We start from the raw sequence: 54776 nt of genomic DNA on the forward strand, positions 1-54776 counted from the left end.
CCGCAGGGGCAGCAGATGCAGGATCGGCGATCGGGGTGGTCATCGCAGCGGAGTGTGGGCGGGGTCGACCCGCTCGTCGGGGGTCGGCGGCGGGGGTGGGGTGCCGTCGCCGAAGGGCCGGCCGCCCAGCTCCTCCCGGTGGTGCGGGGTGAGCCAGTTCGACAGGTCCGGGCCGAGCGGCACGATGCCGGTCGGGTTGATGTCCCGGTGGACCTCGTAGTAGTGCCGCTTGATGTGGTCGAAGTCGATCGTGTCGCCGAAGCCCGGCGTCTGGAACAGGTCCCGGGCGTACGCCCAGAGCACCGGCATCTCGCTCAGCTTCTGCCTGTTGCACTTGAAGTGCCCGTGGTAGACCGGGTCGAAGCGGGCCAGCGTGGTGAACAGCCGCACGTCCGCCTCGGTGATCGTGTCGCCGACCAGGTACCGCTGCCCGGCCAGCCGCTCGCTCAGCCAGTCCAGCCGGTCGAAGAGCCGGTGGTACGCCTTGTCGTACGCCTCCTGGCTGCCGGCGAACCCGCACCGGTAGACGCCGTTGTTGACGTCGGCGAAGACCACGGCGTTGACCTCGTCGATCTCGCCGCGCAGCGGCTCCGGGTAGAGGTCCGGCGCGCCCGGCCGGTGGTGGGCCGTCCACTCGGTCGACAGGTCCAGGCTCATCTGCGCGTAGTCGTTCGTCACCACCTGCCCGGTGGGCACGTCCACCAGCGCCGGCACGGTGATGCCCCGCTCGTAGCCGGGGAAGCGGGCGAAGTAGGCGTCGGCGAGCCGCTCGATGCCCAGCACCGGGTCCCTGCCGCCGGGGTCCAGGTCGAACGTCCAGCTCCGCTTGTCGTGGGTGGGACCGGCCACCGCCTGCGAGATGGCGTCCTCCAGCCCGAGCAGCCGGCGCACGATGATCAACCGGTTCGCCCAGGGGCAGGCCCGACTGACCGCGAGCCGGTAGCGGCCGGGCTCCACCGGCCAGCCGTCCCGCGCGTCGGCGGTGATCCGGGTGGCGATGTAGCGCTGGTCCCGGGTGAACTCGCCGCCGGGTTCCACGTACTTGCCGCCGGTCCGGTCCAGGACCTCGTCGTCGCTGCCGCCCACGCCCACCTCCCGAGTCGCGTTCCGTTCCCATCATGGTCGCTCCGGCCGGTCCCGGCAGGGCGAGCGGCGCAGAGGACGGCTTAGGCTGCCGGGCGTGATCGATGTGGAGGCGGCGGCCCGGCGCTTCGTCGCGGACGTGTGGAACGCCGGCCGCGAGGAGAGCGTGTACGAGCTGGTGGCCCCGGAGTGCCCCGGGCTGGGCGGCGCCGGGCCGGAGGCGGTGCTGGCCTGGCACCGGGACCGGCGGGCGTCGTTCCCCGACCTGCGCTACAAGATCGTCGAGGTGGTGGCCGGCGGCGGGCGGGTGGCGGTGCGCTGGCGGGCCGCCGGCACCCAGGCCGGGCAGTTCGGTCCGGTGCCGCCGACCGGCCGGGTGGTCAGCTATTCCGGGGCGTCGTTCCTGCGCTTCGACGAGGCGGGCCGGATCGCGGACGTGTGGAGCGTGAACGAGCTGTTCCAGGTGCTCCAGCAGCTCGGCGTGCAGATGCTGCCCCCGCTCACACCCGGCGAGGCGTGATCCGGCTGATCGGGAGGTTGACCGGGAAGGGCTCGGTCATCGACCAGCCCTTCCCGGTGTGTCGTTCTCCCCGCGCTCACGATACCGCCGCCAAGAGTCGGGTGGTGGTCGCGCGCGCCCGGGGCACAGGGCAGGATGGGCGGCATGAGCGAGCACGGCGGTGTGCCCGGCGGCGGGCTGGTGAAGGGCCTGGCGGTCACGTTGAAGACGATGACCCGCCGGTCGACCACCCAGCAGTACCCGGACGTGGCGCCCGAGCTGCCGCCCCGCTCCCGTGGCGTGATCGCGCTGCTGGAGGAGAACTGCACGGTCTGCATGCTGTGCGCCCGCGAGTGCCCGGACTGGTGCATCTACATCGACTCGCACAAGGAGGAGGTGGCGGTGCCCGGCGCCGCCCGCCCCCGGCAGCGCAACGTGCTCGACAAGTTCGACATCGACTTCTCGCTCTGCATGTACTGCGGCATCTGCATCGAGGTCTGCCCGTTCGACGCGCTCTACTGGTCGCCCGAGTTCGAGTACGCCGAGTACGACATCAAGGACCTGTTGCACGACAAGGACCACCTGGGCGAGTGGATGGGCACCGTGCCGCCGCCGCCGGCCCACGACCCGCTCGGCGATCCCTCGAAGGAGGAGACCACCGCCGCCCGCAAGGCCGCGGCGCCCGCCGCCCGTCCGGCCCCGACCCGGGTACGCTCCGACGCCGCCGAGCCGGGGGAAGGCGCGGCCTCGTGACCGGGGCGGACGTGCTGCTGCTGGCGCTCGGCGCGGTGGCGGTGGGCTCGGGGGCGCTGGTGGTGGCCACCCGCCACCTGGTGCGGGCCGGCCTGTGGCTGGTGGTGTGCCTGGGCGCGCTGGCCGGGAACTATCTGGTGCTCACCGCCGAGCTGGTGGCCTGGGTGCAGGTGTTGATCTACGTGGGCGCGGTGGTGGTGCTGCTGCTGTTCGCGGTGATGCTGACCCGCGCCCCGATCGGCCCGTCGGACGACCTGGACCGGCCGGGTTGGCCGGCCGCGCTCGTCGGCGCCGGCAGCGGCCTGGGCCTGGCCGTGCTGCTCGTCGACGCGTTCCGCTGGTCCCGGGTGGACCTGCCCGCGGCGGGCACCGCCGAGCGCCTCGGCGAGCAGGTGTTCCGCTCCTGGGTGCTGCCGTTCGAGGTGCTGTCGGTGCTGCTGCTCGCCGCGCTTGTCGGCGCGATCGTGCTCTCCCGCCCCGACATCGGCCGCCCGGCCACGCCCGACCCGGCCGGCGAGGGTCCGGCAGGGAGCGAACCGGCCGCGGTGGCCGTCGACGAGGGCGGGCGCCGGTGAGGCCGGTCATCCCCTACGTCACCGCCGCCCTGCTGTTCGGCCTCGGCGTCTACGGCGTGCTGCGCCGCCGCAACGCGGTGCTGGTGCTGATGGCGGTGGAGCTGATGCTCAACGCGGTCAACCTGATCCTGGTCACCGCGGACACCACGGTCCGGGCCGCGCTGCCGCACTCGGGCCAGGTGTTCGCGCTGTTCGTGATCGTGCTGGCGGCCGCCGAGATCGGCGTGGGGCTGGCCATCGTGCTCCAGCTCTACCGGCTGCGGGCCAGCGTCACGGTCGACGACGTGCCGCTCACCGAGCACGAGCCGACCGCGACCGGCGAGCCCGCGTCGCCCGCCCCGGAAGGCGCGACCCGATGAGCACGGCAACGGTCTGGCTGGCGGCGGTGCTGCCGGGCGCGCCGCTGGTGGCCGGCCTGCTCGGGCTGCTCCTGCCACCCGCGTCGCACGGGGACCGGGCGCCGGCCCGGAAGCTGGCGGTCGGGCTGGGCGTGGCCGGCGCGGCGGTGGCGCTGCTGGCCGCGCTGGCGCTGGTGCTCCGGGTGGACGGGCCGGTCGAGGCGGCCACCACCTGGGTGGAGATGGGCGGGCTGCGGGTCACGCTGGGGCTGCGACTGGACGGGGTGGCGGTGCTGGTGGCCACCGCGGTCACCGTGGTGGCGCTCGCCGTGCAGGTCTACTCGACCGGCTACCTGCGTCGCGGCCCGCACGACGACGTGGACGTCGACCACCGCTACCCGCCGTACGCGGCACAGCTCAGCCTCTTCACCGCCGCCATGCTGACCGTGGTGGTGTCCGGTGACCTGATCATGTTGCTGGTCGGCTGGGAGGTGATGGGCATCTGCTCGTACCTGCTCATCGCCCACGACCGGCGGCTGCCGGAGGCGCCCGGCGCGGCGGTGAAGGCGTTCCTGGTCACCCGCGTGGGTGACGTGGGTTTCCTGCTCGGCATCGCGCTGCTGGGCGTGGGCGCGGGCAGCTTCCGGATCGCCGACGTGCTGGCGCACGACTGGTCCACCGGCACGCTGACCGCCGCCTGCCTGCTGCTGCTCGCCGGCGTGGCCGGCAAGAGCGCCCAGTTCCCGCTGCACACCTGGCTGCCGGACGCGATGGCCGGCCCCACGCCGGTCTCCGCGCTGATCCACGCCGCGACCATGGTGGCCGCCGGGGTCTACGCGGTGGCCCGGCTGTTCCCGCTCTTCGCGCAGGCCCCGGCCGCGCTCACGGTGCTCGGCGTGCTCGCCGCGATCACCATCCTGCTCGGCGCGTTCGCGGCCACCGCGCAGGACGACATCAAGCGGGTGCTGGCCTGGTCGACGGTGTCCCAGATCGGCTACATGACCGGCGCGCTCGCGGTGGGCGCGCCCGCCGCCGCGCTGTTCCACCTGCTCGCGCACGCCGCGTTCAAGGCGTTGCTGTTCCTCGCTGCCGGCGCGGTGATCCACGCGGTGGGCACCACGCTGATGTCCCGGATGGGTGGCCTGCGCACCGGCATGCCCGTGACCTTCTGGTGCACGGTGGTCGGGCTCGGCGCGCTGGCCGGGGTGCCGCCGCTGGCCGGGTTCTGGAGCAAGGACGGCGTGCTCGCCGCCGCCGAGGCGACCGCGCTGGACGGTGCCGGCCCGACCGCGACCTGGGTGGGCTGGCTGGTCTGGCTGGCCGGGCTGCTCGGCGTGGCGGTCACCGCCTGGTACGCGACCCGCCTGCTGCTGCGCACGTTCTTCGGCGTGTCCCGCACGCCGCTGGTCCGCCCGCACGACCCGCCCGCGTCGTTGCGCTGGCCGGTGCTGCTGCTCGCGGTCCCGGCCGCGTTGCTCGGGCTGGCCGCGTTCGCGCCGTGGTTCGCCGACCGGCTGCGGGTGCCGGGCGACGACACCGGCGAGGCGGTCGAGCTGGTCCACCTGGCGCCGAACCTGATCCTGCCGGTGGTGCTGCTCGCGGTCGGCGCGGGCGTGGCCTGGGCCGGCTGGCGCCGGGATCCGGCCGCCGACCCGGCCCGCTTCCTGGGTCCGCTGCGGCAGGTGTTCGCCCGGGCGTTCCGGCTCGACGACGTCCAGCACGCGCTCGTCGTACGCCCGACGGGCGCGCTCGCGCGGGCCGTGCGGGCGGGCGACGAGCTGGGGGTGGACGGCCTGGTGGAGGGCGCCGGCCGGGCGGCGGTGGAGCTGGGCGACGGGCTGGCCGCGGCACACCGGGCGGCGTTGCCGCGCGCGGCGGCCGGGGTGCTGGCCGGCGCGTTGCTGATCGGCCTGGCGGTCGCCCTGATCGGAGTCACCTCATGACGTTCGGGCAGGTCCTTCTGGTCGCGGTGGTCGCGGTCCCGGCGTTGGGCGCGGTCGCGACGGCCGCCGTGCCGGGCGACCGGGCCGGCCGGCTGGTCGGCACGGTGGCCGCCGCGGTGACGCTGCTGGCGACGCTGCCGCTGGTCGGTGGCGAGCACGGCTGGTTCGGGTACGGCCCGCGGCCGGCGGTGCAGCCGTGGCACCAGCTCGACCTGACCTGGGTGCCCGGGCTGGACCTGCGCTTCCACCTGGGGGTGGACGGCATCTCCTGGCCGCTGGTGGTGCTGACCGCGCTGCTCACGCTGCTGTGCTGCGGCTACACGCTGTGGCGGGTGCCGGCGGGCGGCGGCAGCGGCCGGGCACTCGTGGCGTTGCTGCTGGTGGTCGAGGTGGGCATCCTCGGCACGTTCCTGGCGCTCGACCTGGTGTTGTTCTTCCTGTTCTTCGAGGTCGTCCTGCTGCCGATGTACGCGATCATCGCCGGTTGGGGCGGCGCGGACCGGCGGCGGGCGGCCCGCAAGTTCGCGCTCTACACGCTGTTCGGCTCGGTGCTGCTGCTTGTCGGCGTCTACGTGGTGGTGGCCGCCGCGGGCACCGCCGACCTGGTCACGTTGACCGGCGGCGCCGGCCTGTCCCGCGACACGCAGTTGGCGGCGTTCACGCTGTTGGCGTTGGCGTTCGCGGTGAAGAGCCCGCTCTGGCCGCTGCACTCGTGGCTGCCCGACGCGCACACCCAGGCGCCCACCGTGGGCAGCGTGATCCTCGCCGGGGTGCTGCTCAAGATGGGCACGTACGGACTGATCCGGGTGGCCGTGGGGGTGGCCCCGGAGGGGGCCCGCTGGGCGTCGCCGGTGCTCGGCGCGCTCGCCGTGGCGGCGATCCTGATCGGTGGCCTGGTGTGCCTGGCGCAGACCGAGCTGAAGCGGCTGATCGCCTACTCCAGCGTCGGGCACATGGGGTTCGTGCTGCTCGGGGTGGCCACGCTCACCGCCACCGGCCTCCAGGCGGCGCTGATCGGCAACATCGCCCACGGGGTGATCACCGGCCTGCTGTTCTTCCTGGCCGGGGCGATCAAGGACCGGACGCACACCGGGTCGCTGGCCGAGCTGTCCGGGCTGCGGGAGACCGCGCCCCGGCTGGCCGGGCTGCTCGGCTTCGCGGCGGTCGCCTCGCTGGGGCTGCCCGGCCTGGCCGGCTTCTGGGGTGAGGCGTTCGCCGTGGTGGCGGCCGTGCGCCGGGGCGGCCCGCTGTGGCTGACGCTCGCCGTGCTGGCGGCGCTGGGCGGGGCGCTCACCGCCGCGTACCTGCTGCGGTTGTTGCGCCGGGTCAGTCACGGCCGGCCCAGCGCGGCGGTCGCGCCGCTCGGGCCGGGGCTGGCCGGGGCGGAGCTGACCGCCTGGGTGCCGCTCGTGGTGCTCGCGCTCGCGGTCGGCCTGGCGCCGGCGCTGGTCCTGTCCTACGCCTCCGGCCCGGTGGAGGCCCTGCTGGGGGTCGTGCCATGAGTCTGGTGCAGCCTGTCGACAACGTGGCGCTGCTGCCGGGTTACCTGGCCGCCGGCACGGCGGTGCTGGTGCTCCTGGTCGACCTGCTGGTGGCCCGCCGGGCGGTGACCGTGGCGGTGGCGGCGCTCGGTGCGACCGGCACCGCGGCTGGCGCGGCACTGGTCGGGGCGGCCGGTGAGCGGCGCACGTTCTGCGTGGGCGCGGACTGCTCCTGGGTGTGGAACGGCCGGGCGGCGCTGGTGGCGGCGGTGATCGCGCTGCTGACGCTCGCCGTGCTGGTGATCTCCGGTCCGCTGCTGCGGGCCGGGCGCACCCCGGCCGGCGAATACTGCTTCCTGCTGGCCTGCGCGATGACCGGTGGTGTGGTGCTCGGCGCGGCCGGCGACCTGATCACCCTGCTGGTGGCGTTGGAGACGCTGACGTTGCCGCTCTACGTGCTGGTCGGGCTGCGCCGGGCCAGCCTGGCCGGGGCCGAGGCGGCGGTGACGTTCTTCGTGGTCAGCGTGGTCGCCACCACGGTGACGCTGCTCGGGGCGGCGCTGCTCTACGCGGTCACCGGCAGCCTGCACCTGGACCGGCTGGGTGGCACCCTGGCCGCCCGGGACGACCTGCGCGACCTGCCGCTGACCACTGTCGCGGTGGCGCTCGTGGTGGCCGGGCTGGCGTTCAAGGTGGCCGCGGTGCCGTTCCACGCCTGGGCGCCGGCCACCTATGACGGCGCGCCGCTGCCGGTGGCCGCCTACCTGTCGACCGCGTCGAAGCTGGGCGGCGTGGTGGCGTTGCTGGCGGTGGTGCAGCGGGCGCTGCCGGCCGGCGTGACCGGCCCGGTGCTGGCAGTGCTGGCCGCGTTGACCATGACGGTGGGCAACCTGGTGGCGCTGCGCCAGCGGCGTACCGTCCGGTTGCTGGCCTGGTCGTCGGTGGCCCAGGCGGGTTACATCCTGGCGCCGCTCGGCGCGTTGGCGCTGGCGGCGGGGCGCACCGCCGACGCCCGCGCCGGGGCGTATGCGGCGGCCGTCGCGTACGCGGTGTTCTTCGTGCTGCTGGAGCTGGCCGCGTTCGCCGCGGTGGTGGCGTTGCGGCCGGCGGACGGCGACGGCGGCACGCTCGCCGACCTGCGCGGCGCGGCGCGGCGGCACCCGTGGGTGGGTGGCGCGTTCGCGTTGGCGCTGATCGGGTTGGCCGGGTTGCCGCCGGGCCTGGCCGGGTTGTTCGCCAAGGTGACTGTGGTCCGGTCGTTGCTGGCCGGGCACGCCGGCTGGCTGGCCCTGCTGGTGGCGCTGAACGCGGTGCTCGGCCTGGCCTACTACCTGCGGGTGGCCGCGTCGCTCTACGCGCCGGCCGGCGGCGGTGCCGTGCGACCGGCCCGCGCGGTGGTGTGGGCGCTCGGGGTGGCCACGGTGGCGGCCGTGGTGATCGGTTTCGCACCGCAGTTGGTGCTGGACGTGGCGGCGCGCTGACCCGGTTCGTGCCCGGTTGGGCGGCTGGTTCAGCGGGCGCACAGGATTCCCCAGCCAACTTTCAGCCATGAGCCGGATGGTTGACGGGTACCGGTGTGTTGAACCGGTCAGCGGGACACCCCGCGCACCGAAGGAGCGATCGATCGTGCATCACAACCGTCTCAAGACCGCAGCGCTGCTCGGCCTGTTGACCTCGCTGATCCTCGCGGTCGGCTACTGGTTCGGCGGTAGCGGTGGTCTCGTCATCGCCGTGGTCGTCTCGTTGCTGATGAACGGCGTCACCTACTTCTTCTCCGACAAGCTCGCGTTGCGCTCGATGAAGGCGCAACCGGTCAGCGAGGCACAGTTCCCCGAGCTGTACCGGATGGTGCGGGAGCTGTCGACGCAGGCCGGCAAGCCGATGCCCCGGCTCTACGTGAGCCCGACGTCGCAGCCGAACGCGTTCGCCACCGGGCGTAACCCGGAGCACGCGGCGGTCTGCGTCACCCAGGGCATCGTGGAGATCCTCGACTACCGGGAACTGCGCGGCGTGATCGGGCACGAGCTGTCCCACGTCTACAACCGGGACATCCTGATCTCCAGCGTGGCGGCCGGCCTGGCCGGCATCATCACCATGTTGGCCAACCTGGCCTGGTTCATCCCGCTGGGCTCGTCCGACGACGAGGACGGCCCGAACCCGGCGGTGCTGCTGCTCACCCTGATCCTCGGCCCGATCGCGGCCACGGTGATCCAGTTGGCGATCAGCCGCAGCCGGGAATACCAGGCCGACGCGTCCGGCGCCGAGCTGAGCCGCGACCCGCTGGCCCTGGCCAGCGCCCTGAAGAAGATCCACATGGGGACGCAGGCCCGCCCGCTGGCCCCGCAGGGTCAGCTCGCCAGCACCGCCCACCTGATGATCGACAACCCGTTCAAGCGGGGCGGCGGCATCGCCGCGATGTTCGCCACCCACCCGCCGATGGAGCAGCGGGTGGCCCGGCTGGAGCAGATGGCCCGCAACTCCGGGCCGGTGCAGTTCCAGCGCTGACCCCGACCGCCCGCCTCCGCCCGCGTCCCCGGACGCGGGCGGAGCCGTGTTCGGGCCGGGGCGCGGTCAGGCCGGCTCGACCAGCCGGTCCGCGCGGGTGGCCAGCACCACGGCGAGCAGCACCAGCCCCGCCGCCAGGTAGGCCGCGGCCGGGCCGAACAGGGCCGCGGTGCCGCCGAGCAGGAAGATCCCGATCCCGCCGAACATGATGTTCGAGGCGATCATGGTGGCCTCCACCTGACCCATCCGCTCCGGAGGCGCCAGCCGCGCGAACGTGGCCTGCGCGCCGATCAGCCAGCCGGCGCCCGCGCCGATCGCCGCGTTCGCCAGGGCGAGCGTCCAGACCGGGGCTCCGAGCGCGACGAGCAGGCCGGCCAGGAGCAGCGCCAGCCCGAGCGCGCGGACGGCCACCACCTGCCCGGCGACCCGGCTCAGCCAGCCGCGTCGGCCGACGACCAGCACGAACACCGCGCCGCCGAACGACGAGGCGGCCAGCAGCACCGGTCGCCAGCCGCCATCGGCCAGGTCCGGGGCGAGCGTCTCCGGCAACGCGCCGGAGAGCACGGTGGCCAGGGTGAGCAGGCCGACGGTGCGCAGCACCGGATGCCCGGCGATGATCCGGATGCCCGCCGTGGCGGGCGGTCGCCGACGCCGACCCTCCTGCGGGCTGACCGGCAGGCCGGCGAGGACGACGGCGGCGACCAGGAACGACACCAGGTCGATGACGAGCGCCAGCCGGGGGCCGAGCGCCACCGTCATGCTCGCGCCGGCGAGCAGGCCGACGACCTGGCTGCTCTGGTTGGCGAACGCGGAGAGCCCGAACAGCGGCAGCCGCAGCGGAGGCGCCACCGCCTCGGCGGCGACCGCCACGTGCACGCTGGAGTAGGAGGCCCGGACCGCGCCGAGCAGGCCGGCCGCGAGGATCGCCGGCAGCGGCCGGGGAACCACCACGGGTACGGCGATCAGCGCCGCGCCGGCCAGCGAGAGCGCGACGAGCATGGCGCGCCGGGACGGCACGTCGAGCCAGCCGCTGAACACGGTCGCGACCAGCAGCGCCGGCAGCATCCGGGCGGCGTAGACGGCGGCCGGCCCGAGCACCGAGTCGGTCTGGTCGTAGGCGAGCAGCAGCAGCGCGGCGAGCCCGATGAAGTCACCCAGCTCGGAGATGCCCCGGGCGATCAGCAGGCGGGCCGCGACCGGGTGCCGGAAGAGGGCCCGGTAGCCGGGCATGGGCGTCGCGGTGTCGGTCATCGGCGCGACGGGTCCGTTTCCTCGACGCCGATCCGCTGCGGCGCGACGGCCCTGCCGCTCATCCGACCTCCGATCACGCCGGCGGCCGACCCCGCCGCCGTTGGCATGGACTCAGTTCGATGAGCAACCTACCCGCTGGCCGCCGCTAAGGCAGCCCCTGAACCGGCGGCTGTCTACTTCCCGCAGAGCCGTGCCCGGGAGAACGCCGGTCCCGGCGAAACGTGCCCCCGCCAGACCGGGTTGACGGTGACCGCCAACGCCGGGACCTGCCAGGCGGTGCCGAGGAGCTGGAAGGTGCCGTACTCGCGTCGCCGCGACCGGAGGTTGTCGCCGGAGAGGAAGTCGATCGCCCGATCGCTGATGTCCTGCCTGCCCAGCAGGCCGCCGTGCAGGGCGGGCACCTCGTAGACCGGGATCTGGGTGAACGGGCCGGGCGGGAGTTCGGTCGCGCTGACCGTGGGCAGGAAGGCGATCATCCGGACCCCGGGGACCGGGCACATGGTCTGGAACCGGTAGAACGGCGCGTTCTCCATCAGCGAGCGGATGAACGGCTCGTCCGGGCTGTCCCAGCCCCCACTGATCCGGGCCGCCAGCGCGAAGATGCCGCGCAACTGCCAGCCGGGGGCGATGCCCCAGCCCGCCGTCGCGTCCTCCGGCGGGTAGTAGACGCGGGCGGCGCGCACCAGCGGGCTGAACATCAGCAGCGCCGTCACCGGGGACGTCGGGTGGTCGCGCAGGTAGGTACGCCCGACCATCGCCCCCTCGCTCTCGCCGAGCAGCGCCACCGGCCGGCCGGTCCGCGCGTGCAGCGCCCGCACCTGCTCGTCCAGCAGCGCCGAGCTGGAGTCGAGCGAGCGGTGCGTGTCCCGGGAACCGTAGGGCTTCGGGCGGCCGGAGGCGTCCCGCCCGGTGTAGGAGAACGTCTCCACCAGCGGGTCGGCGGCGGGGCGACCGTCGTAGCGGGAGTTGTGCGGGCCGAGCACGATCACCGCGTACGGCACCGAGGCGGGCAGCTTCCGGTCGAGCAGCAGCGGCCGGAACGCGCCCACCTGGTACGACGGGCTCGACGTCACCGCCTGCGCGGTCAGCGGAATGGCCAGGGCGAGCGCCACCACGAACGGCGCCACCGGCACCCGCGCCCAGCGCACCCGCGTCGGCAGCACCGCCGCCCGGATCGACCGGTTCCACAGCAGCCCGTTGACGGCTCCGGCGAGCGCCGCCACCGCGAGCGTCCACCAGCCCGGCACCCGCCAGACGACCGCGCCGGCGATGGTGATCACCACGAAGTCGAGCAGGGACCAGCCGACGAGCGCCGCCGACGGCAGACCCCGCCACCAGCCCGCGCCGATCGCGGCCCGTTGCAGGAACGGCGCGAGCAGCAGCATCGGCCCGACGGCGGCGAACACGAACCAGGAGAGCGACACCACCCCGGCGGCGACGGCGAGCGCGGCGAACGGGGTGACGATCACCGCGGTGAGCGCCGCGAGTCCCAGGTTGCGCAGCAGGATCCGTCGGCGGGACGGTCGGGGTGATCCGGCCGGCCAGGCGAGGCTCACCAGGGCCGCGCAGAGCAGCCCGCGCAGCACGATCGCGACCACCAGTCCGACCGCGTACGCCTGCCAGGTGTTGTGGTAGACGAGCAGCCAGCGCATGTCGTTGTACGAGTCGTACGGCCAGACGGCCGAGCCCTGCGGCGACAGGCCCTCCGCGCTCTGGAAGTCGAGCATCAGGAACAGCACGTTCTGCGCCACCGGGACGACCGCGGCGAGCGCGACGAGTCCGAGCAGCCTGCTCCTCGGGTGGCTCACCGCTCCTCCTCGCCCCGACGTCCCGTCCTGACTCTCCGACGCCGTGTGCCGGCGCGGGACGGAATCGGCGGAAAGGCGCACGGTCGGGGCCGCTGTGAGGCAGCCGACCGTTTCCGCCGGTCACGATCGGCGTTAGGGTCGAAGGGCATCTGACTCATTACATCCGGGAGGTCGACCGTGGCCGCACTGCGCCAGTACCTGGGCGTCTGGCGGATCCCCGGCGCGCCGATGCTGCTGATCCTCGGCATCGTCGGCCGGCTCGGGATCGGCATGACCCCGCTGGCGTTGCTGCTCGTGGTCGAGCAGGTCACCGGCCGCTACTCGCTGGCCGCCGTCGCCGGCGGCATCTACGCGCTCGCCGGCGCCGCGCTCAGCCCGGTCGCCGGCCGGATCGCCGACCGGGTCGGCCCCACCCCGGTGCTGCTGGCCACCGCGCTGGCCCACCCGCTGGCCCTGCTCGGGCTGCTCGGCGCCAGCCGCGCCGACGTCGCCAACCTCCCGCTGATCTACCTGACGGCCGGCCTCGCCGGCGCCACCTACCCGCCGCTGACCGCCGCCATCCGGGGCGCCTGGAACGACCTGACCGCGCCGGCCACCGGCCGGGGCCACCTGCGCAACACCGCGCTCGCCGCCGAGACCTCGCTGTTCGAGGTGGTCTTCGTGCTCGGCCCGCTGCTGGTCGCCGCCTTCGTGCTGCTCGCCGACGCGTCCGCCGCGCTTGTCGGCGCCGCCGTCGTCACCCTGGTCGGCACCGGCTCGGTGGCGCTCGGCCGGGTCATGCGCGGCTGGCGCCCGCACCCGCGTGAGCACCACGCCCGGGGCCTCGGCCCGCTGCGCGTCGGCGGCTTCCCCGCGCTGCTGCTCTGCGTGGCCAGCCTCGGCATCGCGTTCGGCGCCTCCGGCGTGATCGTCCCGGCCTTCGCCGGGAACACCGGCGCCGCCGACCCGGAGAGCATGGCCGGCGTGCTGCTCGCCGTCTGGGGCGTCGGCAGCGCGGTCGGTGGCTTCTCCTTCGGCGTACGCAAGCCGGCCGCCAACATGACCCGCCAGTTCGCCTGGCTGCTCGGCGCCGTCGCGGCCAGCTTCGCCGTCTTCGCGGTGATGCCCGGCCCGGTCGCGCTCGGCGTCGCCCTGGTGCTCGGCGGCGCGGCCATCGCGCCCGCCCTCACCCTGGAGAACACGCTCGTCGGGCGGGTCGCCCCGGCCGGCATGCTTAACGAGGCGTACACCTGGGTGGTCACCATGTCGGTGGCGGCCAGCGCCGTCGGCGGCGCGGTCGCCGGTCTGATCGTCGACAACGCCGGCGGCGTACCGTGGGCGTTCCTCTTCGCCGGCGCGGCGGTCGGCGTGGGTGCGGTGGTCGCCGCGCTGCCCCGCGGCCCGATCGCCCGCGCCGAGGCCGCCGCGGTCCGCGCCGAGCAGTCCCTGGCCGCCTGACCGCGTCGCGAACCCGGCCGCCACCAGCCCGAGCGCGACGGTTCCCGCCGCGCACCACAGCAGCGTGGGTCGCGCCCCGAACGCGACGGTCGCCGGGCCGCCGAGCATGGTGCCCAGCGGCACCGCCAGCACCGTGACCGCCCCGTTGGCGGCCAGCACCCGGGGCAGCTCCGCCGCGCCGGCCCGATGCTGGATCAGCGCCGTCGCGGTCGGCCGGTAGGGCGCCCAGACCAGGCCGGCCAGCGCGAACGCCGGCAGCGACACGGCGACGGGCGCGCCCAGCCCGAGCGGCAGCAACGCCGCGCCGAACAGCACCACGACGCCGGCCAGCACGCCGCGCGGTGGCCGGTCCCGCAGGAACCCGGTGAGCAGCCCGCCGAGCAGCGACCCCACGCCGAACGCGGTGTAGAACGCGCCGAGCAGCGCCGCCGAGGCGTGCCGGTCCTCGGTGACGTGCACCGGCATGGCCACGTAGAACGGCCCGAACAGGAAGAAGAACACGAACGTCAGCCCCAGCAGGCCGAGCAGCGCGCGGTCCCGGCCGATGACCCGGAACCCCGAGGTACGCGACGGCCCGGCCCCCGCCGCCCGTCCCGCGCGCCGGCGATCCGCCGGCACCGCGAGCCGGTAGCTGACCGCCAGCACCGCGAACGTGCCGGCGTCGATCGCGAGCACCCACACCGGCCCCACCCCGGCGATGAGCAGCCCGGCCAGCGGCGGGCCGACCACCGTCGCCGCCTGCCCGAACACCCCGAGCAGCGCGTTGCCGGCCAGGTGGTGCCGCTGCGGCAGCAGCTCCGCCACAAGCGTGAACCGGCCGGCCGTCCCCCACGGGTGCAGCAGCGACGACACCGCCAGCAACGCCACGTAGAGCCCGACGTCCAACACCCCGGCCAGGTGCGCGACCGGAATCGCCCCCAACGCGAGCGCCCGCAGGCTCGCGTCCCACCCGGCGAGCTGGGCGCCGCCGCGCGCACCCAGCACCCGCCCCAACAGCACCGCGCCGGCCGCGCCCGGCAACGTGTACGCGGCCACCGCGAACGCGGTCCAGGTGCCGCGCTGCCCGACGGGCGCGAGTTGCAGCGCCAGCCAGGTCACCGCGACCAGCGCCAGCCCGTCGCCGAGGGCGGACACGGCGAGCCCGGGAAGCAGCCGGCGCAACACCGGTTGGGCGAGGACCGGGCGGTACGGCAGGAGCGGCATGGTCCCCACCCGACCGCACCCGGGACCCTCAACTCAACGAAGTTGCCTGAGGGCAGAAGCGCTCTCCGGTCCTCGTCACACCGACGGGTCCCAGGCGGCGAGCCGGTCGAAGACCCGACGGTCGCCCGCGAACGTCAGCGATTCCAGCGGAACGCGGCCGTAGAAGAACAACACCAGGTCGCTCGCCGTGCCCCGGGCCGAGGCGTCGACCGCGGCGCGATCCTCCCCGGCTGCGGGCGCGCGGCGGGCGACCTGCGCGCCGTCCGGGGAGAGCCGGAGGCGCCAGGACCGGCCCTCGGTGGCGTGGTAGTCGACGGTGGCGGGTTCGTGTGGCCAGGCGACATTGGTGGCGCAGAGGGTGAACTGGCAGTCGTCGAAGCCGTCCAGGGCGACCTCCTCCGACAGCGGCTGCGGCGCGCCCAGGGTGAGCTGGGCGTCGTAGGTGTGCACCGCGATCTCGGGGACCTGCCGCCGCGCCCAGGCGCCGGAGGTCTGCGGCGACGGCGAGTCGTCCCACCACGTCCAACACCCGCGGTCCGGGCCGGCCGCCCGCAGCACGTCCGTCAGGTGCGCGACGGACTCCGTCCACCAGGCCAGCAGCGCCTCGCGTTCCCGGGGCGCGCCCGTGCCGTCGTCCCAGGCCGACTTCTCCGGGGGACCGTCCGCGGGCCCCGCGGCGACGACGGCGGCTGACTTACGGCGGCTCAGGCCCACGTGGTGCACGAGATCGACGAGCGTCCGTCCGGGATGGGTCGGCACCGCCATGTCGAGGCTGGGCGCGGCCGCGATCGTGGCGCGGAAGGCGGCCGCGCCATCGTCGATGAGCCGCAGGTGATCGGAGAACGTCAACGTCGTGTGCACCCCGGCTGTCTACCGGCGCGCTCCGCCGACCCGACAGCGGATTTTCGCGGGACCGGGTCAGTCGTGGCGGTGACGCACGATGTGGTGGAGGTGGCGGATCGTGTCCTCGCGGTCGTCCGCGCCGATCGAGTCCCACAGGTCCGCCAGCCAGTAGACCGAGCCCGACAGCATCCAGGCCCAGCCGCGTACCCAGGTCGCCTCGTCGAAGCCGAGCGCCTCCCGGTAGGCGGCCCGCGCACGGGCGTCGAACAGGCTCCAGGCAGGCCGTACCTCGACCGCAGGGTCGCCACGCCCGAGGCCGCCGAAGTCGATCACGCCGGTGAGCCGGCCCCCGTCGACGAGCAGGTTGCCGGCCAGCAGGTCTCCGTGCAGCCACACCGGCGGCCCCGGCCACTCGTCGGCCGCCATCGCCTCGTCCCACGCCGCGGTCACCGCCGGCCCGTCGATGCGGTCGCCCAGCGCCGCGATCGACAGGCGGGTCAACTCGTCCCGCCGCGCCAGCGGCACGCCGCGCTGGATCCCCTCCTTGACCGGCCCGTCCATCGGGTCGATCGCCATCATCGCGTGCACGAAACCGGCGAGGTCGACGGCGAGGTCGACGTGGTCCTGTCCGGCCTCCGGGTTGCGCCCGTCCAGCCACGGGACGACAGTCCACGGCCACGGATAGTCCCGGCCCGGCCGGCCGACCGCGATCGGCACCGGGACCGGCACCGGAAGGTGCGGCGCCAGCCGTGGCAGCCAGGTCGCGTCGCTCGCCACCTGGTCGACCGCCCAGTGGGCCCGAGGCAGCCGCGCGGTCAGGGCGTCACCCAGCCGGAACAGCGCGTTGTCGGTCCCGGTCAACGGCTGCGCGACGATCGGCAGGTCGGACCATTCGGGGAACTGCTCGTCGATCAGGGCGCGGACCTGCTCGACCGCGACGACGATCTCTCCCGGGCGCATGGCGCGACCATAGGACCACCTCGATCATCCTGCCAATCGAGTTCGGACCCGCCGAAGCGTCCGCGCGGCCCCGGGTCGCGCCGGCCGGCTGTCGCCTCCCTAGCGGTAGTTGTTGAACTGGAGCGCGACGCCGAAGTCCTCGCCCTTGAGCAGCGCGATGACGGCCTGGAGGTCGTCCTTCTTCTTGCCGGTGACGCGGAGCTGGTCGCCCTGGATCTGCGCCTGCACGCCCTTCGGGCCCTCGTCGCGGATCTTCTTGCTGATCGCCTTCGCCTTGTCGGTGTCGATGCCCTGGATCACCTTGGCGTCGATCTTGAAGATCTTGCCCGACGCCTTCGGGTCGCCGGCGTCCAGCGACTTCAACGAGATGTTGCGCTTGACCAGCTTCTCCTTGAAGACGTCGAGCGCGGCGCGCACCCGCTCCTCGGTCTCCGCCTGGAGGCTGATCCCCTCCTCACCCGACCAGGAGATCTCGGCGCCGGTGCCGCGGAAGTCGAACCGCTGCGAGAGCTCCTTCTCCGCCTGGCGGAGGGCGTTGTCGACCTCCTGGCGGTCGACCTTGCTCACGATGTCGAACGACGGGTTCGCTGCCATGCTCATGCTCCTGCTGTCCGGCGGTGTGTCCTGATCCGTCCCGCGCTGACCAGCGTGGGACTCCCTGACGGTACCCCGTTGCGGAGTGGCCGGGGGCAACCGCTATCCTTGCTTCCGCCGCCGCGTTGCGACGCGGTGGGGTGCCCTGGCGGGTTGCCCGAGCGGCCAATGGGAGCGGACTGTAAATCCGTCGCGAAAGCTTCAGAGGTTCGAATCCTCTACCCGCCACCAGGTGCAGATGCGGCCCTCGAACGGCAGAGATGCTGATCGGGGGCCGCTGTCGTTGGTCGACATGACGGCTGCGGGAGCGGTGTCTCCGACGCTCCCCAGGCTGCGGGCCTCATGATCCAACGCCAGACATCCCTCTCTGCTGGCGTGACATCCGGACCGGTTGGTCGTTGTGGGTCTGGCGGCTGATTAGTCCCATCGCATCTATAACGCAAGGGTTCTACGTGGGCTGCGATTGAGCGCGGGCGACTGGCGGATGACCAGCATCCTCGAAGCGGACCGGCTCTTCGCGGCACACCTACGGACGTCCAAGGGACAACGCTGATGGTGCGTAGTTGGCAGGACACCCGCTCACGTATGAATCTCGATGAGGCGAAGGTCGCCGAGCACAAGGAGCGGATGCTCGCCGAGGTGCGAGCCACCCGCCTTCGGGAGATGCGCGAGCAACGTGGTCTGACCCAACAGGAGGTCGCCGATCGCATGCACGTGTCACAGCCGAGAGTGGCCGCGATCGAGAAGGGCGAGGTACCGGCGACTGAGGTAGGCACCATCGACCGGTACGTCTCCGCCCTCGGCGGCAGGCTGGAGATCGTGGCCGACTTCGACGGCGAGCGGTTCGCGCTGAGTTGACTCGTAGCGGCCGACGGAACGACGCGGCAGTTCGGCGATGAGCTGCCTCAGCACGAGGGCGGCTCCGCTCTCGTGCTCGACGTAGGCGGTGCGAATCCGATTGGTGCCGGGAAGGTCTGCCACGCCCTCGGGTGAGTCGTCGCGACGATGCGCGAGGATGGATGGGTGCTTCAAGGGGCCTTCTACGCCTTCGTGCTGCTGCTCCTGGTGCTGCCCGCCCTGGGCATGGCCGTACTGGTCCCGCTCGTGCGCCTGACGACGTGGCTGTGGCGGTCGGTGCCCCGATGGCCGTCAAGGCAGTGGCGCTGGGCGAAGGCGCTGACCATCGACCCGCACCCGGCCGGACCCTTCAACGACTCGCGGGACGTGTGGCCGATGCCGGCGGATGAGTGAATCCCCCGGCTGGGGCCGAACGCGGAACGACCTCCCGCGAGCGTTCGCTAGCTGCTGTTGCGGTGCGTCGCGAACTCGATGAAGGAGGCCCAACGGGCGGCGGCGAAGGTCAGCGACGGGCCGGCCACGTCCTTGCTGTCGCGTACGCGCACGACGCCCGGCAGGTTGTCGGCCACCTCGACGCAGTTGCCTTCGTTGCCGCTGTAGCTGCTCTTGCGCCACCGAGGCGTGCCCGTCTCAGTCATCGTAAGTCTCCTTGATCAGGGCGCCTACCAGATCCTCGGAGGCGCGTTCGTCCAGGGCGAGGTTCCACAGAGTCTCCCAAACCGAGGTGTACGTCTCTACCTCGTTCGACCGGTCTAGGTAGATGCTGCCCGTCAGCGACTCGCTGTAGGCGGTGGTCGGCTCGGCGGGTCGGGTGCCCTTGGCGGGAAAGTCGAGCAGCACGAAGTTTCCCGCGACGGATGCTCGGTGCGGGCCGATGCCGCTCGGGAGCACGCGGACGCTGATGTTGGCCGACTGGGCCGCGTTGACCAGGTAGGCCAGTTGGGCGCGCCACGCCTCGACGTCGCTGATCGGCCTGTGTAGAACTGCCTCGTCGACGATCGTCTCGAAGAGGGGAGCCGCCGGACTTCTCCTGGCCAGAAGCTTCTGCCGCTCCATTCGGAGGGCGACCTTCTGGGCCACCTCCTGCGGAGTGCGGCCGGGCCTGGTCTCGAACACCGCTGACATGTACTCGGGTGTCTGGAGGAGTCCGGGGATGAGATTGGGTTCGTACTGCCGGACGTGGCTGGCCGCCGCTTCCAGGCCGACGTACAGCTCGAACCATGCCGGGATCACGTCACCGTAGGCGTGCCACCAGCCTTTGCTCTTGCTCTCCCTGGCGAGCGAGACCAGGACCTCGGTCAGCTCGGTGGAGGTGCCGTAGAGCTGGCACATCAGGTTCACGTCGTGGGTGCGGAGCGACGTCTGGCCGGCCTCCAGCCGGTACATCTTCGCCCGTGACCACTCCAGGGTGGTGGCCGCAGCCTCCAGGGCGATGCCTGCTTCCTCGCGAGCCTGGCGCAGCAACCGTCCCAACTGCCGGCGTGGGACGGAAGATCCCGTCTCGACCATCTGACCCCGATCTCACCTCAGATGCCGGTGTGTCTCATTCGAGTCAGCCTGCACGCGCCGATGGCACGGCGTCAATATTTTCCTTCGATTCTCTCGATGAGACGTTGCAGATCGAGCACCGGCTCCGCCAGGTTGGCTGCTGACAGGGCTGACCGGCGATCGGCGGAGGTGCGATATGTCCCGGCGCGGCAGACATGGCGACGGCGGCCGGCCGTGACGCCGGAGCGCCGGCTGGACACGCCCTTCCTGGTGGCGCTGTCCTGGGCGGTCATCGACTACCACGTGGCGTACACCTGCTCCCGCTGCCGTCCGTACGGCTGGTGTCCTCGGGTCGTGGTGGCGCGGGCCCGCATCCGCGCGTGGCGGCGGATCCGCGACCAGTGGCGGAGCTGAGGTGCGGCGCGCTGCTCCTGATCGGCAGGGCGGCGAGCGTCCAGTTCGTGAGGCCGTTCCACTTCCGGGTGATCCGGGTGCTCGACTGGACCACCTACGACGGCTGGACGTGGCTGGACGGCTACCAGCTCGACGCACGGGGTGACGCGGTGGCGCGTCGCTCGATCTTCGTCAGGCGAGGCGGGTTACTGCCCGGCTCAGTCCCTGCCCGGCGGCGGAAGGAAGGGCGGTGACGGTGTCAGTGCCCGCCCGCCAGGCGGCGGGCCTCGGCGATCACGTCCGCGTCGATGTCCGCGGTCGTGTCGCCGACGACCCCGACGGCCTCCGCGTACTCGTAGGCATTGTCGAAGGCGACCAGGTCGGCGGCCAGGGGAGTGCCGTCCCAGGTGATGTGCAGGTACGCCCAGACCGTCAGCTCACGGGGCGTGATCTCCCCGGCTACCGCGCGCCGGGCCATGAGTCGGACGGCCGCCTCCTCGCCCGCGCGGCTCCCCTGGGGGTAGTAGGTGAGGGAGAGTTCCGCCAGCGCGTCTTCGAGCCACCGTCGCAGCTCGTCGCTCTCGCTGCCCTTCGCGCAGGAGGCGCCGGCGAGGATCCGCAGGGTGGGGCTGTCCACGCCCGCCACCAGGCAGTCGCAGGCGGCCTCGATCACCTGGGCTGCGGTGCCCGGGCCGGTGCTCCAGAGGACGGCGGCCTCCTGGAGCCGGGTGAGGGCGACGTGGGTGGGCACCGACCCATGATCCGCCGGCAGGGCCGTGCGGCGGAAGCCGGTTTGCGAGGGTGCGGTGCTCGGGTATTCAGCGATACATGTCAGTCTCCGGTCGCCGCTCGGTCAACAGGTTCAACACCTACCTCGACGCCAGTGACGGCCAGCGACTGACCGCGATCGTGCTCGCCCTGGTGGCGGGGCCGCTCGCCGGGCTGCTCTGTGCCTGGTTGGCCACCTCGCTCCTGGGCGGTACGCACTGGTTGGTGCAGACGCTCGCCTTCGCCGTCATCGGTCTGCTCGTCGGCGCCGGGCTGCTCGTCCTGCTGTCACGGGGTGGTTCCCGTGCCCGACGTCGACCGTCGCGCCGCCGTTGGCGTACGTCGGGTGGTTTTCGCCGTGAGTGAGGGAATCACCCTCTGGCGCTCATGCCGGATACAGGTATGGTGGTCTATGGCCGGAGGCGACCTCGTCGTGCGGGCGGGTCGCGGGCCAGGCGGGCATGAGTGCTGGCGGGACGGAGTTTTCGGGTGCCTTGATCCCTTCGTGATGAACGTCGGAATCCGCAGTGGACGAAGCCGCCGGGCACCGTCGAACATGATGAGCTGGCTGCGTGTGGTGGGTGCCTGGGCCGAATGGCGGAACCTGACAGCTACTCGGGCTGCAGGGGTGTTCTCGCCTTTTCTGCCCCAGACCGGTGTGGCACGATCGTGGAACCTCCACCATCCCTGTGACACTCTCCCGACAGGAGCAATCATGTCTGGTCGAAGCTTGGGCCGGCTGCTCGGCTCGCTCCTCGTGCTCGCCGCCGTCCTGGTCGGTGCGGACGTCATCAATGGCGGGGCGCAGATGGCCGACGTCGTCTGGGGTGCCGGCGTTTTCCGGTGACCCACCGACCGCCTCGTGCGGCATAGGGGAGTGGTATGGCCAGCCGAGACCAACGGCGCCGGTCGACGGAGCGGGCCTGGCTCATCACCGCACCACTGACGCTCATCGCGGTGGTCTTCAGCACGGCGATCGGCATCATCTCGGACCACCCCGTCGGTGACTGGGGCTGGGCCCTCGTGCTGCTCGTGGTCATGACCGCGGTCAGCGTCCCCGTCCTCAACTTCATCGTCCGGCGCCAGTCCGTGGCCGTGACGCTGACCGAGGTGCCGTTGGTGGTGGCACTGTTCTACCTGCCACCACTGACGGTGGTCGTCATCTACACCCTCTCCACGCTCGGCTGGTGCGTCTGGCACCGCTTCCCGCCGGCGAAGTTCTGGTTCAACGTGGCCAAGGCGGCCGGCGCGACGTCGCTGGCCGGCCTGGTCCTCCTCGCCCTGCCGCAGTCGCAGGACGTCGGCCGGCCCGGCACCTGGGTTAGCCTCTTCCTCGCGGTCAACACCATCACCCTGGTCAGCCTGCTCTCCGTGGTCGGCGTGCACGTGCTGCTCCAGGGCTGGCAGCCCGGCCGCGAGGCGCTGCGCACCGCGCCGTCGGTCTTCCTCACCTCGTCCATCAACGCGTCGGTCGGCCTGCTGATCCTGATCGCGTTGGAGACGACCTGGTGGTCGGCGCTGCTGCTGGGCGCGCTCTTCGTCGCGCTCGGCCAGGTCTACCGCTCCTACTCCCAGTTCTTCCAGCAGCACCGCACGCTCGCCGGCATGTACGACCTGACCCGGCTGATCACCACAAGCGCCGAGGGCGCGCTGGGCGACGTGCTGCTCGACCGGGTCCGCGCGCTCATGCAGGCGGAATACGCCACGCTCTGGCTGCCCGCGCAGGGCCGGCACCCGGAGGTGCTGCTCACCGCCCGCGTCGACGCGCCCGGGCTGCTCGACGTCGCGCCCACCCCGGCGGTGTTCCGGGAGCAGGCGCGCAGCCTCGGCCGCACGCTGACCACCGGCCGGCAGCTCGGCGCCGACACCGCGCTGCGCGGCGTGGCCGACGTCAAGCAGGTCAAGGACGCCATCGTGGTGCCGCTGCGGTCCGGTCAGGCGGTGATCGGGACGCTTGAGGTGGTCAACCGGCTCAGCGACCTCGGCCACTTCACGCCGCGCGACCTGCCGGTCTTCGAGACGGTCGCCGCGCACGCCGCGGTCGCGCTGGAAAACTCCCGCCTGGTCGACAGGCTCCGGCACGACGCCGACCACGACGCGCTCACCAAGCTGCCCAACCGGCGACGCCTGGTCTCCGCGGTGGCCGAAGCGATCAAGATCGGCGCGCCGGACGAGGTGGTGGCGCTGCTGCTCTTCGACGTCGACCGGCTGCGCCAGGTCAACGAGTCGCTGGGCCACGCGGCCGGCGACAAGGTGCTCGTCGAGGTGGCCGAGCGGCTGCGCGCCTGCGCCCCCTCCTCGGCGCTTGTCGGCCGCGCCGGCGGCGACGAGTTCCTGGTGACGCTGCGGTTGGAGAGCGCCGACGCGGCGTTGGAGCTGGCCGCCCAGCTCCGCGAGCAGATCCGCGACGAGATGGTCTTCGACACGCTCACCCTGGACGTGGACACCGCGGTCGGCGTGGCCGTGCACCCCGACCACGGCGGCGACGCGGTGGCCCTGCTCCAGCGGGTCGACCTGGCCGCCACCGCGGCCAAGTCGGTGCCCGGCAGCGTGCAGCTCTACAGTCCGGCGCTGGAGTCCCGCTCGCTGCGCCGGCTGGGTCTCGCCGGCGACCTGGAGCGGGCGTTGGCCGACGGCGACCTGGAGGTCTACTTCCAGCCCAAGGTGACGCTGCGGGACCGCCGGCTGGTGGGCGTGGAGTGCCTGGCCCGCTGGGAGCACCCCGCGCACGGCACCGTCGAGCCGGACGACTTCGTGGCGGTGGCCGAGCACACCGGCCAGCTCGGCCGGCTCACCGAGTTCGTGCTCCGGGAGAGCCTGCGGCGCAGCCGCGACTGGAGCCACGGGGAGCAGGCGCTCTCCGTCTCGGTCAACCTCGCCGCGCGTACGCTCAACGACCAGCACTTCCCGGCGCTCGTGCGCGAGCTGCTGGAGGAGTACGACGTCCCCCCGCAGCGGCTCACGCTGGAGATCACCGAGTCGGGCGTCCTGGACGGCACCGAACGTCCCATCCCGACCCTGCGCAGCCTCCGCGACCTCGGTGTCCGCCTCTCGGTGGACGACTTCGGCACCGGCAACTCGTCCCTGGCCCAGTTGCGCCGGCTGCCGGTGCACGAGGTGAAGGTGGACCGGTCGTTCGTGCAGGGGATGGCGACCGACCCGGGCGACCTGGCCATCGTCAACGCGGTGGTGACGCTCTCCCAGCAGTTCGGCCTCACCGTGGTCGCCGAGGGCGTGGAGAGCGAGCTGACGCTGGAGTTGTTGCAGGACATCGGCTGCGAGATCGGCCAGGGTTTCCTGTTCAGCCGGCCGCTGCCGTACGAGCGTCTGGAGGCCTGGTTCGGCGCCCAGGTCGACCCGGAGACGATCGTCGCCGGGGAGCTTCCGCGCCTGCGTGTGGTGCCCTGATCAGGCGCGACACCTGTCGGGGGGATCCGATTTCACCTCGGCGACGCGGTCGTGTACTGTTTCCTCTGCGCGGCACCCGAAGGGTGATCGGGCAGGCCCCCTTAGCTCAGTCGGCAGAGCGTCTCCATGGTAAGGAGAAGGTCTACGGTTCGATTCCGTAAGGGGGCTCAAAGGGTCCGGCTGGACCCGCCACGGCGGTGTAGCTCAGATGGCAGAGCAAGCGGCTCATAATCGCTGTGTCGCCGGTTCAAGTCCGGCCACCGCTACTCTCGTCCTCCGGGTTCGCTCGGTGGCCGGTGGGATGGGCGCCACAGGCGCCCACTTTGCATGTCCGCGTCGTCAGTGCGTAGGCTGACACGCCGTAGTTCGTATCCGTGAGCGAGGAAGGCACTCCGCCGTGGCGAAGGCGACCGATGTCCGGCCGAAGATCACTTTGGCGTGTGTGGAGTGCAAGGAGCGCAACTACATCACGCGCAAGAACCGCCGTAACGACCCGGACCGCATCGAGCTGAAGAAGTTCTGCCCCCGGGACGGCAAGCACACCGTGCACCGCGAGACCCGCTGACCCACGGCCGGCGCCGCTGGCCCGCAGCAGCTTCCCGAACGCCGATCCGCCCGGTCGAGCGGCCCGCAGGGGCCACCGACCGCTCGGATCGGCGTTCGTGTTTTCCGTGTAGGTTCGCGGCATGTCCCTGGACCCGTCCTTCGTCGGCCGGACCTATCCGCCGACCGCCCCCTATCAGGTGGGCCGAGAAAAGATCCGCGAGTTCGCCACCGCCGTCGGGGCGACCGACCCGGTGCACCACGACCCGGAGGCGGCCCGCGCGCTCGGCCACGCCGACGTGGTGGCGCCGCCGACCTTCCCGGTGCTGGTGACCATGGCGGCCAGCCGCCAGATCGTCGACGACCCGGAGTTGGGCGTCGACTACAGCCGGGTGGTCCACGGCGACCAGCGGTTCGCGTACACCCGGCCGGTGGTGGCCGGTGACGAGCTGGTCTGCGTGAGCACCATCGAGGACGTGAGCACCCGGGGCGGGCACGGCTTCCTGACCACCCGCACGGACGTGAGCACGGTGGACGGTGAGCCGGTGGTCGCGGTCTGGGCCAAGATCGTCGTACGCGGGGAGGCGTGAGCATGGAGCTGCCGGTGCAGACGTACCGGGTGACCCGGGCGGACCTGGTCCGCTACGCGGGCGCCTCGGGCGACTTCAACCCGATCCACTGGAGCGACCGGACCGCCACCGGAGTGGGCCTGCCCGGCGTCATCGCCCACGGCATGTTCACCATGGCCCTGGTCGGTCGCGCGGTCGCCGGCTGGGCCGGCGCGCCGGACGCGGTGGTCGACTTCGGCGTCCGGTTCACCCGGCCGGTGGTCGTCCCGGACACCGACGAGGGCACCGAGATCGAGGTCTCGGCGGTGGTCAAGGAGATCACCGAGGACGGGTTGACCAGGCTCGACATCACCGCCACCTGCCGGGGCGAGAAGGTGCTGTCGCAGGCCCGGGCGTTGGTCCGCACCCCGCGCTGAGGGGCGGACCGACGCGCGAGGGGTGGACCGGTTGGGAAAGTCGTACGACTACCCGTACACTGGTCCGCCGTGGGGCAAGTGACCCCCGCTCGACACCACGTGTCCGGGTGGAGGTGAGTTGCCGCACAGGGGTGTAGCTCAATTGGCAGAGCAGCGGTCTCCAAAACCGCAGGCTGCAGGTTCAAGTCCTGTCACCCCTGCGCCTCAGGCCTGACCGTTCCCGTGGGTCGCGCCGCCGTTCGCGGCGGCGTCCGGCCCGTGGTGGTGGCACCGGTGGGGTGGTTCCGAGGCGATCGGGGCTCTCCCCGGCCGGTCCGCCGGCCGCGGCCCGTCGCGGGACGGTTGGTCCGGCCGGCGTGACCAACACGCCGCGCACGCCGCCCGGCGTGCGACCCCATACCCCGCACGGAGGGCGAAGTGGCCGAGAAGAAGCGGCGCGGCGAGGACGACGGCGACGAGCGTCTGAACGACGACGCGACCGTCGACGGCGTTGCCGACGACGATGTGGCCGACGACGCCGCCGACGCGGACGAGCCGGTCTCCCGGGGTGGCACCGCGACCCGCAAGCGGGCGCACGCCGAGCCGGCCGAGGGCCGCAAGACCCGCAAGGACACCGAGCGGATCGGGCTCTTCGCCCGCATCGCGCGGTTCTTCCGCGAGGTCGTGGCCGAACTGCGTAAGGTCATCTGGCCGACCCGCAAGGAGCTGCTGACCTACACGGCGGTGGTGGTCACCTTCGTCGCGGTGATGCTGGCGATCGTGGCCGTCCTGGATTACGGCTTCGCCAAGGCGGTGCTGTGGGTCTTCGGCAACCCCAGCTGACCTGCGGACAGCGATACTGACGGAAGTGAGCGAGCGTGCCTGAGTACGACGAGACCGCCGAGACCCCGGACGAGCAGTCCGCGGTGGCGACGGCGGCCAACAACGAGTCGGTCGAGGCCGCCAGCGAGCCGGAGTTCCCGACCACCGAGCCGGCCCCGGACGAAGACTTCGACCCGGTCGCCGAGCTGCGCCAGAAGCTGCGCTACGCGCCCGGCGACTGGTACGTGGTGCACTCGTACGCCGGCTACGAGAACAAGGTCAAGACCAACCTCGAGACCCGGATCACCTCCCTCGACATGGAGGACTTCATCTACCAGGTCGAGGTGCCGACCCGGGAAGAGGTCGAGGTCAAGAACGGCAAGCGTTCGCAGGTCCAGGCGAAGGTCTTCCCGGGCTACATCCTGGTCCGGATGGAGCTGACCGCCGAGTCCTACTCCTGCGTCCGGAACACCCCGGGGGTCACCGGCTTCGTCGGCGCCACCGACCGGGCCGACCGGCCGGCGCCGCTGAGCCTCGACGAGGTGCTCAAGTGGCTCGCGCCGGCCGTCGAGACCGAGCAGAAGAAGGCCAAGCCCGAGGTCAAGGTCCTCGACTTCGAGGTCGGCGACTCGGTCACCGTCACCGACGGCGCGTTCGCGTCGCTGCCGGCGACGATCAGCGAGATCAACGCCGACCAGCAGAAGCTCAAGGTGCTGGTGTCGATCTTCGGCCGGGAGACGCCGGTCGAGCTGAACTTCAACCAGGTCGCCAAGATCTGACGCGTACGTCCGCACCGGCGGTCGGCCTTCGCGGGCCGGCCGCCGGTGTCGCGTGAGACTGCGCTACTCTTTAACGTCGGCCGTCCGCACCGCGCTGACCGTGCGCGCCCGCGGGCGGCGGAGAATCCCAGTTTCAAGCCCCAGGAAGAGACATGCCTCCGAAGAAGAAGCTCGTCAAGACGTTCACGCTTCAGCTCCCGGCGGGCCAGGCCACCCCGGCGCCGCCGGTCGGCCCCGCGCTCGGCCAGCACGGCGTGAACATCATGGAGTTCTGCAAGTCCTACAACGCGCAGACCGAGTCCCAGCGGGGCGACGTCGTCCCCGCCGAGATCAGCGTCTACGAGGACCGCACCTTCACCTTCGTGCTGAAGACTCCGCCCGCCGCCCGGCTGCTGATCAAGGCCGCCGGTGTGCAGAAGGGCTCGGGCGTCCCGCACAAGGAGAAGGTCGGCTCGGTGACCCGCGCCCAGCTGCGTGAGATCGCCGAGAAGAAGATGGCGGACCTCAACGCCAACGACATCGACCAGGCCGAGAAGATCATCGCCGGCACCGCCCGGTCGATGGGCCTGACCGTCGCCGACTGATCTCGCTCCACCGCTCCACCCGATCCGTTCGTGGGAGGGCCGCGAGTCCCGCGCGCCCGCCAGAGACCACAGGAGTCACCAGAAATGCAGCGCAGCAAGAGCTACCGCAAGGCCGCCGAGGTCATCGACCGGTCGAAGCTCTACGCCCCCGCCGAGGCCGTCAAGCTGGCCAAGGAGAACACCAACGTCAAGTTCGACGCCACGGTCGAGGTCGCGATGCGCCTCGGCGTCGACCCCCGCAAGGCGGACCAGATGGTCCGCGGCGTGGTCAACCTGCCGCACGGCACCGGTAAGACCGCCCGCGTGATCGTCTTCGCCGCCGGCGCGAAGGCCGAGGAGGCCGTCGCGGCGGGCGCGGACGAGGTGGGCACCGACGAGCTGGTCGCCCGCATCCAGGGTGGTTGGCTGGACTTCGACGCGGCGATCGCCACGCCGGACCAGATGGCCAAGATCGGCCGGATCGCGCGGATCCTGGGCCCGCGCGGCCTGATGCCGAACCCGAAGACCGGCACCGTGACCATGGACGTCACCAAGGCCGTCTCGGACATCAAGGGCGGTAAGATCACCTTCCGGGTGGACAAGCACTCGAACCTGCACCTGATCATCGGCAAGGCCTCCTTCTCCGAGGCCCAGCTGGTCGACAACTACGCCGCGGTGCTGGACGAGGTGCTGCGCGCCAAGCCGTCCGCGGCCAAGGGCACCTACCTCAAGAAGGTCACCCTGACCACCACCATGGGCCCGGGCGTCCCGGTCGACCCGAAGGTGGTCAAGAACCTGCAGGAGGGCTCGGCCGACGCCTGAGCCACCGCACGTCCTCGGACGGGGCCCCGCCACCACACGTGGCGGGGCCCCGTCCGTCTGTCCGTTGTGGCAGGCTCGGCGCATGCGGCTCGACGGGGTCTGGTTCCGCTACCACCGGCACGGCCCGTGGGTGCTGCGGCAGGTCGACGTGACGATCGGCGCCGGTGAGGTCGCGGTCGTGCTCGGTCGTAACGGGGCGGGCAAGTCCACGCTGCTCCAGCTCGCCGCGGGCGTGCTGCGACCCGGCCGGGGCAGGGTGGTCGACCGGCCGTCGGTCGTCGGCTGGGTGCCGGAGCGCTTCCCGGCCGACCAGCCGTTCACCGTCGGGGCCTACCTGTCCGCGATGGGCCGCGTCGCCGGCCTGCCCGGCCCGGCCGCCGACCGGGCGGTGGCCCACTGGGTCGAGCGCCTGGGCCTGACCCGCTTCCACGACGTGCGCCTGCCGCGGCTGTCCAAGGGCACCGCGCAGAAGGTCGGCCTGGCGCAGGCGTTGCTGCGCCCGCCCGGCCTGCTGGTGCTCGACGAGCCCTGGGAGGGGCTCGACGCGGCCGCCCGCGAGCTGGTCCCCGAGATGATCGGCGAGGTGCTGGCCGGCGGCGGGGCGGTGCTGGTCAGCGACCACCGGGGCGAGACGGTCCGGCTGCCCGGCGCGCGGCACTGGTCGGTGGCCGACGGCACGCTGACCGAGGCGGCGCCGTCCGACGGCGCGGCCGTCGCGGTGGTCGAGCTGGCGGTGCCGGCCACGGGCCTGGCCGCCGCCGTCGCCCGCCTGCGCGCCGACGGCCACCGGATCCTCCGGATACGCGACCACGCCGTCCCGCCCGCCGCCGGGTCACCCGAGCCGAGCGGGACACCGGATCCCGCCGACGCCGAGCCGGGCGCCAGCGACGCTCCGGGCGTGGTGTCCCAGGTCGGTTCGGGGTGGAGTGCCGGCGGCGGGCCCGATGTCGGCCCGGAGACGCCGGGCGTCGACGCCGGCAGCTCCGGGGTCGCGTCGGAGGCGAACCGGTGATCGCGCTGGTGCGGCTGCGGCTGGCCGGCTTCGTGCGTACCGGGCGGGCGCTCGCGCCGGTGCTGGCCGGCCTGCTCGCCCTCGGCATCCTCTACGGCGGTGGCCGGGCCCGGCCGGCGGAGGCCTACGGCGTCTCCGCGGTGGTCCTCTTCCCGGTGCTGGCCTGGCAGACCAAGATCCTGCTCGACGTCGAGCCCGACGTGCAGCGCCGGCTGGCCCGGGTGGTGGTGGGGCCGGCCCGGGAGCGGGCGGCCGGGCTGCTCGCCGCGACGGTGGCCGGGCTCGCCGTGGTGGCGGTGGCCCTGGCGCTGCCGTGGCCGATCGGCGGGCTCACCCTGACGGCCGGGCCGGACGGGCGGTCCGCCCTGGTCGGCGTGGCGCTCGGGTTGTGGGCGCACCTGATCGCCCTGCCGGCGGCGGTGGCCCTGGGCGCGTTGGCCAGCCGCGCGATCACCCGGAGCGCCGGCTACGGGGTGGCCGTGCTGGCGGTCGGCTCGGTCGGGTTCGTGGTGTTCGGGCTGTCCGGTTCGCTGGTGCCGTGGCTGGTGCCGCCGGTGATGGCGACCGCGCGGGCGGTCACCGGGCCGGTCGCGCCCGGCACCGGGCTGCTGCTCACCGGCTGGGCGGCGCTCTGGACGGCGGTGGCGCTGACCGGTTACGGGTGGGGTCGTCGCACGCGTGCCTGAGCGGTGGGTGACCGGGAGCACCCGGGGGCGATTTGGCGCGCGTGGCGCGGTCGCGTAACCTGGTGCGGTAGTTCCACCCACAGACCGCTGGTCACCGTGCCCCTGGCACGGTCGAAGGTCCCGCGACGACGGGCGACCCGCGCAGGGCGGCAAGCGAAACTCGGTGTCACGCACGGTCCGCCGACTGTGCCCATGATCCCGGCCCTCGCCCCGTGCGCCCCGCGCCGGGGCTTTTTCGTTGTCGTGGTGCCTCCGCCGCCGTCGCGAGTTTCCTCGTCGCCGGCATGCCAGCTCCGAGCAACGAGAGAGGAGGGACATGGCGGACAAGCCGATCCGGGCCGACAAGGCCACGGCCGTCGCCGAGCTGACCGAGAGCTTCCGCTCGTCGGGCGCCACCGTGCTGACCGAGTACCGCGGGCTCACGGTTTCGCAGCTCACCCAGCTGCGGCGCACGCTCGGCAAGGAGACCAGCTACACGGTCGCGAAGAACACGCTGGCCAAGCGTGCCGCGGCCGATGCGGGCATCTCCGGCCTCGACGAGCTGTTCACCGGTCCTACCGCGCTGACTTTCGTTTCGGGCGACGTCGTCGAGGCGGCGAAGGGTCTTCGCGACTTCGCGAAGGCCAACCCGAAGCTCGTCATCAAGGGCGGTGTCTTCGAGGGCAAGGCCATTTCCGCGGCCGAGGTCACGAAGCTGGCCGACCTGGAGTCCCGCGAGGTGCTGCTGGCCAAGCTGGCCGGCGCGATGAAGGGCAACCTGAGCAAGGCCGCGGCCCTGTTCCAGGCTCCGCTCTCCAAGGCCGCCCGCGCGGCGGCCGCCCTGGCGGACAAGAAGCGCGAGCAGGAGGGCGCCGAGGCGGCCTGAGGCCCCGCGGCGCACCCACGTACTTAGTCAACTTTTGAGGAAAGGACGCCAGACATGGCGAAGCTCAGCACCGACGAGCTGCTCGACGCGTTCAAGGAGATGACGCTGATCGAGCTCTCCGAGTTCGTGAAGCAGTTCGAGGAGACCTTCGAGGTCACCGCCGCCGCTCCGGTCGCGATCGCCCAGGGTGGTGGCGGCGGTGGCGCTGCGGCCGCCCCGGCCGAGGAGGAGAAGGACGAGTTCGACGTCATCCTCGACGCCGACGGTGGCAAGAAGATCCAGGTCATCAAGGTCGTGCGCGAGCTGACCGGCCTGGGCCTCAAGGAGGCCAAGGACCTGGTCGAGGCCGCTCCGAAGGCCGTCCTGGAGAAGGCCAACAAGGAGACCGCCGAGAAGGCCAAGGCCAAGCTCGAGGGCGAGGGCGCCAAGGTCACCCTCAAGTGACCTCGCTCTGACCTGACGCGCGTCCGGCTCACGTGAGCCGGGGCACAACCGCGTCGCGGGGGGGGGGGGGGGGGGGCCCCCCCCCCCCCCACCCCCCCCCGCCGTGTTGGTGCTACCCGGTGTCAGCGGTGTGAGCTGGGCGTACAGGGTGCTCGCACCGACCTCCCAGGGAGGCGGAGCCGGTAGTCCCTCGGGGGGAAAGACACCCCGAGCGGTAACCGGCCCTTGACGCGGCACCGGCAGGGCAGGCACGCTGACATCAGCAAGACCTTCCGCGCTTGCAACGGCCGCCACTCGGGTAAGGCAACGGCAGCACCACCGCCGCCGCACCACGAGCGGACCGGCAGGAGCGTCGCGTTCCGAGCGGCCCGGCTGACCCGGTTTTCCGAGGTCCCAGGGCTTGTTCCGCGACGACCTGCGGGGTGGGCTGGACAGCGGTTAGCCTCTCGGCTACACTGCTAGTTTGCGCTGCCTTCCGACTTGACCCCTGCTCGGAAATGTCCGATTGCGGATATTTCTGGTGGGGTCATTGGAGTGCACGCGTACCAGCCGTTCTGCAGCACCGGTCCTCGGAAGGACGCATCTTGGCAGCTTCCCGCCCTGCGAAGACCAGTCGTACGTCGAGCGCTTTCGCACCCCGCCGAGTTTCTTTCGGCCGGATCACCGAACACCTCGAGGTCCCCAACCTCCTCGCCATCCAGAACGAGTCCTTCGACTGGCTCGTCGGCAACGAGGCTTGGCAGGGCCGGTCGGCGGACGACCCGCACGCACGCTCGGGTCTCGCGGAAATCCTCGACGAGATCAGTCCCATTGAGGACTTCTCCGGCACCATGTCGCTGTCCTTCTCCGCTCCGCGCTTCGACGAGGTCAAGGCCTCGATCGAGGAGTGCAAGGAGAAGGACCTGACCTACTGCGCGCCGCTGTTCGTGACCGCGGAGTTCACCAACAACACCACCGGCGAGATCAAGAGCCAGACGGTGTTCATGGGTGACTTCCCGATGATGACGCCCAAGGGCACCTTCATCATCAACGGCACCGAGCGCGTCGTGGTCAGCCAGCTCGTCCGCTCGCCGGGCGTCTACTTCGACAAGCAGCCGGACAAGACCTCCGACCGCGACCTCTCCAGCGTCAAGGTCATCCCGAGTCGGGGTGCCTGGCTGGAGTTCGACATCGACAAGCGCGACACGGTCGGCGTCCGCATCGACCGTAAGCGTCGGCAGGCCGTCACCGTCCTGCTCAAGGCCATCGGGTGGTCCGCGGAGCGCATCCGCGAGAAGTTCGGCTGGTCCGAGCTGATGATGACCACGCTCGAGAAGGACCACATCGCCGGGCAGGACGAGGCGCTTCTCGACATCTACCGGAAGCTCCGCCCTGGCGAGCCGCCGACCCGTGAGAACGCCCAGACCCTGCTCGACAACCTCTTCTTCAACCCGAAGCGGTACGACGTCGCCAAGGTCGGGCGCTACAAGTTCAACAAGAAGCTCGAAGTCGACGTGCCGATGAACACCGGCACGCTGACCGAGGACGACATCGTCGCCACCGTGGAATACCTCTGCCGGCTGCACGCCGGTGAGGAGGGCTACGAGGCCGACGACATCGACCACTTCGGCAACCGTCGCCTGCGCACCGTGGGCGAGCTGATCCAGAACCAGGTCCGGGTGGGTCTCTCCCGGATGGAGCGGGTCGTCCGTGAGCGGATGACCACGCAGGACGTCGAGGCGATCACGCCGCAGACCCTGATCAACATCCGCCCGGTGGTGGCGGCGATCAAGGAGTTCTTCGGCACGTCCCAGCTGTCCCAGTTCATGGACCAGACCAACCCGCTGGCGGGTCTGACCCACCGGCGCCGGCTGAGCGCGCTCGGCCCGGGTGGTCTGTCCCGTGAGCGGGCCGGCTTCGAGGTCCGCGACGTGCACCCGTCCCACTACGGCCGGATGTGCCCGATCGAGACGCCGGAAGGCCCGAACATCGGCCTGATCGGCGCGCTGTCCACCTTCGCCCGGGTCAACCCGTTCGGCTTCATCGAGACGCCGTACCGGAAGGTCATCGACGGTCGGGTCACCGACCAGATCGACTACCTGACCGCGGACGAGGAGGACCGGTTCGTCAAGGCCCAGGCCAACGCGCCGCTGAAGTCGGACGGCACGTTCGCCGAGGACCGGGTGCTGTGTCGTCGTAAGGGCGGCGAGACCGAGGACGTCGTCCCCAGCGCCGTGGACTACATGGACGTGTCGCCGCGGCAGATGACCTCGGTCGCCACCGCGATGATCCCGTTCCTGGAGCACGACGACGCGAACCGCGCGCTCATGGGCGCGAACATGCAGCGTCAGGCGGTGCCGCTGGTCAAGGCCGAGGCCCCGCTGGTCGGCACCGGCATGGAATACCGCGCGGCCGTGGACGCCGGCGACGTGGTCGTGGCCGAGGTCGGCGGCGTGGTCGAGGATCTGTGCGCCGACTACGTCACCGTCCACCAGGACGACGGCCACCGCCGGACGTACCTGCTGCACAAGTTCCGCCGCTCCAACGCCGGCTCCTGCGTCAACCAGAAGCCTGTCGTCTTCGAGGGCGACCGCGTCGAGGCCGGTCAGGTCATCGCCGACGGTCCGTGCACCGACGAGGGCGAGATGGCGCTCGGACGCAACCTGCTGGTCGCGTTCATGTGCTGGGAGGGCCACAACTACGAGGACGCGATCATCCTGTCGCAGCGCCTCGTGCAGCAGGACGTGCTCACCTCGATCCACATCGAGGAGCACGAGGTCGACGCCCGGGACACCAAGCTCGGCCCGGAGGAGATCACCCGCGACATCCCGAACGTCAGCGAGGAGATGCTCGCCGACCTCGACGAGCGCGGCATCATCCGGATCGGCGCCGAAGTCGTCCCCGGCGACATCCTGGTCGGCAAGGTCACGCCGAAGGGCGAGACCGAGCTGACCCCCGAGGAGCGGCTGCTCCGCGCGATCTTCGGTGAGAAGGCGCGCGAGGTCCGTGACACCTCGCTGAAGGTGCCGCACGGCGAGACCGGCACGGTCATCGGCGTACGCACCTTCTCCCGCGAGGACGGCGACGAGCTGCCCCCGGGCGTGAACGAGCTGGTGCGGGTCTACGTGGCCCAGAAGCGCAAGATCCAGGACGGTGACAAGCTCGCGGGCCGCCACGGCAACAAGGGCGTCATCTCCAAGATCCTGCCGATCGAGGACATGCCGTTCCTGGAGGACGGCACCCCGGTCGACATCGTGCTGAACCCGCTCGGTGTGCCGTCCCGGATGAACATCGGCCAGGTCCTGGAGACCCACCTCGGGTGGGTGGCCAAGACCGGCTGGAGCGTCGACGGTGACGACGAGGAGTGGAAGCGCCAGCTCAAGTCGATCAACGCGCACGAGTCCGAGCCGGACACCAACGTGGCCACCCCGGTCTTCGACGGTGCCCGCGAGGAGGAGATCTCCGGCCTGCTGGCGTCGACCCTGCCCAACCGGGACGGCAACCAGCTGATCGGGCGCACCGGCAAGGCGCAGTTGTTCGACGGTCGTTCCGGCGAGCCGCTGCCCGACCCGATCGCGGTCGGCTACGTCTACATCCTGAAGCTCAACCACCTGGTCGACGACAAGATCCACGCCCGGTCGACCGGCCCGTACTCGATGATCACGCAGCAGCCGCTGGGTGGTAAGGCGCAGTTCGGTGGCCAGCGCTTCGGTGAGATGGAGTGCTGGGCCATGCAGGCGTACGGCGCCGCCTACGCCCTGCAGGAGCTGCTGACCATCAAGTCCGACGACGTCCTCGGCCGGGTCAAGGTCTACGAGGCGATCGTCAAGGGCGAGAACATCCCCGAGCCGGGCATCCCGGAGTCGTTCAAGGTGCTGCTCAAGGAGCTGCAGTCGCTGTGCCTCAACGTCGAGGTGCTCTCCAGCGACGGTGTGGCCCTGGAGATGCGCGAGACCGACGACGAGGTGTTCCGGGCGGCGGAGGAGCTGGGCATCGACCTGTCCCGGCGCGAGCCGAGCTCGGTCGAAGAGGTCTGAGGCGGTGATTCGGGGGCCGGCTCGCCGGCCCCCGATCCCGCCCGTTAGCTAGCAGTACAGACGACGACATAGGGGACACAGTGCTCGACGTCAACTTCTTCGACGAGCTGCGCATCGGTCTCGCCACCGCCGACGACATCCGTCAGTGGTCCCACGGCGAGGTCAAGAAGCCCGAGACCATCAACTACCGCACCCTGAAGCCGGAAAAGGACGGGCTCTTCTGCGAGAAGATCTTCGGTCCGCAGCGGGACTGGGAGTGCTACTGCGGTAAGTACAAGCGGGTCCGCTTCAAGGGCATCATCTGCGAGCGCTGCGGCGTCGAGGTGACCCGCTCCAAGGTTCGCCGGGAGCGGATGGGTCACATCGAGCTGGCCGCTCCGGTGACCCACATCTGGTACTTCAAGGGCGTGCCGAGCCGGCTGGGCTACCTGCTGGACCTCGCCCCGAAGGACCTCGAAAAGATCATCTACTTCGCCTCGTACGTCGTGACGAGCGTGGACGCCGAAGCGCGTCACCGCGACCTCTCGACCATCGAGAACGAGATCCTGGCCGAGAAGCGGCAGTCCGAGAACAGCCGCGACTCGGAGATCGAGAAGCGGGCCGCCAAGCTGGAGGCCGACCTGGCCGAGCTGGAGGCCGAGGGCGCGAAGGCGGACGTCCGGCGCAAGGTCAAGGAGGGCGGAGAGCGCGAGATGCGCCAGATCCGCGACCGGGCCCAGCGCGAGATCGACCGCCTCGACGAGGTCCTCGACACCTTCCGCAAGCTGGAGCCGAAGCAGCTCGTCACCGACGAGCTGCTCTACCGCGAGCTGCGCGACCGCTTCGGTGAGTACTTCACCGGCAGCATGGGCGCCGAGGCCATCAAGGCGCTGGTCCAGAACATGGACCTCACCGCCGAGGCGGAGAACCTGCGCGAGACCATCCGCTCCGGCAAGGGCCAGCGGAAGATCCGTGCGCTCAAGCGGCTGAAGGTCGTCGCGGCGTTCCAGAACACCCGGAACTCGCCGCTCGGCATGGTGCTGGACTGCGTCCCGGTCATCCCGCCGGACCTGCGCCCGATGGTGCAGCTCGACGGTGGCCGCTTCGCCACCTCCGACCTGAACGACCTCTACCGGCGTGTGATCAACCGGAACAACCGCCTCAAGCGGCTGATCGACCTCGGCGCGCCCGAGATCATCGTCAACAACGAGAAGCGGATGCTCCAGGAGGCCGTCGACGCGCTGTTCGACAACGGCCGTCGTGGTCGTCCGGTCACCGGCCCGGGTAACCGGCCGCTGAAGTCGCTCTCCGACATGCTCAAGGGCAAGCAGGGCCGGTTCCGTCAGAACCTGCTGGGCAAGCGCGTCGACTACTCCGGCCGTTCGGTCATCGTGGTCGGCCCGAAGCTCAAGCTGCACCAGTGCGGCCTGCCCAAGCAGATGGCGCTGGAGCTGTTCAAGCCGTTCGTGATGAAGCGGCTGGTCGACCTCAACCACGCGCAGAACATCAAGTCCGCCAAGCGGATGGTCGAGCGGCAGCGGCCGGTCGTGTGGGACGTGCTGGAAGAGGTCATCGGCGAGCACCCGGTCCTGCTGAACCGCGCGCCGACCCTGCACCGCCTGGGCATCCAGGCCTTCGAGCCGCAGCTGGTCGAGGGCAAGGCCATCCAGATCCACCCGCTGGTCTGCACCGCGTTCAACGCCGACTTCGACGGTGACCAGATGGCGGTGCACGTGCCGCTGTCCGCCGAGGCCCAGGCCGAGGCGCGGATCCTGATGCTGTCGTCGAACAACATCCTCAAGCCGGCCGACGGCAAGCCGGTCACCATGCCCACCCAGGACATGGTCATCGGTCTCTACCACCTGACCCACCTCACTCCGGGTGGCACGGGCGAGGGCCGGGCGTTCAGCTCGGACGCCGAGGCGCGGATGGCGTACGACAACGGCGAGCTGCACCTGCAGACGCCGGTCAAGATCCGGCTGCACGACGTGGTGGGTGTCGACAACGGCGCCGGCGCCGAGCCGTGGACCGCGCCGGAGGGCTGGGTCGAGGGCGAGCCGGTGACGGTGGAGACCACCCTGGGCCGGGTCCTGTTCAACGAGACGCTGCCCCCGGGCTACCGTTTCGTGAACTACGAGATCCGCAAGGGCCAGCTCTCCGCGATCGTCAACGACCTCGCGGAGCGGTTCCCGAAGGTGGCCCTGGCGGCCACCCTGGACGGGCTCAAGGAGGCCGGTTTCCACTGGGCCACCTGGTCCGGCGTCACGATCGGCATGGAGGACGTCATCGCTCCGCCGCGCAAGCGGGAGATCCTGGAGCGGTACGAGAAGGAAGCCGACCGGATCGACAAGCAGTACCAGCGTGGTCTGATGACCGCCGAGGAGCGTCGCGGCGAGCTCATCGAGATCTGGACCAAGGCGACCAACGAGGTCGCCAAGGAGATGGACACCGCGCTGCCGCAGGAGAACCCGCTGTGGAAGATGATCAACTCGGGTGCCCGCGGTAACCTGCTCCAGCTCCGGCAGATCGCGGCGATCCGTGGTCTGGTGGCCAACCCCAAGGGCGAGATCATCCCGCGGCCGATCAAGGCCTCGTACCGGGAGGGTCTGTCCGTGCTGGAGTACTTCATCTCCACGCACGGCGCCCGGAAGGGTCTCGCGGACACCGCCCTGCGTACCGCCGACTCGGGTTACCTGACCCGTCGTCTGGTGGACGTCTCGCAGGACGTCATCATCCGCGAGGAGGACTGCGGCACCGACCGTGCCATTCCGATGCAGATCGGTGAGCACCTGGACGGCAAGCTGGTCGTGCACGAGCACGCCGAGACCAGCGTGCACGCCCGGACACTCGCCGACGACATCAAGGGGTCGGACGGCACCGTGGTGGCCCACCGCGGCCAGGACATCAACTCCATCGGCGTCGACGCGATCGTCGCGGCCGGCGTGGAGACGGTGCGGGTGCGCAGCGTGCTCACCTGCGAGTCGAAGCTGGGCGTCTGCGGAGCGTGCTACGGCCGCTCGCTGCCGACCGGCAAGACCGTGGACGTCGGCGAGGCGGTCGGCATCATCGCCGCCCAGTCGATCGGTGAGCCCGGTACGCAGCTGACCATGCGTACCTTCCACACCGGTGGTGTCGCGGGTGAGGACATCACCCAGGGTCTGCCCCGTGTCCAGGAGATCTTCGAGGCCCGGGTGCCGAAGGGTAAGGCGCCCATCGCCGACACCCCCGGCCGGATCCGGATCGAGGACGGCGAGCGGTCCCGCAAGATCGTGGTCATCCCGGACGACGGCAGCGACGAGATCGTCTACGACAAGATCTCGAAGCGGGTCCGGCTCCGGGCGCACGACGGCGACCACGTCGAGGTCGGCGAGAAGCTCACCGAGGGCACCATCGACCCGCACGAGCTGCTGCGCATCCTCGGCCCGCGCGCGGTCCAGGTCCACCTGACCCAGGAGGTCCAGGAGGTCTACCGCTCGCAGGGTGTGCTCATCCACGACAAGCACATCGAGATCATCATCCGCCAGATGCTCAAGCGGGTGACGGTCATCGACTCCGGCTCGACCGAGTTCCTGCCGGGCGTGCTGGTCGACCGGGCGCTGTTCGAGTCGGAGAACCGCCGGCTCGTCGGCGAGGGTGGCGAGCCCGCCGCCGGTCGTCCGGTGCTGATGGGTATCACCAAGGCCTCGCTGGCCACGGATTCCTGGCTGTCGGCGGCCTCCTTCCAGGAGACCACCCGGGTGCTGACGGACGCGGCGATCCACGCCCGCAGCGACTCGCTGATCGGCCTCAAGGAGAACGTGATCATCGGTAAGCTCATCCCGGCCGGTACGGGCATCAGCAAGTACCGCAACGTCCGGGTCGAGCCGACCGAGGAGGCGAAGGCCAAGGTCTACTCGATGACCGGCTACCCGGAGACCGACTACGGCTTCGGGCCGGCCAGCGGCCAGGCGGTGCCGCTGGACGACTTCGACTTCGGGTCGTACCGCTAAATCGCACGAACGACGAGGCCCCCGGCACCCGCCGGGGGCCTCGTCGCGTTCCGGGGGCCGTCCCGGGGCGGCGCCGGGGCAGAATGGGGGCATGACGACCGTGCCCGGGCAGGTGCCCGTCGTGCCGCAGGCGCACCGCCACCCGCACGATCCCGAGCCGGTCCGCTCGACCAAGGCCCGTGCCGTCTTCGCCCTCGGCCTGATCGGGGCGCTGACCGGCTTCTTCGTCGGTGGGGTGGTGCCCGCCACCGTCGCGCTCACCCTGGCCCGGCAGGCCCGCCGGGAGGCGTACGCGTCGGGCGGCTACCTCACCGGCGCCGACTGGCTGCGTCGTGGCGAGAAACTGGCCCGGGTCGGCCTGGTGCTGACCGCGTTCGCGGTGGTGGCCGCCGTGGTGATCGGGGTGCTCCGGCACGCCGACGCGTCGTTCGGGCACGACTTCGCCCCGAACGTCGACTGACCGGGTGGGGGAGCGGCCCCGCGCCCGCCCACCCGGTGGTGACCCGCGACGGTAGCCTGGCCGGTGTCCGCCGCGTGGCGGGTGAGCCATGTGGACAGGAGGACGCCGTGACGGAACCGGCCCCGCCGGGAGGCGACCCGACCCGCCCGGACACCGGGTCGGATCCCGCCGCGCCGCCGGCCGCCGACGCGGTGAGCCCCTGGGCCGCCCCGCAGTCCTCGCCGCCGGATCCGGCTGTCGCTCCGCACGTGCCCGCTCCGGAGCCGGAACCGCGCTCCGCGCCGCCCGGCCCCTGGCCGCCGGCGGGGCCGTATCCGCCGGGCATGCCGTTCCCCGCGGGACCGCACGATACGGGCCGTCCCGGCCCCTACGCGCCCGGTCCGGGATCCGGCGGGCCGCTCCCGGCGCACGCGCCGGCGTACCACCCGGGGCAGCCGGGGTACGGCGCTCCCGGGCCGGCGCTCGGGGCGTACCCGGGAAGTGGGCCGGGCCACGGCGGCGGCTGGGGGCCGGCGTTGCCGCCGCCCCCGCGGGAGGCGCCCCGGCCGCCGAAGCGGGTCGACGCGGTGCCGGGCACCCCGTTCGGGGTGGTCCACCTCGACGTGCCGCCGGTCATGTCCGGGCTGGCGATCGGCTCGCTCGTCACCGGGATCGCGTCGATCCTGGTGTCGCTGCTGGTGTTCTGTTTCGGTGTGGCCGGGCCGGACTACGGCGGCGCGTGGGCGGCCGGCGCCTTCACCGTGCTCGGCGCGCTCGCCGGCGTCGGGGCGATCGTGGCCTGGCTCTTCGCCCGCCGACAGATCCGCCGTCCGGCGCCGCCGCCGGCGGTCCGGTTCACCGGCGGTGGCCTGGCCGTGGCCGGCCTCAGCTGCGGCGCGGTGGGGCTGCTGTTGAGCGTGGTCGGGCTCGGGATCGCGCTGGTGGTGCAGATCACCTGAGCGGGCCGAGGTCATCGTCCGGTTGTGACGGGAATGCCCGGGTCTGGGTGCCGGCCCCGAGGTCGGGCCCGCCGGGTCGCGCCCCGGCCGAGCCGGTACACTTGACGACGTAGGTGCCCATCGAGGGCGTGCCGGCGATCCGGGAGCCGGTCGGCGGGGCTGCGACGCGGTCCTTCCGAGCCGATCCGTTTTGACCGGCGCGGCTGTGATAGGTACTCTTTCCCCTTGCGCCCGGGCCAGCCCGGGCAATGCGTGCGTGCGCTGGAGCCGGTCAGCCGGTGATCGCGCGGTCGCACCACCAAGACCAAAGATCCGGTACGACGCGTCAGCGGCGCCACCGGGCCGTGACTCGGGCGACACGCCCGACCGCGGGTGCTGGGACACCGTCAGGTGACCCCGGCTGGAATGTAGGAGAGCCGTCCATCAGGTCGGCTGGAGCAGACAGCGCGGTCGCCTCGAAGCGGCCGAAGGGAGCGGAGAAACCCGGTGCCCACCATTCAGCAGCTGGTCCGGAAGGGCCGACAGGCCAAGACGACCAAGACCAAGACCCCGGCGCTCAAGGGGTCCCCCCAGCGTCGCGGCGTGTGCACCCGCGTGTACACCACCACCCCGAAGAAGCCGAACTCGGCGCTGCGCAAGGTCGCTCGTGTCAAGCTCAGCAGCCAGATCGAGGTGACCGCCTACATCCCGGGCGTCGGCCACAACCTGCAGGAGCACTCGATCGTGCTCGTGCGTGGCGGCCGTGTGAAGGACCTCCCCGGCGTGCGGTACAAGATCGTTCGCGGCTCGCTGGACACCCAGGGTGTCCGCAACCGCAAGCAGGCTCGCAGCCGTTACGGCGCGAAGAAGGAGAAGAGCTGACATGCCGCGTAAGGGACCCGCTCCGCGGAATCCGCTGGTCGCTGACCCGGTGTACAACTCGCCGCTGGTCACCCAGCTGGTGAACAAGATCCTGCTGCGCGGCAAGCGTCAGCTCGCCGAGCGCATCGTGTACGCCGCCCTGGAGGGCTGCCGCGAGAAGTCCGGCACCGACCCCGTCGTCACGCTCAAGCGGGCGATGGACAACGTGAAGCCGACGCTCGAGGTGCGTAGCCGCCGGGTCGGTGGCGCCACCTACCAGGTGCCGGTCGAGGTTCGTCCGGCCCGCGCGACCACCCTCGGTCTGCGCTGGCTGGTGACCTACTCCCGGGCGCGCCGCGAGAAGACCATGATCGAGCGGCTGATGAACGAGCTGCTGGACGCGAGCAACGGCCTCGGTGCCGCCGTCAAGCGGCGCGAGGACACGCACAAGATGGCCGAGTCCAACAAGGCCTTCGCGCACTACCGCTGGTAACACCTGAGGTTCCGGCGCCCACCAGGCGCCGGAACCAACCACCAGTTGTGTCGAGACGACGATAAGTAGGGATTGAAGTGGCCGCCGCAGACGCGCTCGCCAACGTACGCAACATCGGCATCATGGCGCACATCGATGCCGGTAAGACCACGACCACCGAGCGAATCCTCTTCTACACCGGCATCACGTACAAGATCGGCGAGGTCCACGAGGGCGCCGCCGTCATGGACTGGATGGAGCAGGAGCAGGAGCGCGGTATCACCATCACTTCCGCCGCCACGAAGTGCGAGTGGAAGGGCCACACGATCCAGATCATCGACACGCCCGGCCACGTCGACTTCACGGTCGAGGTGGAGCGGTCGCTGCGTGTTCTGGACGGTGCGGTCGCGGTGTACGACGGCGTGGCCGGTGTGGAGCCCCAGACGGAGAACGTCTGGCGCCAGGCGGACAAGTACAACGTCCCCCGGATGTGCTTCGTCAACAAGCTCGACCGGACCGGCGCCGACTTCTTCCGCTGCGTGCAGATGATGATCGACCGGCTCAACGCCACCCCGCTGGTGCTCCAGATCCCGATCGGCCTTGAGGGCGACCACATCGGCGTCGTCGACCTGATCGGCATGCGCGCCCTCACCTGGCGCGGGGAGACCCAGAAGGGTGAGGACTACGCGATCGAGGAGATCCCGGCCGAGCTGGCCGACTCCGCGGCCGAGTGGCGCGAGAAGCTGATGGAGACCCTGGCCGACGTCGACGACGCGGTGATGGAGAAGTACCTGGAGGGCGAGGAGATCTCCACCGAGGAGATCAAGGCCGCCATCCGTCGTGCCACCATCGCGGGCAAGGCGAACCCGGTGCTCTGCGGTTCGGCGTTCAAGAACAAGGGCGTGCAGCCCATGCTCGACGCCGTCATCGACTTCCTGCCGTCGCCGCTGGACGTTCCGGCGATCGAGGGTACGGCCACCGACGGCGAGACGCCGATGCTGCGGAAGCCGTCCCCCTCGGAGCCGTTCTCCGGCCTGGCGTTCAAGATCCAGACCGACAAGCACCTCGGCAAGCTCACCTACGTCCGGGTCTACTCCGGCGTGGTCGAGACCGGTACCCAGGTGGTCAACTCCACCAAGGACCGCAAGGAGCGCATCGGCAAGATCTACCAGATGCACGCCAACAAGCGGGAAGAGCGTGGCTCGGCCAAGGCCGGCGACATCATCGCGGTGCAGGGTCTGAAGCAGACCACCACCGGCGACACGCTCTGCGACTCGGCGAACCCGGTCATCCTGGAGTCGATGACCTTCCCGGAGCCGGTCATCGAGGTCGCGATCGAGCCGAAGACCAAGGCCGACCAGGAGAAGCTCAGCACCGCCATCCAGCGGCTCGCCGAGGAGGACCCGACGTTCCGGGTCAAGCTCGACGACCAGACCGGTCAGACGGTCATCTCCGGCATGGGCGAGCTGCACCTGGACATCCTGGTCGACCGGATGCGCCGCGAGTTCAACGTCGAGGCGAACATCGGTAAGCCGCAGGTGGCGTACCGCGAGACGATCCGCCGCACGGTGGACAAGATCGAGTACACCCACAAGAAGCAGACCGGTGGCTCCGGCCAGTACGCCCGCGTCATCGTGAGCGTCGAGCCGCTGCCCATGGGCAACGACTCGCCGACCTACGAGTTCGCCAACGCCGTCACCGGTGGCCGCATCCCCCGGGAGTTCATCCCGTCGGTGGACGCGGGCGCCCAGGACGCCATGCAGTACGGCATTCTCGCCGGCTTCCCGCTGGTGGGTGTCAAGCTGACGCTGCTGGACGGCCAGTACCACGAGGTCGACTCGTCCGAGATGGCGTTCAAGATCGCCGGTTCGATGGTGATGAAGGAGGCGGCCCGCAAGGCCGACCCCGCACTGCTCGAGCCGATGATGGCTGTTGAGGTCACCACTCCCGAGGAGAACATGGGTGACGTCATCGGCGACCTCAACTCCCGGCGGGGCATCATCCAGGCGATGGAGGAGCGCAGCGGCGCTCGCGTCGTCCGGGCCCTGGTGCCGCTGTCGGAGATGTTCGGCTACGTCGGCGACCTGCGGTCGAAGACCCAGGGCCGGGCTAGCTACAGCATGCAGTTCGACTCCTACGCCGAAGTGCCGCAGAGCGTGGCGAAGGAGATCATCGCCAAGGCGACGGGTGAGTGACGCTCACCCCGAGCTGACCCGGTGATCCGGGGCTGGTCGCGGGAGGGTTGTCCCGCCCGCGACCACCTCGGTCGGGTTGTGTGAATCCGGGCCTGTAGGCTTCATCGCCGCAGAACCCACAAAGGCTCTCCGGCCGTCAGGCCGGAAAGGCTGTCGACAGAGTCCTACGCGCCGACCGGCGCACCGGGGCGAACGAACCAAGAAAGTCCACAGGAGGACACCAGTGGCGAAGGCGAAGTTCGAGCGGACTAAGCCGCACGTCAACATCGGCACCATTGGTCACATCGACCACGGTAAGACGACGCTGACGGCGGCCATCACGAAGGTCCTGCACGACCAGTACCCGGACCTGAACCCGTACACGCCGTTCGACGAGATCGACAAGGCGCCGGAGGAGAAGGCCCGCGGCATCACGATCTCGATCGCGCACGTCGAGTACCAGACCGAGGCGCGTCACTACGCGCACGTCGACTGCCCCGGTCACGCCGACTACATCAAGAACATGATCACCGGTGCCGCGCAGATGGACGGCGCGATCCTGGTGGTGGCGGCGACCGACGGCCCGATGCCGCAGACCCGCGAGCACGTGCTGCTGGCCCGTCAGGTCGGTGTGCCGTACATCGTCGTGGCGCTCAACAAGAGCGACATGGTCGACGACGAGGAGCTCCTGGAGCTCGTCGAGCTCGAGGTCCGCGAGCTGCTGTCGGCGCAGGAGTACCCGGGTGACGACCTGCCGGTCGTCCAGGTCTCCGCGCTGAAGGCGCTCGAGGGCGACCCGGTCTGGACCGAGAAGCTGCTCGAGCTGATGAACGCGGTCGACACCGCGATCCCGCAGCCGGAGCGCGAGACCGAGAAGCCGTTCCTCATGCCCGTCGAGGACGTGTTCACGATCACCGGTCGCGGTACGGTCGTCACCGGCCGTGTCGAGCGTGGCGTGCTGCTCCCGAACGAGGACGTCGAGGTTGTCGGCATCCGCGAGAAGGGCTTCAAGACCAAGGTCACCGCGATCGAGATGTTCCGGAAGACCCTGGACGACGCCCGCGCAGGTGAGAACGTCGGCCTGCTGCTGCGTGGCACCAAGCGCGAGGACGTCGAGCGCGGCATGGTGGTCATCAAGCCGGGCACCAACACCCCGCACACGGAGTTCGAGGCGACGGTCTACATCCTCTCCAAGGAGGAGGGCGGCCGGCACACCCCGTTCTTCCAGAACTACCGCCCGCAGTTCTACTTCCGGACCACGGACGTCACCGGCGTCGTCACGCTGCCCGAGGGCACCGAGATGGTCATGCCGGGCGACAACACCACCATGTCGGTGAAGCTGATCCAGCCCATCGCCATGGAGGACAACCTCAAGTTCGCGATTCGCGAGGGTGGTCGTACGGTCGGCGCGGGTCGCGTCACCAAGATCGTCAAGTGAGCTGGGTAACCCCGATTAGCGTCGCCGCCGGTCGTGCGGCATACTAGTCAGGTTGCGTAACGGCAGTAGGTCGACCGCGTCCGGTTGAGGCTGGACCTCCGGAAGGCAGACTGTCATCGCGTGGGGTGGTTGATCGCCATCAGCGGTCAACCACCCTCGCGCGGCGTCCGGGTCGTGTTATCCGCGATCGGCGCCATGACCCACCGCGAGGTCAGAGAATCGCTCCGGAGCCCCGGGGCGGAGCCTGGTCCACGGGCGCGACACGCCCGACCGCGGGGGTCGGCGAAGCGGGGCTGCACCAGCCGGTACAGGCACCCGCAAGACAGCGGCATCGAGAGAAGGAACAGAAGCCACCATGGCGGGACAGAAGATCCGCATCCGGCTCAAGGCCTATGACCACGAGGTCGTCGACTCGTCGGCTCGGAAGATCGTCGAGACGGTGACGCGTACCGGGGCGCAGGTCGCTGGCCCGGTGCCGCTGCCCACGGAGATCAACCGTTTCTGCGTCATCCGCTCGCCGCACAAGTACAAGGACTCGCGCGAGCACTTCGAGATGCGCACGCACAAGCGTCTGATCGACATCATCGACCCGACCCCGAAGACGGTCGACTCGCTCATGCGCCTCGACCTGCCGGCTGGCGTCGACATCGAGATCAAGCTGTAGGGATCGATCAAATGGACAGGCAAGTCAAGGGGATCCTGGGCGCCAAGCTCGGCATGACCCAGGTCTGGGACAACAACAAGGTCGTCCCCGTGACCGTGGTCGAGGCCGGCCCGTGCGTCGTGAGCCAGGTTCGTAGCGCAGAGAAGGACGGCTACGCCGCCGTTCAGCTCGCCTACGGAGCCATCGACCCGCGCAAGGTCAAGAAGCCGGTCGCCGGGCACTACGCCAAGGCGGACGTGGCGCCGCGCCGGCACATCGTCGAGCTGCGCACCGCGGACGCCGCGGACTACACGCCGGGCCAGGAGGTCACGGTCGGCGAGTTCCCCGCCGGCGCCGTGATCGACGTGACCGGCAAGACCAAGGGCAAGGGCTACGCCGGCCCGATGAAGCGGCACGGCTTCCACGGTCTGCGCGCCAGCCACGGTGTCGAGCGCAAGCACCGCTCGCCCGGCTCGATCGGCGCCTGCGCGACCCCGGGTCGCGTCTTCAAGGGCACCCGGATGGCGGGCCGGATGGGTGGCGTGCGCTACACCGTCCAGAACCTGACCGTCCAGGCGGTCGACACCGAGAACAACCTCCTGCTCGTCCGCGGCGCCATCCCGGGCCCCAAGGGCGCGCTGGTCCTGGTCCGCACGGCGGCCAAGGCGAAGGTGAAGAAGGGCGGTGTGGCCAAGTGACCACCGTTGACGTCCTCAACGTCGAAGGCGGCAAGAGCGGCTCCGTCGAGCTGCCGGCCGACATCTTCGACGTGCAGGCGAACATCGCGCTGATGCACCAGGTCGTGGTGGCTCAGCTCGCGGCGGCCCGACAGGGCACGCACAAGACCAAGAGCCGCGGCGAGGTCTCCGGCGGTGGCCGGAAGCCCTACAAGCAGAAGGGCACCGGTCGTGCCCGCCAGGGCTCGACCCGCGCGCCGCAGTTCGCCGGCGGTGGCGTGGTCCACGGCCCGGTGCCGCGTGACTACAGCCAGCGGACCCCGAAGAAGATGAAGGCCGCCGCCCTGCGTGGCGCCCTCTCCGACCGGGCCCGCGCCGGCCAGGTGCACGTCGTCGAGGCGTTCGTCTCGGGCGAGCAGCCGTCCACCAAGGCGGCGCTGGCCACGCTGACCAATCTGACCAGCGCCCGTCGGGTCCTGGTCGTGCTGAGCAGCACCGACGAGCTGAACTGGGTGTCGCTGCGGAACCTGCGCAACGCGCGGGACAGCCGGGTGCACCTCATCGAGGCCGGCCAGCTCAACACCTACGACGTGCTGGTGGCCGACGACGTGGTCTTCACCAAGGAGGCCCTGGACGAGTTCCTGGGCGTGCCAGCCGAGACCACCGAGGAGGGTGGCAAGTGAGCACGATCGCCGATCCGCGTGACGTCATCGTCGCGCCGGTCGTCTCGGAGAAGAGCTACAGCGAGCTGAACCGGAACTGGTACACCTTCCTGGTGCACCCGGACGCGAACAAGACCGAGATCAAGATCGCTATCCAGCAGATCTTCAACGTCCGCGTCCTGACGGTCAACACGCTCAACCGCGAGGGCAAGCGCAAGCGGACCCGCACCGGGTTCGGCAAGCGCAAGGACACCAAGCGCGCGATGGTGAAGCTGGCTGACGGTGACCGTATCGAGGCCTTCGGCGGCCCGGTCAGCTGAGGGGTGTAGACAATGGCTATCCGTAAGTACAAGCCGACGACGCCGGGCCGACGCGGTTCCAGCGTCGCCGACTTCGCCGAGATCACCCGGTCCACGCCGGAGAAGTCGCTGCTGGCTCCGCTGCCGAAGAAGGGCGGACGCAACGCCCACGGCCGGATCACCACGCGGCACCACGGTGGCGGTCACAAGCGGCAGTACCGTCTGATCGACTTCAAGCGGGTCGACAAGGACGGCGTGCCGGCGAAGGTCGCCCACATCGAGTACGACCCGAACCGCACCGCGCGCATCGCGCTGCTGCACTACGCCGACGGCGAGAAGCGCTACATCCTCGCGCCGAAGGACCTGAAGCAGGGCGACCGTGTCGAGTCCGGTCCGGGCGCCGACATCAAGCCGGGCAACAACCTGCCGCTGCGCAACATCCCGGTCGGTACGACGGTCCACAACGTGGAGCTGCGTCCCGGCGGCGGCGCCAAGCTGGCCCGTTCGGCAGGCGTCGGCATACAGCTGCTCGGCCGTGAGGGCGCGTACGCGACCCTGCGTATGCCGTCCGGCGAGATCCGGCGGGTCGACGTGCGCTGCCGCGCCAGCGTCGGCGAGATCGGCAACGCCGACCAGTCGAACATCAACTGGGGCAAGGCCGGCCGCATGCGCTGGAAGGGCAAGCGCCCCACCGTCCGTGGTGTCGCGATGAACCCGGTCGACCACCCGCACGGTGGTGGTGAGGGTAAGACCTCCGGTGGTCGCCACCCGGTCAACCCGCAGGGTAAGCCCGAGGGCCGCACCCGTCGTAAGGGCCAGCCGAGCGACCGGCTGATCGTCCGCCGCCGCTACGCCACGCGTAAGCGCGGCTGAGGGAGATAAGACATGCCTCGCAGCCTGAAGAAGGGCCCGTTCGTCGACGACCACCTGCTCAAGAAGGTGGAGACGCAGAACGACAAGGGCTCGAAGAACGTGATCAAGACCTGGTCGCGGCGCTCGACGATCATCCCGGAGATGCTGGGTCACACGATCGCCGTGCACGACGGACGCAAGCACGTCCCGGTCTTCGTGACCGAGGCCATGGTCGGGCACAAGCTCGGCGAGTTCGCGCTGACCCGCACGTTCAAGGGTCACGAGAAGGACGACCGGAAGAGCCGCCGGCGCTGACGCCGCGGGCATACGGATAGAGGAACAAGGGGTTACAGCGATGCCAGGAAAGGGCGACGCTCCGGTGCTTCCGGGCGCGCGGGCGGTTGCGCGGCACGTGCGCATCTCGCCGATGAAGGCGCGCCGGGTGGTCAACCTCGTCCGCGGCCTGCCCGCGAAGGAGGCGCTCACGGTGCTGCAGTTCGCGCCGCAGGCTGCGAGCGAGCAGGTGTACAAGGTGCTCGCGAGCGCGATCGCCAACGCGGAGAACAACGAGCGGCTGGACCCCGACGCGCTGCTCGTCAGCGAGGCGTTCGTCGACGAGGGCCCGACGATGAAGCGGTTCCGGCCGCGGGCGCAGGGTCGTGCCTACCGGATCCGCAAGCGGACCTGCCACATCACCGTGGCGGTCGAGGCGGTGGCTCCGGCCGCGCCGAAGAAGTCGGCCAAGAAGGCCGCTCCGGCCAAGCAGGCCGAGCCGGCGCAGGCGCAGAGCACGACGGAGGGTGCCGAGTAATGGGTCAGAAGGTTCACCCCACTGGGTTCCGGCTCGGCATCTCGACCGACTGGAAGTCCCGCTGGTTCGCGGACAAGCTCTACAAGGACTACATCGGCGAGGACGTCAAGATCCGCCGCATGATGTCCAAGGGCCTCGAGCGCGCCGGCATCTCCAAGGTCGACATCGAGCGCACCCGGGACCGGGTCCGCGTGGACATCCACACCGCTCGGCCGGGCATCGTCATCGGCCGTAAGGGTGCGGAGGCCGACCGGATCCGTGGTGAGCTGGAGAAGCTCACCGGCAAGCAGGTCCAGCTGAACATCATCGAGGTGAAGAGCCCGGAGGCGGACGCGCAGCTCGTCGCCCAGGGCGTCGCCGAGCAGCTGTCCAGCCGGGTCAGCTTCCGTCGGGCCATGCGCAAGTCGATGCAGTCCGCGATGAAGAACCCCGCCTGCAAGGGCATCCGGGTTCAGGTCTCGGGCCGTCTCGGCGGCGCCGAGATGAGCCGGACCGAGTTCTACCGCGAGGGCCGGGTTCCGCTGCACACGCTGCGGGCCAACATCGAGTACGGCTTCTTCGAGGCCCGTACCACCTTCGGCCGGATCGGCGTGAAGGTGTGGATCTACAAGGGTGACGCCGTCCCGGGCCGCGAGGCCCCGGCCGAGGCCGCCCCGTCGCGCGGCCCGCGCCGCGACCGTGGCGACCGGCCGGAGCGGCCGCGTCGTGGCCGGTCGGGCTCGTCGGGTACGACCGCCGGCGGTACCGAGGCCGGCCGGGCTGCCGCGACCACCATCGCGCAGCAGGCGGAGACGCCGGCCGGTGAGCCGGTCGACAGCAACGCTGTCGCCGCCGCCGCCTCGGCTCCGAACCAGCCGGCAGAACAGCAGCAGGAGGGCTGACAGATGCTGATGCCGCGCAAGCCCCCGAAGGGCTTCCGCAAGCCGCACCACCCGGACCGCAGTGGCGCGTCCAAGGGTGGTAACCGGGTGGTGTTCGGCGAGTTCGGGATCCAGGCTCTCGAGCCGGCGTACGTGACCAACCGCCAGATCGAGTCGGCGCGTATCGCGATGACCCGTCACATCAAGCGTGGCGGCAAGGTCTGGATCACGATCTTCCCGGACCAGGCCCTCACCAAGAAGCCGGCCGAGACCCGGATGGGTTCCGGTAAGGGTTCGCCGGAGTGGTGGGTCGCCAACGTGAAGCCGGGGCGGGTCCTCTTCGAGATGTCCTTCCCCAACGAGCAGATCGCGCGAGAGGCGATGCGTCGCGCGATCCACAAGCTCCCGATGAAGTGCCGCATTGTTACGCGCGAAGTGGGTGAATCCTGATGGCAGCGGGCGTCAAGGCCTCCGAGCTGCGTGAGCTCTCCGAGGAGGAGCTGGTCACGAAGCTGCGCGAGGCGAAGGCGGAGCTGTTCAACCTCCGCGTGCAGGGCGCGACCGGGCAGCTGGACAACAACCGGCGGCTGCAGGTCATCCGTCGGGAGATCGCCCGGATCTACACGATCATGCGTGAGCGTGAGTTGGGTCTCTCGACCGCGCCGACTGAGGTGACTGCATCATGAGTGACGAGAACGCCACCGCCGCCGTGCGGGCCCGCCGTAAGGTCCGTGAGGGCCTCGTGGTGAGCGACAAGATGGACAAGACCGTCGTGGTCGAGGTCGAGGACCGGGTCAAGCACGCGCTGTACGGCAAGATCATGCGCCGTACGCGCAAGCTGAAGGTCCACGACGAGCAGAACTCCGCCGGGATCGGCGACCGCGTCTCGATCATGGAGACCCGGCCGCTCTCCGCCACCAAGCGGTGGCGGCTCGTGGAGATCCTCGAGAAGGCCAAGTAGCGAAGGCTCGAGCTCGGCCGGGATCGGTCGGGCGCAGGTTCCGCCAGGCTCCGGCCGCTTCCGGGCGGCCGGAGAACCGGCAGACATAGGAGATAGACGTGATTCAGCAGGAGTCGCGACTGCGCGTCGCCGACAACACGGGTGCCCGGGAGATCCTGTGCATCCGGGTTCTCGGTGGCTCCGGTCGGCGCTACGCGAGCATCGGCGACGTCATCGTGGCCACGGTCAAGGACGCGATCCCCGGTGCCGGTGTGAAGAAGGGCGACGTCGTCAAGGCCGTCGTCGTTCGGACCGCCAAGGAGAGGCGGCGGCCGGACGGGTCGTACATCCGCTTCGACGAGAACGCCGCCGTCATCATCAAGGACGGTGGGGACCCGCGCGGTACCCGCATCTTCGGCCCGGTGGGCCGCGAGCTGCGGGACAAGCGGTTCATGAAGATCATCTCTCTCGCGCCGGAGGTGTTGTGACCGTGAAGGTCAAGAAGGGCGACACGGTCGTCGTCATCGCCGGCAAGGACAAGGGTGCCAAGGGCAAGGTCATCGCGGCCTACCCGCGGCAGGACAAGGTCCTGGTCGAGGGCGTGAACCGGGTCAAGAAGCACACTCGCATCAGCACCACCCAGCGTGGCGCCAAGACCGGTGGCATCGTCACCCAGGAAGCCCCGATCCACGTCTCGAACGTGATGGTCGTGGACTCCGACGGCAAGCCGACCCGCGTCGGCTACCGGATCGACGACAACGGCCAGAAGGTCCGCATCGCGCGTAGCACCGGTAAGGACCTGTGATGACCACGGCTACCGAAACGAAGACCCTGCCGCGTCTCAAGGAGCGGTACCGCAACGAGGTCGTGGCGAAGCTGCAGGAGCAGTACGCCTACGGCAACCCCATGCAGGTGCCCGGTCTGGTCAAGATCGTGGTCAACATGGGTGTCGGCGAGGCCGCTCGGGACGCCAAGCTGATCGACGGCGCCGTCCGCGACCTGGCCACCATCACCGGCCAGAAGCCGCTGGTCCGGCGGGCCACCAAGTCCATCGCGCAGTTCAAGCTGCGTGAGGGCATGCCGATCGGCGCGAAGGTCACCCTGCGCGGCGACCGGATGTGGGAGTTCCTGGACCGGCTGCTGTCCATCGCGCTGCCGCGTATCCGTGACTTCCGCGGTCTGGACGGGCGCAAGCTCGACGGGCACGGCAACTACACGTTCGGTCTGACCGAGCAGTCGGTGTTCCACGAGATCGACCAGGACAAGATCGATCGCCAGCGGGGCATGGACATCACGGTGGTCACGACCGCCACGACCGACGACGAGGGCCGGGCGCTGCTCAAGCTCCTGGGCTTCCCGTTCAAGGAGAACTGAGATGGCCAAGAAGGCGCTGATCCTCAAGGCGGCCGCGAAGCCGAAGTTCTCGGTTCGCGCGTACACCCGCTGCCAGCGGTGCGGGCGTCCGAAGGCGGTCTACCGCAAGTTCGGTCTCTGCCGGGTGTGCATCCGGGAGATGGCCCACCGCGGTGAGCTGCCCGGCGTGTCCAAGGCTTCCTGGTAATAGCCCGGCGCGCTCCGGCGCGTCAGCTGAACTGTCTCTTCGCCGTAGGCCCCGGGCCTGGCCCGGGGAACCCCGGCGAGAAAGGTTGACGAGTTTTCATGACGATGACCGACCCGATCGCAGACATGCTCACGCGTCTGCGTAACGCCAACCAGGCGTACCACGACCGGGTGACGATGCCCTACTCGAAGATCAAGGCGAACATCGCCGAGGTCCTCAAGGCCGAGGGTTACATCGCCGCCTGGTCGGTCGAGGACCCCGAGGAGGGTGCCGTCGGCAAGCGACTGGTCGTCGAGCTGAAGTACGGCCAGAGCCGCGAGCGGAGCCTGGCCGGCATCAAGCGCGTGTCCAAGCCCGGTCTCCGGGTTTACGCCAAGTCGGACGGGCTCCCGCGGGTGCTCGGCGGGCTGGGTGTGGCGATCATTTCGACGTCCCAGGGGCTGCTCACCGACCGGCAGGCCCGCAAGCGGAGCGTTGGCGGGGAAGTCCTCGCCTTCGTCTGGTAACGGGAGACTGGAAGAAATGTCGCGTATTGGACGTAAGTCGATCCCGGTGCCTTCCGGCGTCGACATCACGATCGACGGCCAGACCGTCAAGGTCAAGGGCCCCAAGGGCGAGCTGAGCCACGTGCTGGCCGAGCCGATCACGGCGGAGCGCAGCGAGAACGGTGAGCTGCAGGTCAACCGGCCCAACGACGAGCGCAAGGCCAAGGAGCTCCACGGCCTGAGCCGTACCCTGGTGGCGAACATGATCGTCGGGGTGACCGAGGGCTACCGCAAGAGCCTGGAGATCGCCGGCACCGGTTACCGCGTGACCGCCAAGGGCAAGGACCTCGAGTTCGCGCTCGGGTTCTCGCACCCGGTCGTCGTGCAGGCGCCGGACGGCATCACCTTCACGGTCGAGCGGCCCACGCTGTTCCACGTGGCCGGCATCGACAAGCAGCAGGTCGGCGAGGTCGCCGCCAACATCCGGAAGATCCGTCCGCCGGAGCCCTACAAGGGCAAGGGCGTGAAGTACCAGGGCGAGGTCATCCGCCGTAAGGCTGGAAAGGCAGGTAAGAAGTGAGCGCCACGCTGCTCAAGCGCCGCCGCGGCGTTGCCGCCAAGCGTGCCGTCGGGCGTGCGCGTCGGCACTTCCGGGTCCGCAAGAACGTCAGCGGCACCGGCGAGCGTCCCCGCCTCGTCGTCACCCGTTCCCTGCGGCACATGGTCGCCCAGGTCGTCGACGACACCAAGGGTCACACCCTGGCGTCGGCCTCGACCATGGACGCCTCGCTGCGCGGCGCCGAGGGCAACAAGAGTGCCCTGGCCGGCAAGGTCGGCGCCCTGCTCGCCGAGCGTGCCAAGGCCGCCGGCGTCTCGAAGGTCGTCTTCGACCGCGGCGGCAACCGGTACGCGGGGCGGGTCGCCGCGCTTGCCGACGCCGCCCGCGAAGCCGGGCTCGAGTTCTAGAAACCCCGTCACGAGAGAGAAGGAAG

At 70.9% G+C, this 54776-nt stretch carries 63 protein-coding genes, 4 tRNA genes and 1 pseudogene; 58 read left to right on the top strand and 10 right to left on the bottom strand.

Annotated features, from left to right (window positions below; genetic code table 11):
* Positions 1–39: 39 nt before the first annotated feature.
* The gene (locus tag ACIA5A_RS01075) at positions 40–1086 is read right to left on the bottom strand and encodes a glutathione S-transferase family protein (protein WP_396755203.1); all 1047 of its coding nucleotides are present in this window, start codon (positions 1084–1086) and stop codon (positions 40–42) included.
* 94 nt (positions 1087–1180) lie between these two features.
* Here ACIA5A_RS01075 and ACIA5A_RS01080 point away from each other — a divergent pair, with 94 nt between their 5' ends.
* From ACIA5A_RS01080 to htpX, 8 genes are all read left to right on the top strand, one after another.
* On the top strand, positions 1181–1603 hold the full coding sequence (locus tag ACIA5A_RS01080) for an ester cyclase (protein WP_396755204.1): 423 nt from the start codon (positions 1181–1183) through the stop codon (positions 1601–1603).
* A 144-nt stretch (positions 1604–1747) separates the two neighbouring features.
* Complete coding sequence (locus ACIA5A_RS01085) at positions 1748–2335, top strand: NuoI/complex I 23 kDa subunit family protein (RefSeq protein WP_396755205.1); 588 nt, start codon at positions 1748–1750, stop codon at positions 2333–2335.
* Positions 2332–2910 (top strand): NADH-quinone oxidoreductase subunit J, encoded by a 579-nt coding sequence (locus tag ACIA5A_RS01090; protein ID WP_396755206.1) that lies wholly within the window; start codon positions 2332–2334, stop codon positions 2908–2910. The genes ACIA5A_RS01085 and ACIA5A_RS01090 overlap by 4 nt, the downstream gene beginning before the upstream one ends.
* Positions 2907–3269: an NADH-quinone oxidoreductase subunit NuoK gene (gene nuoK / locus ACIA5A_RS01095; protein WP_269689876.1), complete on the top strand. Its 363-nt coding sequence runs from the start codon at positions 2907–2909 to the stop codon at positions 3267–3269. Before ACIA5A_RS01090 ends, nuoK begins: the two co-directional genes overlap by 4 nt.
* Positions 3266–5191 (top strand): NADH-quinone oxidoreductase subunit L, encoded by a 1926-nt coding sequence (locus ACIA5A_RS01100; RefSeq protein ID WP_396755207.1) that lies wholly within the window; start codon positions 3266–3268, stop codon positions 5189–5191. The genes nuoK and ACIA5A_RS01100 overlap by 4 nt, the downstream gene beginning before the upstream one ends.
* Positions 5188–6693: a NuoM family protein gene (locus ACIA5A_RS01105; protein WP_396755209.1), complete on the top strand. Its 1506-nt coding sequence runs from the start codon at positions 5188–5190 to the stop codon at positions 6691–6693. Before ACIA5A_RS01100 ends, ACIA5A_RS01105 begins: the two co-directional genes overlap by 4 nt.
* Entirely contained in the window at positions 6690–8153 is a 1464-nt protein-coding gene (locus ACIA5A_RS01110) for an NADH-quinone oxidoreductase subunit N (RefSeq protein WP_396755211.1), read from the top strand. Before ACIA5A_RS01105 ends, ACIA5A_RS01110 begins: the two co-directional genes overlap by 4 nt.
* A 145-nt stretch (positions 8154–8298) precedes the next feature.
* A complete protein-coding gene (gene htpX, locus ACIA5A_RS01115) occupies positions 8299–9177 on the top strand; it encodes a zinc metalloprotease HtpX (protein ID WP_396755213.1) in 879 nt (292 codons plus the stop codon).
* A gap of 66 nt (positions 9178–9243) precedes the next feature.
* On the opposite strand, the gene ACIA5A_RS01120 is transcribed toward htpX, so the two are convergent.
* Positions 9244–10428: a hypothetical protein gene (locus tag ACIA5A_RS01120; RefSeq protein ID WP_396755215.1), complete on the bottom strand. Its 1185-nt coding sequence runs from the start codon at positions 10426–10428 to the stop codon at positions 9244–9246.
* 173 nt (positions 10429–10601) lie between these two features.
* Positions 10602–12236: a hypothetical protein gene (locus ACIA5A_RS01125; protein WP_396755217.1), complete on the bottom strand. Its 1635-nt coding sequence runs from the start codon at positions 12234–12236 to the stop codon at positions 10602–10604.
* 177 nt (positions 12237–12413) lie between these two features.
* On the opposite strand from ACIA5A_RS01125, the gene ACIA5A_RS01130 reads away from it, so the two are divergent.
* On the top strand, positions 12414–13673 hold the full coding sequence (locus ACIA5A_RS01130) for an MFS transporter (RefSeq protein ID WP_396755218.1): 1260 nt from the start codon (positions 12414–12416) through the stop codon (positions 13671–13673).
* Positions 13674–13737: 64 nt separating this feature from the next.
* Positions 13738–13893, top strand: a complete 156-nt coding sequence (locus ACIA5A_RS01135; protein WP_396755220.1) for a hypothetical protein — start codon at positions 13738–13740, stop codon at positions 13891–13893.
* Here the strand turns inward: ACIA5A_RS01135 and ACIA5A_RS01140 are convergent.
* The 4 genes and pseudogenes from ACIA5A_RS01140 to ACIA5A_RS01155 all read right to left on the bottom strand — a co-directional run.
* Positions 13845–14876: pseudogene (locus tag ACIA5A_RS01140) on the bottom strand (MFS transporter); the annotation flags it as partial. The gene ACIA5A_RS01135 and the pseudogene ACIA5A_RS01140 sit on opposite strands and share 49 nt — an antisense overlap.
* Before the next feature lie 75 nt (positions 14877–14951).
* Positions 14952–15737, bottom strand: coding sequence for a maleylpyruvate isomerase N-terminal domain-containing protein (locus ACIA5A_RS01145; RefSeq protein WP_396755222.1), 786 nt, complete (start codon positions 15735–15737; stop codon positions 14952–14954).
* A 57-nt stretch (positions 15738–15794) separates the two neighbouring features.
* Complete coding sequence (locus ACIA5A_RS01150) at positions 15795–16679, bottom strand: aminoglycoside phosphotransferase family protein (protein WP_396755224.1); 885 nt, start codon at positions 16677–16679, stop codon at positions 15795–15797.
* Positions 16680–16778: 99 nt separating this feature from the next.
* Complete coding sequence (locus ACIA5A_RS01155; protein ID WP_091066126.1) at positions 16779–17273, bottom strand: YajQ family cyclic di-GMP-binding protein; 495 nt, start codon at positions 17271–17273, stop codon at positions 16779–16781.
* 147 nt (positions 17274–17420) lie between these two features.
* On the opposite strand from ACIA5A_RS01155, the gene ACIA5A_RS01160 reads away from it, so the two are divergent.
* From ACIA5A_RS01160 to ACIA5A_RS01170, 3 genes are all read left to right on the top strand, one after another.
* A tRNA-Tyr gene (locus tag ACIA5A_RS01160) sits at positions 17421–17504 on the top strand.
* Positions 17505–17858: 354 nt separating this feature from the next.
* Positions 17859–18131: a helix-turn-helix domain-containing protein gene (locus ACIA5A_RS01165; RefSeq protein WP_396755227.1), complete on the top strand. Its 273-nt coding sequence runs from the start codon at positions 17859–17861 to the stop codon at positions 18129–18131.
* A gap of 165 nt (positions 18132–18296) precedes the next feature.
* On the top strand, positions 18297–18524 hold the full coding sequence (locus ACIA5A_RS01170) for a hypothetical protein (protein WP_396755229.1): 228 nt from the start codon (positions 18297–18299) through the stop codon (positions 18522–18524).
* Between the two features lie 47 nt (positions 18525–18571).
* On the opposite strand, the gene ACIA5A_RS01175 is transcribed toward ACIA5A_RS01170, so the two are convergent.
* Both ACIA5A_RS01175 and ACIA5A_RS01180 read right to left on the bottom strand, forming a co-directional pair.
* Complete coding sequence (locus ACIA5A_RS01175) at positions 18572–18769, bottom strand: DUF397 domain-containing protein (protein ID WP_396755231.1); 198 nt, start codon at positions 18767–18769, stop codon at positions 18572–18574.
* Positions 18762–19640: a helix-turn-helix domain-containing protein gene (locus tag ACIA5A_RS01180; RefSeq protein WP_396755233.1), complete on the bottom strand. Its 879-nt coding sequence runs from the start codon at positions 19638–19640 to the stop codon at positions 18762–18764. The genes ACIA5A_RS01175 and ACIA5A_RS01180 overlap by 8 nt, the downstream gene beginning before the upstream one ends.
* Before the next feature lie 213 nt (positions 19641–19853).
* On the opposite strand from ACIA5A_RS01180, the gene ACIA5A_RS01185 reads away from it, so the two are divergent.
* A complete protein-coding gene (locus ACIA5A_RS01185; RefSeq protein WP_396755235.1) occupies positions 19854–20033 on the top strand; it encodes a hypothetical protein in 180 nt (59 codons plus the stop codon).
* Positions 20030–20266 carry a hypothetical protein gene (locus tag ACIA5A_RS01190; protein ID WP_396755823.1) on the top strand — a complete coding sequence of 79 codons (237 nt, stop codon included), beginning with the start codon at positions 20030–20032 and terminating at the stop codon, positions 20264–20266. The genes ACIA5A_RS01185 and ACIA5A_RS01190 overlap by 4 nt, the downstream gene beginning before the upstream one ends.
* A gap of 5 nt (positions 20267–20271) precedes the next feature.
* Here ACIA5A_RS01190 and ACIA5A_RS01195 read toward each other — a convergent pair whose 3' ends face one another.
* On the bottom strand, positions 20272–20763 hold the full coding sequence (locus ACIA5A_RS01195) for a hypothetical protein (RefSeq protein ID WP_396755237.1): 492 nt from the start codon (positions 20761–20763) through the stop codon (positions 20272–20274).
* Between the two features lie 77 nt (positions 20764–20840).
* On the opposite strand from ACIA5A_RS01195, the gene ACIA5A_RS01200 reads away from it, so the two are divergent.
* The 43 genes from ACIA5A_RS01200 (at position 20841) to rplR (ending at position 54750) form a co-directional block, all read left to right on the top strand.
* Positions 20841–21146: a hypothetical protein gene (locus ACIA5A_RS01200; RefSeq protein ID WP_396755239.1), complete on the top strand. Its 306-nt coding sequence runs from the start codon at positions 20841–20843 to the stop codon at positions 21144–21146.
* Between the two features lie 349 nt (positions 21147–21495).
* On the top strand, positions 21496–21627 hold the full coding sequence (locus ACIA5A_RS01205; protein ID WP_396755241.1) for a hypothetical protein: 132 nt from the start codon (positions 21496–21498) through the stop codon (positions 21625–21627).
* 35 nt (positions 21628–21662) lie between these two features.
* Positions 21663–24188, top strand: a complete 2526-nt coding sequence (locus ACIA5A_RS01210; RefSeq protein WP_396755243.1) for a putative bifunctional diguanylate cyclase/phosphodiesterase — start codon at positions 21663–21665, stop codon at positions 24186–24188.
* A gap of 95 nt (positions 24189–24283) precedes the next feature.
* Positions 24284–24356, top strand: a tRNA-Thr gene (locus ACIA5A_RS01215).
* A gap of 25 nt (positions 24357–24381) precedes the next feature.
* Positions 24382–24454, top strand: a tRNA-Met gene (locus tag ACIA5A_RS01220).
* Positions 24455–24585: 131 nt separating this feature from the next.
* Positions 24586–24753, top strand: a complete 168-nt coding sequence (gene rpmG / locus ACIA5A_RS01225; RefSeq protein ID WP_013288652.1) for a 50S ribosomal protein L33 — start codon at positions 24586–24588, stop codon at positions 24751–24753.
* Between the two features lie 121 nt (positions 24754–24874).
* Positions 24875–25321 carry a MaoC family dehydratase N-terminal domain-containing protein gene (locus ACIA5A_RS01230; protein WP_396755245.1) on the top strand — a complete coding sequence of 149 codons (447 nt, stop codon included), beginning with the start codon at positions 24875–24877 and terminating at the stop codon, positions 25319–25321.
* A gap of 2 nt (positions 25322–25323) precedes the next feature.
* Positions 25324–25716, top strand: coding sequence for a MaoC family dehydratase (locus ACIA5A_RS01235; protein ID WP_396755825.1), 393 nt, complete (start codon positions 25324–25326; stop codon positions 25714–25716).
* Positions 25717–25843: 127 nt separating this feature from the next.
* Positions 25844–25916 (top strand) — tRNA-Trp (locus ACIA5A_RS01240).
* A gap of 217 nt (positions 25917–26133) precedes the next feature.
* The gene (secE, locus tag ACIA5A_RS01245; RefSeq protein ID WP_396755247.1) at positions 26134–26538 is read left to right on the top strand and encodes a preprotein translocase subunit SecE; all 405 of its coding nucleotides are present in this window, start codon (positions 26134–26136) and stop codon (positions 26536–26538) included.
* Positions 26539–26573: 35 nt separating this feature from the next.
* Positions 26574–27296 (top strand): transcription termination/antitermination protein NusG, encoded by a 723-nt coding sequence (gene nusG / locus ACIA5A_RS01250; RefSeq protein WP_091570014.1) that lies wholly within the window; start codon positions 26574–26576, stop codon positions 27294–27296.
* A gap of 152 nt (positions 27297–27448) precedes the next feature.
* Positions 27449–27880 (top strand): 50S ribosomal protein L11, encoded by a 432-nt coding sequence (gene rplK, locus ACIA5A_RS01255; RefSeq protein ID WP_091065740.1) that lies wholly within the window; start codon positions 27449–27451, stop codon positions 27878–27880.
* 84 nt (positions 27881–27964) lie between these two features.
* Positions 27965–28681: a 50S ribosomal protein L1 gene (gene rplA / locus ACIA5A_RS01260; protein ID WP_396755250.1), complete on the top strand. Its 717-nt coding sequence runs from the start codon at positions 27965–27967 to the stop codon at positions 28679–28681.
* A gap of 82 nt (positions 28682–28763) precedes the next feature.
* A complete protein-coding gene (locus ACIA5A_RS01265; protein ID WP_396755252.1) occupies positions 28764–29693 on the top strand; it encodes an ATP-binding cassette domain-containing protein in 930 nt (309 codons plus the stop codon).
* Positions 29690–30379: a hypothetical protein gene (locus ACIA5A_RS01270; RefSeq protein ID WP_396755254.1), complete on the top strand. Its 690-nt coding sequence runs from the start codon at positions 29690–29692 to the stop codon at positions 30377–30379. Before ACIA5A_RS01265 ends, ACIA5A_RS01270 begins: the two co-directional genes overlap by 4 nt.
* 316 nt (positions 30380–30695) lie before the next feature.
* Positions 30696–31244, top strand: coding sequence for a 50S ribosomal protein L10 (rplJ, locus tag ACIA5A_RS01275; RefSeq protein WP_091065754.1), 549 nt, complete (start codon positions 30696–30698; stop codon positions 31242–31244).
* Positions 31245–31298: 54 nt separating this feature from the next.
* Entirely contained in the window at positions 31299–31688 is a 390-nt protein-coding gene (gene rplL / locus ACIA5A_RS01280) for a 50S ribosomal protein L7/L12 (RefSeq protein ID WP_281938122.1), read from the top strand.
* 584 nt (positions 31689–32272) lie between these two features.
* The gene (locus ACIA5A_RS01285; protein WP_396755257.1) at positions 32273–35704 is read left to right on the top strand and encodes a DNA-directed RNA polymerase subunit beta; all 3432 of its coding nucleotides are present in this window, start codon (positions 32273–32275) and stop codon (positions 35702–35704) included.
* An 80-nt stretch (positions 35705–35784) separates the two neighbouring features.
* Positions 35785–39672, top strand: coding sequence for a DNA-directed RNA polymerase subunit beta' (locus ACIA5A_RS01290; RefSeq protein WP_396755259.1), 3888 nt, complete (start codon positions 35785–35787; stop codon positions 39670–39672).
* Between the two features lie 91 nt (positions 39673–39763).
* Positions 39764–40132, top strand: coding sequence for a hypothetical protein (locus ACIA5A_RS01295; protein WP_396755261.1), 369 nt, complete (start codon positions 39764–39766; stop codon positions 40130–40132).
* A 566-nt stretch (positions 40133–40698) separates the two neighbouring features.
* On the top strand, positions 40699–41070 hold the full coding sequence (locus tag ACIA5A_RS01300; RefSeq protein WP_396755827.1) for a hypothetical protein: 372 nt from the start codon (positions 40699–40701) through the stop codon (positions 41068–41070).
* 486 nt (positions 41071–41556) lie between these two features.
* Positions 41557–41931, top strand: coding sequence for a 30S ribosomal protein S12 (gene rpsL, locus ACIA5A_RS01305; RefSeq protein WP_007465318.1), 375 nt, complete (start codon positions 41557–41559; stop codon positions 41929–41931).
* 1 nt (position 41932) lies between these two features.
* The gene (rpsG, locus tag ACIA5A_RS01310) at positions 41933–42403 is read left to right on the top strand and encodes a 30S ribosomal protein S7 (protein WP_091065767.1); all 471 of its coding nucleotides are present in this window, start codon (positions 41933–41935) and stop codon (positions 42401–42403) included.
* Positions 42404–42480: 77 nt separating this feature from the next.
* On the top strand, positions 42481–44577 hold the full coding sequence (gene fusA / locus ACIA5A_RS01315; RefSeq protein WP_181570342.1) for an elongation factor G: 2097 nt from the start codon (positions 42481–42483) through the stop codon (positions 44575–44577).
* 223 nt (positions 44578–44800) lie between these two features.
* A complete protein-coding gene (gene tuf, locus ACIA5A_RS01320) occupies positions 44801–45994 on the top strand; it encodes an elongation factor Tu (RefSeq protein WP_181570341.1) in 1194 nt (397 codons plus the stop codon).
* Between the two features lie 355 nt (positions 45995–46349).
* On the top strand, positions 46350–46658 hold the full coding sequence (gene rpsJ, locus ACIA5A_RS01325) for a 30S ribosomal protein S10 (RefSeq protein ID WP_007073037.1): 309 nt from the start codon (positions 46350–46352) through the stop codon (positions 46656–46658).
* A gap of 11 nt (positions 46659–46669) precedes the next feature.
* Entirely contained in the window at positions 46670–47335 is a 666-nt protein-coding gene (gene rplC / locus ACIA5A_RS01330) for a 50S ribosomal protein L3 (protein WP_396755264.1), read from the top strand.
* Entirely contained in the window at positions 47332–47997 is a 666-nt protein-coding gene (gene rplD / locus ACIA5A_RS01335) for a 50S ribosomal protein L4 (RefSeq protein ID WP_396755266.1), read from the top strand. Before rplC ends, rplD begins: the two co-directional genes overlap by 4 nt.
* Positions 47994–48296: a 50S ribosomal protein L23 gene (gene rplW / locus ACIA5A_RS01340; RefSeq protein WP_013288632.1), complete on the top strand. Its 303-nt coding sequence runs from the start codon at positions 47994–47996 to the stop codon at positions 48294–48296. The genes rplD and rplW overlap by 4 nt, the downstream gene beginning before the upstream one ends.
* 12 nt (positions 48297–48308) lie before the next feature.
* A complete protein-coding gene (rplB, locus tag ACIA5A_RS01345; RefSeq protein WP_278109425.1) occupies positions 48309–49148 on the top strand; it encodes a 50S ribosomal protein L2 in 840 nt (279 codons plus the stop codon).
* A gap of 12 nt (positions 49149–49160) precedes the next feature.
* On the top strand, positions 49161–49442 hold the full coding sequence (gene rpsS / locus ACIA5A_RS01350) for a 30S ribosomal protein S19 (RefSeq protein WP_007073032.1): 282 nt from the start codon (positions 49161–49163) through the stop codon (positions 49440–49442).
* A 40-nt stretch (positions 49443–49482) separates the two neighbouring features.
* Positions 49483–49938, top strand: a complete 456-nt coding sequence (gene rplV / locus ACIA5A_RS01355; protein ID WP_107157440.1) for a 50S ribosomal protein L22 — start codon at positions 49483–49485, stop codon at positions 49936–49938.
* Positions 49938–50819, top strand: coding sequence for a 30S ribosomal protein S3 (gene rpsC / locus ACIA5A_RS01360; protein ID WP_396755269.1), 882 nt, complete (start codon positions 49938–49940; stop codon positions 50817–50819). The genes rplV and rpsC overlap by 1 nt, the downstream gene beginning before the upstream one ends.
* Before the next feature lie 3 nt (positions 50820–50822).
* Complete coding sequence (rplP, locus tag ACIA5A_RS01365; protein WP_007465292.1) at positions 50823–51248, top strand: 50S ribosomal protein L16; 426 nt, start codon at positions 50823–50825, stop codon at positions 51246–51248.
* The gene (rpmC, locus tag ACIA5A_RS01370) at positions 51248–51484 is read left to right on the top strand and encodes a 50S ribosomal protein L29 (protein ID WP_091065796.1); all 237 of its coding nucleotides are present in this window, start codon (positions 51248–51250) and stop codon (positions 51482–51484) included. The genes rplP and rpmC overlap by 1 nt, the downstream gene beginning before the upstream one ends.
* Positions 51481–51759 (top strand): 30S ribosomal protein S17, encoded by a 279-nt coding sequence (gene rpsQ / locus ACIA5A_RS01375; RefSeq protein WP_181570335.1) that lies wholly within the window; start codon positions 51481–51483, stop codon positions 51757–51759. Before rpmC ends, rpsQ begins: the two co-directional genes overlap by 4 nt.
* Positions 51760–51857: 98 nt before the next feature.
* Positions 51858–52226, top strand: coding sequence for a 50S ribosomal protein L14 (rplN, locus tag ACIA5A_RS01380; protein WP_007465279.1), 369 nt, complete (start codon positions 51858–51860; stop codon positions 52224–52226).
* Positions 52223–52543 carry a 50S ribosomal protein L24 gene (gene rplX / locus ACIA5A_RS01385; RefSeq protein WP_018217055.1) on the top strand — a complete coding sequence of 107 codons (321 nt, stop codon included), beginning with the start codon at positions 52223–52225 and terminating at the stop codon, positions 52541–52543. Before rplN ends, rplX begins: the two co-directional genes overlap by 4 nt.
* The gene (gene rplE / locus ACIA5A_RS01390; protein ID WP_091065804.1) at positions 52543–53112 is read left to right on the top strand and encodes a 50S ribosomal protein L5; all 570 of its coding nucleotides are present in this window, start codon (positions 52543–52545) and stop codon (positions 53110–53112) included. The genes rplX and rplE overlap by 1 nt, the downstream gene beginning before the upstream one ends.
* Before the next feature lies 1 nt (position 53113).
* Positions 53114–53299, top strand: coding sequence for a type Z 30S ribosomal protein S14 (locus ACIA5A_RS01395; protein ID WP_007073023.1), 186 nt, complete (start codon positions 53114–53116; stop codon positions 53297–53299).
* 98 nt (positions 53300–53397) lie between these two features.
* The gene (gene rpsH / locus ACIA5A_RS01400; RefSeq protein ID WP_091065808.1) at positions 53398–53805 is read left to right on the top strand and encodes a 30S ribosomal protein S8; all 408 of its coding nucleotides are present in this window, start codon (positions 53398–53400) and stop codon (positions 53803–53805) included.
* Between the two features lie 16 nt (positions 53806–53821).
* Positions 53822–54364 carry a 50S ribosomal protein L6 gene (rplF, locus tag ACIA5A_RS01405; protein WP_278109429.1) on the top strand — a complete coding sequence of 181 codons (543 nt, stop codon included), beginning with the start codon at positions 53822–53824 and terminating at the stop codon, positions 54362–54364.
* On the top strand, positions 54361–54750 hold the full coding sequence (gene rplR / locus ACIA5A_RS01410) for a 50S ribosomal protein L18 (protein ID WP_396755273.1): 390 nt from the start codon (positions 54361–54363) through the stop codon (positions 54748–54750). Before rplF ends, rplR begins: the two co-directional genes overlap by 4 nt.
* The last annotated feature ends 26 nt before the right edge of the window (positions 54751–54776 follow it).

The sequence above is a fragment of the Micromonospora sp. NPDC051300 genome, from assembly GCF_044455315.1.
Taxonomy (GTDB): Bacteria; Actinomycetota; Actinomycetes; order Mycobacteriales; family Micromonosporaceae; genus Micromonospora; species Micromonospora robiginosa.

Excerpts from the sequence above, each read along its gene's own strand:
- ACIA5A_RS01085 (WP_396755205.1), top strand. The coding sequence starts at position 1,748 with ATGAGCGAGCACGGCGGTGTGCCCGGCGGCGGGCTGGTGAAGGGCCTG.
- ACIA5A_RS01100 (WP_396755207.1), top strand. The coding sequence starts at position 3,266 with ATGAGCACGGCAACGGTCTGGCTGGCGGCGGTGCTGCCGGGCGCGCCG.
- ACIA5A_RS01105 (WP_396755209.1), top strand. The coding sequence starts at position 5,188 with ATGACGTTCGGGCAGGTCCTTCTGGTCGCGGTGGTCGCGGTCCCGGCG.
- ACIA5A_RS01110 (WP_396755211.1), top strand. The coding sequence starts at position 6,690 with ATGAGTCTGGTGCAGCCTGTCGACAACGTGGCGCTGCTGCCGGGTTAC.
- ACIA5A_RS01120 (WP_396755215.1), bottom strand. The coding sequence starts at position 10,428 with ATGACCGACACCGCGACGCCCATGCCCGGCTACCGGGCCCTCTTCCGG.
- ACIA5A_RS01150 (WP_396755224.1), bottom strand. The coding sequence starts at position 16,679 with ATGCGCCCGGGAGAGATCGTCGTCGCGGTCGAGCAGGTCCGCGCCCTG.
- ACIA5A_RS01155 (WP_091066126.1), bottom strand. The coding sequence starts at position 17,273 with ATGGCAGCGAACCCGTCGTTCGACATCGTGAGCAAGGTCGACCGCCAG.
- ACIA5A_RS01165 (WP_396755227.1), top strand. The coding sequence starts at position 17,859 with ATGAATCTCGATGAGGCGAAGGTCGCCGAGCACAAGGAGCGGATGCTC.
- ACIA5A_RS01175 (WP_396755231.1), bottom strand. The coding sequence starts at position 18,769 with ATGACTGAGACGGGCACGCCTCGGTGGCGCAAGAGCAGCTACAGCGGC.
- ACIA5A_RS01180 (WP_396755233.1), bottom strand. The coding sequence starts at position 19,640 with ATGGTCGAGACGGGATCTTCCGTCCCACGCCGGCAGTTGGGACGGTTG.
- ACIA5A_RS01200 (WP_396755239.1), top strand. The coding sequence starts at position 20,841 with ATGTCAGTCTCCGGTCGCCGCTCGGTCAACAGGTTCAACACCTACCTC.
- ACIA5A_RS01205 (WP_396755241.1), top strand. The coding sequence starts at position 21,496 with ATGTCTGGTCGAAGCTTGGGCCGGCTGCTCGGCTCGCTCCTCGTGCTC.
- ACIA5A_RS01210 (WP_396755243.1), top strand. The coding sequence starts at position 21,663 with ATGGCCAGCCGAGACCAACGGCGCCGGTCGACGGAGCGGGCCTGGCTC.
- ACIA5A_RS01230 (WP_396755245.1), top strand. The coding sequence starts at position 24,875 with ATGTCCCTGGACCCGTCCTTCGTCGGCCGGACCTATCCGCCGACCGCC.
- ACIA5A_RS01235 (WP_396755825.1), top strand. The coding sequence starts at position 25,324 with ATGGAGCTGCCGGTGCAGACGTACCGGGTGACCCGGGCGGACCTGGTC.
- rplK (WP_091065740.1), top strand. The coding sequence starts at position 27,449 with ATGCCTCCGAAGAAGAAGCTCGTCAAGACGTTCACGCTTCAGCTCCCG.
- rplA (WP_396755250.1), top strand. The coding sequence starts at position 27,965 with ATGCAGCGCAGCAAGAGCTACCGCAAGGCCGCCGAGGTCATCGACCGG.
- ACIA5A_RS01265 (WP_396755252.1), top strand. The coding sequence starts at position 28,764 with ATGCGGCTCGACGGGGTCTGGTTCCGCTACCACCGGCACGGCCCGTGG.
- rplJ (WP_091065754.1), top strand. The coding sequence starts at position 30,696 with ATGGCGGACAAGCCGATCCGGGCCGACAAGGCCACGGCCGTCGCCGAG.
- rplL (WP_281938122.1), top strand. The coding sequence starts at position 31,299 with ATGGCGAAGCTCAGCACCGACGAGCTGCTCGACGCGTTCAAGGAGATG.
- ACIA5A_RS01295 (WP_396755261.1), top strand. The coding sequence starts at position 39,764 with ATGACGACCGTGCCCGGGCAGGTGCCCGTCGTGCCGCAGGCGCACCGC.
- rpsG (WP_091065767.1), top strand. The coding sequence starts at position 41,933 with ATGCCGCGTAAGGGACCCGCTCCGCGGAATCCGCTGGTCGCTGACCCG.
- rpsJ (WP_007073037.1), top strand. The coding sequence starts at position 46,350 with ATGGCGGGACAGAAGATCCGCATCCGGCTCAAGGCCTATGACCACGAG.
- rplC (WP_396755264.1), top strand. The coding sequence starts at position 46,670 with ATGGACAGGCAAGTCAAGGGGATCCTGGGCGCCAAGCTCGGCATGACC.
- rplB (WP_278109425.1), top strand. The coding sequence starts at position 48,309 with ATGGCTATCCGTAAGTACAAGCCGACGACGCCGGGCCGACGCGGTTCC.
- rpsS (WP_007073032.1), top strand. The coding sequence starts at position 49,161 with ATGCCTCGCAGCCTGAAGAAGGGCCCGTTCGTCGACGACCACCTGCTC.
- rplV (WP_107157440.1), top strand. The coding sequence starts at position 49,483 with ATGCCAGGAAAGGGCGACGCTCCGGTGCTTCCGGGCGCGCGGGCGGTT.
- rpsC (WP_396755269.1), top strand. The coding sequence starts at position 49,938 with ATGGGTCAGAAGGTTCACCCCACTGGGTTCCGGCTCGGCATCTCGACC.
- rplP (WP_007465292.1), top strand. The coding sequence starts at position 50,823 with ATGCTGATGCCGCGCAAGCCCCCGAAGGGCTTCCGCAAGCCGCACCAC.
- rpmC (WP_091065796.1), top strand. The coding sequence starts at position 51,248 with ATGGCAGCGGGCGTCAAGGCCTCCGAGCTGCGTGAGCTCTCCGAGGAG.
- rpsQ (WP_181570335.1), top strand. The coding sequence starts at position 51,481 with ATGAGTGACGAGAACGCCACCGCCGCCGTGCGGGCCCGCCGTAAGGTC.
- rplE (WP_091065804.1), top strand. The coding sequence starts at position 52,543 with ATGACCACGGCTACCGAAACGAAGACCCTGCCGCGTCTCAAGGAGCGG.
- ACIA5A_RS01395 (WP_007073023.1), top strand. The coding sequence starts at position 53,114 with ATGGCCAAGAAGGCGCTGATCCTCAAGGCGGCCGCGAAGCCGAAGTTC.
- rpsH (WP_091065808.1), top strand. The coding sequence starts at position 53,398 with ATGACGATGACCGACCCGATCGCAGACATGCTCACGCGTCTGCGTAAC.
- rplF (WP_278109429.1), top strand. The coding sequence starts at position 53,822 with ATGTCGCGTATTGGACGTAAGTCGATCCCGGTGCCTTCCGGCGTCGAC.